Below are 54414 nucleotides of genomic sequence, written 5' to 3' on the forward strand. Positions count from 1 at the left end.
GCGGATCTCCGGCCAATAGCTGTCCGGCGGGATGATGACCCCGCCCGCGCCCTGCACCGGTTCGGCGATGAAGGCGGCCACTTTGTCCGGCCCCGTCTCCAGTATCTTCGCCTCCAGCCAGGAAGCGGCGCGCAGGCCGAATTCGTCCGGCGTCAGGCCCGCGCCGTCGTCGTGGTAATTGGGCTGTCCGATGTGGACGATGCCCGGTATCGGCAAGCCGCCCTGCTCGTGCATGCCGCTCATGCCGCCCAGCGAAGCACCCGCCATGGTGCTGCCGTGGTAGGAGTTGTGGCGGCTGATGATGACGTGGCGCTCCTTGTAGCCCAGCAGGTCCCAGTAGCGGCGCACCATGCGCACATTGGTGTCGTTCGCCTCCGAGCCCGAGCCGGTGAAGAACACGCGGTTGAAGCCCTCCGGCGCGAGCTGCGCCAGCTTGGCAGCCAATTGCACCGCCGGGATGTTGGTGGTGTTGAAGAAGCTGTTATAGAACGGCAGCGTCTCCATCTGCTCGTACACCGCCTTGGAGATGCTGGTGCGGCCATAGCCGACCGCCACGCACCACAGGCCGGACATGCCGTCCAATATCTTGTTGCCTTCCGAATCCCACAGGTAGATGCCCTTGCCGCGCACCATCACGCGCACGCCCTTCTCGCCCAGCGCCTTGTGGTCGGTGAAGGGATGCAGGTAATGGGCGTGGTCTTGCCGCTGTATGGTCTTGGTGTCAGCCATGATGATGGCTCCTTAAACGTGCAGCAGCAGGTGTTCGCGTTCCCAGGGGCTGATGACCTTCATGAACTCCTGGTGCTCCAGATCCTTGATGGCCGCGTACACATCGATGAAGCGGTCGCCCAGCACGGAGCGCAGCTTGTCCTCCTTGCGCAGCGTGGCCAGCGCCTCCGGCAGGCCTTGCGGCAGTTCGTACTTCATGTCGTAGGCACTGCCTGTGGTGGCCGGCGTCGGCTCCAGGTGCTCGGTCATGCCAAGGTAGCCGCAGGCCAGCGTGACGGCCAGCGCCAGGTAGGGATTGGCGTCCGCGCCGATGATGCGGTTTTCCACGCGGCGGTCCTGCACGCCCGACTCGGGCACGCGGAAGCCCACGGTGCGGTTGTCCACGCCCCACTGGATGTTGATCGGCGCGGCCGTGTGGCGCACCAGGCGACGGTAGGAGTTCACGTAGGGCGCGACGATGGCCATCGCCGCCGGCATGTAGCGCTGCAGGCCGCCGATGTAGTGCTTGAAGAACGCGGACGGCGAGCCGTCGTCGTTGCTGAAGATGTTGCGGCCGCTCTTCGCATCCAGCACGCTCTGGTGCACATGCATGGCCGATCCCGGTTCGCCGGCCATGGGCTTGGCCATGAAGGTGGCGTACATATCGTGCTTGAGCGCCGCCTCGCGCAAGGTGCGCTTGAAGAAGAACACCTTGTCGGCCAGGCCGAGCGGATCGCCGTGCAGGAAGTTGATCTCCATCTGGCCGGCGCCGATTTCATGGATCAGGGTGTCGACGTCCAGGCCCATCAGGTCGCAGTAGTCGTAGATGTCTTCGAACAGGGGATCGAATTCGTTGACCGCGTCGATGCTGTAGATCTGGCGGCTGGTTTCGGCGCGGCCGCTACGGCCTATCGGCGCCTTCAAAGGCAGGTCCGGGTCGATGTTCTTGTCGGTCAGGTAGAACTCCAGCTCAGGCGCCACCACAGGCAGCCAGCCACGGTCGGTGTACAGCTTGAGCACGCGCCGCAGCACAGTGCGCGGCGCGAAATCCACCAGCGCGCCGTCGGAGAAGTAGCAGTCGTGGATCACCTGCGCGGTGGGGTCGGTCGCCCACGGCACCATGGTGATGGTGGTGGGGTCGGCCTTCAGTATCATGTCGCGGTCGGTGGCCGAGATGGCGCGGTCGTAGGCCGCGTCCTCGGTCGGGTAGTTGCCGGTGACGGTCATGCCCAGCACCGCCTCCGGGATGCGCATGCCGCGCTCCTGGGTGAATTTCCCGCGCGGCAGGATCTTCCCGCGCGCCACGCCCGTCAAGTCGGGAACCAGGCATTCAATTTCAGTGACCCGTTTTTCATTGAGCCACAAATCCATATCGGTGTATGTGAAGTTTTCGCGAATAGCCATGAGGTGCTCTCTAAAAGTCTTGATCTTGCGCGGCCAAATTCAGCATGCGGGGCCGAGCGCTATGTGACTGCCAGATGAGCGCAGCTAAGGAATCCGTTCCTGGTAGGTGCGGCAAGCAAGGCCGAAGGCCCGGAATATCCTTATTGAATCCTGATTGGCGTCGAGCTGCCATTCAGGGTGCCACTGCACCGCCAGCGTGAACGCTGGCGCGGTGGCGACGGTGTAGGCTTCCACCAGACCGTCGTCGGCGGTGGCTTCCGCCACCAGGCCGGGGGCCAAGCGGTCCACACCCTGGCCGTGCAGGGAGTTGACCATGATCTCTTGCGCGCCATCGAGGATGGCCGCCAGTTTTCCATCGGCGGCGAGCCGCACGCGGTGCGCGGCGCCGTACTGCTTTTCCAGCGTGTCCTGGGGATTGTCGCGGTGGTCCATCATGCCGGGCACCTCGTGCACCGCCTGGTGCAGCGTGCCGCCCAGCGCCACGTTCACTTCCTGGAAGCCCCGGCAGATCGCCAGCAGCGGTATGCCGCGCTTGATGGCGGCGCGTATCAGCGGCAGCGTGGTGGCGTCGCGCGCATGGTCCTGCGGCAGTTCGAGGTTGAGTACTTCCTGTCCGTACAGGATGGCTTGCACATTGGAGGCGGAGCCGGTGAGCATGATGCCGTCGGCCGCGGCGAGCACGCCTTCGAGGTCGGTTTGCCCGCCCAGCGCGGGCAGGATCAGCGGCATGCAGCGCGCCCCCTGTACAACGGCGTCGATGTACTTGGAATGCACGGCGTGATCGGGGTGACTGCCGATATGCCGCGTGCAGGCGGGAACGATGACTAGTGGCCGGCGCATGGCTTCAGACTCTGTACGAGACCTCCGTTTAAGCGATAAGCCAATTTATCATAATTCCAGCGCTCTGGCATTTCAGTTAATACCACCGCCCGCCTGGCCGTGGAAATTGGTGACAATTTCGCACAGGAAAGCATGCTAGTCTGGGCACCTTTTGCCCTCCACCCGGTTCCATGAAAAAGTTGAACAGATTCGTCGCCCTGCTGTTGCTGTGCGCCGCGCTAAGCGCCTGCGGCGGCGGTGCCCAACAGGACAGCACCACCCAGACACATCCCAAACTACTGGGCGGCCCCGCCGTCACCAGCGCCGCCGCGATAGCCACCGCGGCTGCCGCCGTCAAGGAATTTTCCGGGCTGCGCGAGGACTACACAATCTACAACAATGGCTACACCGCTACCGTGACCAGCAAAACCGGCGTGCAGGTCAACGTCCCTGCCGACAGCACGCTGCGCTTCAGCGACCGCTCGCTAGTGCTCAGCACCAGCGGCAACGCGGCCGTCGTCTACCGCCTTTACCAGTCGGCGTTCAACCGCACACCCGACATCGGCGGCCTGACCTACTGGACCCGGGCGCTGGAGAATGGAACGCCGCTCGAGACCATCGCCACCGGCTTTGTCGACTCGCCGGAATACCGGAATCTATACGGTGCCGATCTCTCCCACGTCAATACGGTCGAGAGCATGTACAACAACGCGCTGCACCGCGCCAGCGACGCCGACGGTATGGCCTACTGGCTGCTGCACCTAATCCGAGGCAACATCACGGTGGCACAAATGCTCACCAGCTTCAGCGAAAGCCCCGAAAACCAGGAGGCTACCAAGACTGCCATGCGGAGTGGCATCGCCATTTTTGAAACAGGAGTCAGCTACAGGCCGGTGGCACGCGGCGGCCAGTCACGGGAAGTGCTGGCGGGTACGCTGGTGCAACTGGACGGCTCGGCCAGCAGCGGCGACGGCGACCTTGTGCACGAGTGGACCCTGCTGCTGCGCCCCGCCGGCAGCCTGGCTGTACTGGCGAATGCGCACAGCGCCCAAGCCACCTTCACGCCCGACGTCGCGGGCCAATACCTGGTGTCGCTGGTGGTGCGAGTCGGCGCGGCGCGCAGCCAGGAAGTGTCGCTGCTGGTGACGGCAAAGGTCATTCCCGATGTCTGGCGCGCACCGAGCGAGGCGGTGCCGGCCACAGGCAACTACGTCTACCTGCAAGGCAGCGGCGGCGACTACATCGTCGGCAACGGCAGCTATCTGTACCGCCAGAGCGACGCAAACCTGACCTTGAGCGCCAGCGCCAACTATCTGTCGCTGCGCGTGGCGGGCGACCAGGACTGGTCGGGCGATTTCAAGCAGTCCGGCACCGGAACCCAGCTTGTGCCCGGTTACTATGGCGACTTGACGCGCTACCCCTTCCAGGGGACCAATATGGGAGGCCTCAACTGGAGCGGCGAAGGCCGTGGATGCAATACGCTGAAGGGCTGGTTCGTGGTCGACAAGGTAAGCTACAACGGCTCAACCCTGAGCGCCATCGACTTACGCTTCGAGCAACACTGCGAAGGCGGATCGTCCGCGCTGCATGGCCAGGTCCATTGGGATGCCGCCGACACCAGCGGCATACCTGGCCCTGTGCTGCCGATGCCGGCCGGATTATGGTCGCCCTCCATCGTCACGCCGACCGCCAATTCAGTCTACCTTGAGAGCACAGCCGGCGACTACATCGGCCAAAGCAAGACCTACTCCTATCTGGCGCCCGCCGCGACGGTCAATGTTTCCGGCAACAGCTTCACGGTCAACGTGAGCGGCAGCGATTCCTGGAACGCCAACTTCGTCGGCATGAGCTCACTCTCGGCACTCAAGCCGGGCTACTACGGGGGGCTGCAGCGCTATCCCTTCCATAACGAGGTCAAAGGCGGCATGTCCTGGAGCGGCAACGGGCGCGGCTGCAATACGCTTACCGGCTGGTTCGCGATCGACAAGATTACCTATGTGTCGGGCAACGTGAAGGAGTTCGACGCCCGCTTCGAGCAGCACTGCGAAGGCGGCAACAGTGCCTTGCGCGGCAAAATACACTGGGTGTATTGACCGCGCTCGGCGTCGATGCCCGCTTCAGCGGGCTGTGGGGCTGACGCAAGTGGCAGGCATCCAGACCAACGCCGTGGCGATGGACCTGAACGGCAGCACGACCAACAACGGTGCGGTCCAGTTCAACCATGACGCGCGCGGCCGGATGGTGTCGGCCACTACCGCCATTGGCTTGGTCGACTACAAGATCAACGCGCTGGGGCAGCGCGTGCAGAAGGTTACGCCGTTGGCCACCACCGTCTTTCATTACGACATGGGCGGCAAGCTGATTGCCGAGACGACTGGTGGCGCCACCACCGAATATGTCTACCTGGACGATATGCCGGTTGCGGTGCTGAAGTATGTGATCGGCCTGCTCAATGTGAGCGGCAGCGTGAAGCTAGTGCAGAATGGCGCCACGTTAAACCGCGCCACCGGGAAATATGTCGGCAGTGTAATGGTGAGCAACACCAGCGGTGCGGCGCTGGCCGGTCCCTTGCAACTCAAGCTGAGCGACCTGGCCGCTGGCATCACGTTGGACAACGCCACCGGCACCGACGCGGGCGCGCCGTACATTACCGTGTCAGGTCCGTTGAACACGGGCGCCAGCATCAGTGTGCCGCTGACCTTTAGCAACCCGGCCCGTGCTTTGGTCGGATACACGCCCGTGCTCTATCAAGGCAACTTCTAGGGATCACCTGACATGCACTTCAAACATATAAGCTCGTGCGTATTCAACCGCATTCTCACGACAACATGGCTGCTGCTGGCTTGGCTATGCTGCACAGCAGCCTCGGCGGCCACATCGATCAGCGCGGTCGCTACGCCGTCGGCTGCGACGGCGCCGGCCAACGTCACCTTGTCCGTGGTGGTGAACGCAGACCCCGAGCCGGTCACGGTGACAGGCGTCGAATACTTCAATGGTAACAGCTCCCTGGGCGTGGCCACCTCCGCACCATTCAGTCTGGCGCTGACCAATGTTGCCGCCGGCACGTATAGCATCGTGGCGAAGGCCACCGTGGAAAATCCAGAGAACCCCGTCCTTGTTTCCGCACCCACCATGTTGACCGTCACAGGCAGTGTCGCCAGCGGGGCAAGCGTGTACTATATCCAGACGGATCAACTGAACACGCCAAGGGCGATCACGGATCAGGCCAACGCGCTGGTCTGGAAATGGGACAGCGATCCGTTCGGCATGTTGCCGCCGAATGAGACGCCAGTTTCGTCCACACGGTTCACGTTCAATCCTAGGTACCCTGGCCAGTATTTTGATAGGGAATCAAATCTCCACTACAACTACTATCGGGACTACGATTCGCAGACCGGGCGGTATGTGCAGAGCGATCCGATTGGCCTTGGTGGCGGCATCAATACCTACGGATATGTCGGTGGAAATCCCCTTCGCTACACTGATCCGCTGGGCCTAGCTCGTAACTCCGTAGAAGCTGCCCTCCAGCAGGCGATCCTTGAGGGAAATGTCGCGGAAGTAGAGGTCATTGCTGACGCCGCAGGGATTGCAGACTCCAGTGCAGTCGCAAGGGCTGCAGCGAATGCTAACAAAATTAAACACATTTTCGGTGATCCCGCGCATAAACTCGAACCACTCGTTAAGGCTTGTGGTTCAGAAGGAAAAGCGCTGGGGGCTATGAGGACTGCCGCAGAAAAAGCGGCGAAGGGCATGGCTGATGGACTGGTTAGGAGAATGCCAGTTGTCGTAAATGGGGTAAGTATTCAGGTTAATGGCGTGGTAACTGGCGGCGTCTTTTTATTGGGAACTGGATTTGTTCCATGAATGATTTAACGACTTTAGAACTTGAAATTTTGAGTGTTCTGTTTTCTTTTTACCGCTTGAAGACGGAAGAGGTTCGACTGATTGTGGATTCGATTCACGTGAAAGACAGAATATTTTCCAGCCCAAAAGGGGGCGAGTGCTCTGGCTTTTACACTCATTTCAAGGATAACGTAGCCTTGGAAAGGCTTACAGATGTTCGTAGTGAATACTGTGTTCAGGCAAAGTTTGATCAGCTAAGGAGCGGCGAAATGGGATTTGTTATTTTTTGTGATCCGGCGAGGAAATCACTTCTCGTTATTGAGGGTTTCCTGTACGGGGACGACCGTGTTTCTATGGACGAGCTACTGAAAGATGAACACTCGTTATCAGTGTATGCGCTACCAGGCATGTAGCGCTTACGCTGAGCAATCTGGCGCATCTGGAGCGCGTTTGGCGCGAGGGCGACGGGGTCAGTCCCGGCAAACCGCCAAATCGAGAAGGTTGCCCGCGCGGCACGACGAAGGCAGGGCAGCGAAGGCAGGTTAGTGCCGCCAAACGGACCACGATCGCAAAGGCACGCAAAGGCACAGGGTCCAAAGGCACAGGGTCAGATCCGACAAGCGGACACGGGCTGATACATAGCTAAATTGGCCGCTCCAAGGTTCTTCTTATTTACAAAAAAAGCCGTCCCCAACCCGCTGCTTTGCGCGCGGGTCCTGGGTACGGCCTCTTTTTTAGTCTGGATGTTGGACCTGACCCCAAAGATTTCCAAAGATTTCCAAAGATTTCTGAAGCTAATGGAGAATGGCGCCACGTTAAACCGCGCCACCGGGAATATGTCGGCAGTGTAATGGTGAGCAACACCAGCGGCGCGGCGCTGGCCGGTCCCTTGCAACTCAAGCTGAGCGACCTGGCCGCTGGCATCACGCTGGACAACGCCACCGGCACCGACGCGGGCGCGCCGTACATTACCGTGTCAGGTCCGTTGAACACGGGCGCCAGCATCAGTGTGCCGCTGACCTTTAGCAACCCGGCCCGTGCTGTGGTCGGATACACGCCCGTGCTCTATCAAGGCAACTTCTAGGGATCACCTGACATGCACTTCAAACATATAAGCTCGTGCGTATTCAACCGCATTCTCACGACAACATGGCTGCTGCTGGCTTGGCTATGCTGCACGGCAGCCTCGGCGGCCACATCGATCAGCGCAGTCGCTACGCCGTCGGCTGCGACGGCGCCGGCCAACGTCACCTTGTCCGTGGTGGTGAACGCAGACCCCGAGCCGGTCACGGTGACAGGCGTCGAATACTTCAATGGTAACAGCTCCCTGGGCGTGGCCACCTCCGCACCATTCAGTCTGGCGCTGACCAATGTTGCCGCCGGCACGTATAGCATCGTGGCGAAGGCCACCGTGGAAAATCCAGAGAACCCCGTCCTTGTTTCCGCACCCACCATGTTGACCGTCACAGGCAGTGTCGCCAGCGGGGCAAGCGTGTACTATATCCAGACGGATCAACTGAACACGCCAAGGGCGATCACGGATCAGGCCAACGCGCTGGTCTGGAAATGGGACAGCGATCCGTTCGGCATGTTGCCGCCGAATGAGACGCCAGTTTCGTCTACGCGCTTCACGTTCAACCCAAGATTTCCTGGACAGTATTTCGAAAAGGAGACCAACCTCCACCACAACTACTACCGCGATTATGAACCCCTTACTGGGCGATATTTGCAGAGTGACCCCATAGGTCTAGGTGGCGGCATCAATACTTACGGCTATGTCAGCAGTAATCCACTTACTTCTTATGATCCAATGGGATTAAAGGAGTATTCTGACAGTTTTGTTGGACCACTTCCACGCGGGGGATATAGAACTTCGCAAATGAGCAAGACAAGATGCGGAATCATTCCGCCATTTCCACCAGGCATTGATCCTGCGGGGAATATTAGCAATGCCCGTCACAATCCATGGTGGTTCAGGGATCAGGTAAGGAATGGCGGGCCAATGGATTACAAGCAACGAGGAGCGCTGTATCAAGACTTTGGAAACTTCAATTATGGTGCCGTTGGAACAGCAGTCGGATTCCCAAGCGTGACCTTAGCAAGGGAGGCGGGTCGCGCCCAGCAAGCAGCTGGGACTTCGAGACCGGAGTGGGGAAAACCCGGCCCGATCCTTAACCCGATGGCAGGCATTCCACCTTATGGCGACGATCCTGAAGACCAAGCGTGGATTCAAAAGGGCATTGACTATTGTAAATGTATGGAGTCGAGTAAATGAAAATTTCGCTGCTGACACTCTTCATTGCTTGCGGTGTCGGAATGTCATTTTCTGCATGCGTGGAACCGGTTTGTGAAAATCAGGTATTGAGAGAAATAAGCTCCCCCGACGGGAAAAAAATTGCGACTCTATTTTCGCGAAATTGCGGTGCAACAACTTCACACGTACAAGTTGTAAAAATCAGAAGATCAGGCACCAATTTTTCAGGAGAAAACCCGACGACCTACATTTTCACCATGAGAGGAGAACATAAAGTCGATATTAGGTGGCTAGCTGGTGATCAGCTGCAGATCACTCGCCCTCAATATGCCGACGATATTTTTCACGAAGTGAATGTATGGGACGGATCGAAAATTTCCTATGCACCTAAGTGATCTCCAAAACGTTCCGACGTATGCTTGCTGTTCATGCTGACACGCGGGCGACCATCTCCCGCCGCGTCTCGGCCATTTAGTGACTGTCACATGCCGCTTTAATGAATGGGAAACTCCTGCACGTCGACGAGACCGTGGTGCAAGTGTCCAAGGAACCCGCTTCCACCACCAGTCCGGGGCGGATTCCCGCCTGCGCGGCGGTCCGCGATGCGGAATGGCACAATTCAGAGTTCTTCGAGGTTCCGTACTATTCACGCCGGCGCGTCGGCCACCATCTCCAGCCGCGTCTCGGCTAGCAGCTTTTTCAGCTCGGGCACGCAGGAGCCGCAGTTGCCGCCGGCTTTCACGCAGGCAGTCACTTCCGGCACCGACTTCAGGTCCTGCTCGCGTATCGCCGAGCAGATGGTGTTGCGGCCGACGCCGAAGCATGAACACACGGTCGGGCCGACGTCGACGCCCTTCTTCAGCGGGCGGCCGATCAGCAGACTGGCGCGGTCCGCGTCTGCCAGCACCTCTTCCGCGAACATGCCGGCCAGCCAGCTGCGCGCCGGCAGGTCCAGGCGCGGCGACAGGAAGATGCACTGCTCGATGCGGTCGTCCACCACGTGCACGGCGCGGTACATGCCTTCGGTGCGGTCGGCGTATTCCAGCCAGTCCGCATCCGGGTCCTGCACGCCCAGCAGCTCGCGCGCCCACTCGCTGAAATCGGCGATGGCATTGCGGCCGGCCAGTTCGTAGCGCGCGAAGTCGCGGCCCTGGATGCGGGTCCAGTGCGCCACGCTGTCCAGATCCAGCTCGGCGCGGCTCAGGATGAAGGCGTGCCAGCTGACGCGGAACTGCTCGATGCGCACCGGCGTGTGCTTGAATTCGGGTTCGCCCGAGACCGGGTCGACCACCGGGTTGACCACGCCGCCGACGCGCGCGTCGGACGAGGTCTGGCCGCTCCAGTGGATGGGAATGAAGACGCCGCCGCGCGCGATGCCGCCGCCGTGCTGCACGCGCGCCACCATCGAGCCCCACTGGCTGCTCACGCGCGCCAGTTCGCCTTCGCGCACGCCGTGCAGCAAGGCGTCCTGCGGGTGCATGTCGATGAAAGATTCCGGTACGTGGTCGGCCAGCTTGGCCGAGCGGCCGGTGCGCGTCATCGTGTGCCACTGGTCGCGCACGCGGCCGGTGTTCAGCGACAGCGGATAGTCTTCGTCCACGGCGTGCACCGGCAGGCGCGGCACGGTGGCGATGAAGCGCGCCTTCCCGTCCGGGTAGGCGTAGTGGCCGTCCTCGAACAGGCGCGCGGTGCCGCCGGCGACGGCGACGTGCTGCAGCACCGGCCACTGCACCGGCGCCATGGTGTCGAAAGCGCTACGGTCCATGCTTGCCAGGCCGGCGATGTTGAATATGCGCGGCAGGTCGTCGGCGCTGTTGCGCCAGGCGCTCAGGCGCGCGTGCTCGTCGAACACCTCGTGCACGCCGTTGAAGTCGAAGCCGCCGTAACCCATGCGCTGCGCGAACCGGGACACGATCCACCAGTCGCCGCGCGCTTCGCCCGGCGCCGGCAGGAAGGGCCGCTGGCGCGAGATGCGGCGCTCGGAATTGGTGACGGTGCCGTCCTTCTCGCCCCAGCCCAGGGCCGGCAGCAGCACGTCGGCGTAGGCGTTGGTGTCGGTGTCCTGGATGATGTCGGAGGCCACCACCAGCTCGCATTTTTGCAGCGCGCGCTTGATCTGGTCGGCGTTCGGCAGGCTAACCACCGGGTTGGTGGCCATGATCCACACCGCCTTCACGCGGCCCGCTTCGATGGCTTCGAACAGGTCGACCGCTTTCAGGCCGGGCTTGTCGGCCATGCCCGGCGAATCCCAGAAGGTCTGCACCGCGTCGCGGTGCGCGTCGTTGTCGATGTCCATGTGCGAGGCCAGCATGTTGGCCAGGCCGCCCACTTCGCGTCCGCCCATGGCGTTCGGCTGGCCGGTGATCGAGAACGGGCCGGCGCCCGGCTTGCCGATGCGCCCGCCGATCAGGTGGCAGTTGATGATGCTGTTGGCCTTGTCGGTGCCGGCCGAGGACTGGTTCACGCCCATCGAGAAGGCGGTGATGACCTTGGCGGTGCCGGCGAACGATTCGTAGAACTCCATCAGCGCGGCCAGGCTGACCTTGCAGGCCTTGGCGACGGCGGCCGGGTCGGCGCAATCGACTTCAGCGGCGGCCAAGGCGGCATCCAGGCCGCTGGTGTGCGCGGCCACGTAGTCGGGATCGACCGCGCCGATGCGCGACAGGTAGCTGAGCAGGCCGTTGAACAGCCATACGTCGGTGCCCGGCTTGACGGGCAAGTGCAGGTCGGCCAGTTCGCAGGTGGCGGTGCGGCGCGGGTCGATCACCACCAGTTTCAGGTTGGGGCGCTTCTCGCGTTCGCGCGCGATGCGCTGGAACAGGATGGGGTGGCACCAGGCCATGTTGGAGCCGACCAGCACGATCATGTCGGCCAGTTCCAGGTCCTCGTAGCAGACCGGAACCAGGTCCTCGCCGAAGGCGCGCTTGTGGCCGGCCACGGCGGACGACATGCACAGGCGCGAATTGGTGTCGATGTTGGCGCTGCCGACGTAGCCCTTCATCAGCTTGTTGGCAACGTAGTAATCTTCCGTGAGCAGCTGGCCGGACACGTACAGCGCCACCGCGTCCGGGCCGTGCTCGGCGATGACAGCCTTCCATTTGTCCGCCACCTTGTCCAGCGCCTCGTCCCAGGACACGCGGCGCAGCGCATCCGAGCCGCGCTCGTCGCGCACTTGCGGATACAGCAAACGGCCTTCCAGGCCCACCGTCTCGCCCAGCGCGGAACCCTTGACGCACAGCTTGCCCAGGTTGGCCGGATGCGACGCGTCGCCGGCGACGGTCACCGTGCCGTCGGCCTGCGGCGTGGCCTTCACGCCGCAGCCGACGCCGCAATACGCGCAAGTGGTGGATACCGACAGATTATCTTGGGACAGGTTCATGATAGTTTCCAATCCTGGGGTCAGGCCTGCATTCGTGCATTTCGCGAAGCGAAATGCACGAATGCAGGCCTGACCCCAGCAGTTTTTAGGCGGCGCACAGGGCTTGGCCGAACAGCAAGTGCTGGCGCATCGCGGTGATGTCGGTGCGGTTCTGGATCAGCTCATAGTACCAGGGACCGTCCTGCACGTCGCCGTACAGGACCGCGCCGACCACGCAGCCGCCCTTGAGCACCAGGCGCTTGTAGACGCCGCGCCGCGCGTCGCGCAGCACCAGGTCTTCGCTGCCTTCGCCGCCGATGAAGTCGCCCACCGAGTACAGGTCCACGCCGGTCACCTTCAGGCGCGTCGGGGAAGTCTGCTGCACGTAGCGGCGGTGGCCGGCGCCGGCCAGGTGCGCGCCGCACACGCGGGCTTGCTCCCAGATAGGCGCCACCAGGCCGAAAGTGGCGCTGCGGTGCTGCACGCATTCGCCCACAGCGTAGACGCGCGGATCGTAGGTTTGCAGCGTGTCGTCGACGACGATGGCGCGGTCGCAGTGCAGGCCGGCCGACTTGGCCAGCTCGATGTTGGGACGCACGCCGGCGGTCATCACCACCAGGTCGGCCGGGATTTCGACGCCGTCCTTGAAGCGCACTGCCGTCACGCGGTCCGGGCCGACGATTTCGGCGGTCTGCGCGCTGAGCATGAAGTTCAGGCCCTTGCCTTCCAGCGCCTTCTGCAGCAGCTGCGCGGCCGGCTTGTCGAGCTGCTGGTTCATCAGCGCGTCGGTCACGTGCACCACCGTCACCTGCATGCCCTGGCGCAGCAGGCCGTTGGCCGCTTCCAGGCCGAGCAGGCCGCCGCCGATCACCACCGCGTGCGTGTGGTTGCGCGATGCTTCGAGCATCGTTTCCACGTCCTGGATGTCGCGGAAGGCGATCACGCCGGGCAGCTGGTGGCCGGGGACGGGAATGATGAAGGGCTTGGAGCCGGTGGCCAGCAGCAGGCGGTCGTAATGCACTTCCTTGCCGGACTGCGCGCGCACGACGCGCTTGCGGCGGTCGATATGCACCACCGGGTCGCCCGCGTGCAGCGTGATGCCGTTGCTCTCGTACCACTCGCGCGTGTGCAGCATGATGTCGTCCACCGTCTTCTCGCCGGCCAGGACCGGCGAGAGCAGGATGCGGTTGTAGTTACCGTACGGCTCGGCGCCGAACACGGTAATGTCGTACAGCTCGGGCGCGAGCTTTTGCAGCTCCTCGACGGTGCGCATGCCCGCCATGCCGTTGCCGATGACGACGAGCGCCGGACGCTTGGTGTCCATCTCAGGCTCCGACCCAGACTTTGCCGCCGTCGATGCGGGCGGGATAGGTGGCCACCGAGTGCTCCGGCGCTTCCAGGCATTCGCCGGTCTGCAGGTCGAAGTGGTGCTTGTAGATCGGCGAGGCGACAACGATGCGCTCGCCCAGGCTGCCCACCAGGCCGCGCGAGAGCACGGACGCCTGCGAGTTCGGGTCGAAGTTGTGGATGGCGAACACGCGCTGTTCGCCGTCGTTCACGCGGAACACGGCCACGTGCTCGCCGTCGAGCAGCGCGCACACGCCGGTGTTCGGTACGATTTCTTCCAGCGCGCAGATGGCGGTCCAGCGGTCGGTATGGGTATCACGGTGCATGGTGTTCTCCTAAGCTCAAGCTACTTTGATCGGGATGACGACGCCTTTGCGCTCTTCCAGCGTGGCGGGACGGATCTGGCCGCGTTCTTCCATGAAGATCACGTTCGGGTCGGTCTGCTCGCTGTTGACGAAGTGGCGGAAGCGGGCGCGCGTTTCCGGATCGGTGACGGCAACCTTCCACTCGCACTCATAGGTGTCGACCACGCTCTGCATCTCGGCTTCCAGCTCGGCGGCGATGTTCAGCTTGTCGTCGATGACGACCTGCTTCAGGTAATCCAGGCCGCCTTCCAAGTTGTCGCGCCAGGTGCTGGTGCGCTGCAGGCGGTCGGCGGTGCGGGTGTAGAACATCAGGAAGCGGTCGATGTACTGGATCAGGGTGGCCTTGTCCAGGTCCGACGCGATCAGTTCGGCGTGGCGCGGCTTCATGCCGCCGTTGCCGCACACGTACAGGTTCCAGCCCTTTTCGGTGGCGATGATGCCGACGTCCTTGCCCTGCGCCTCGGCGCACTCGCGGGTGCAGCCGGACACGCCGAACTTGATCTTGTGCGGCGTGCGCAGGCCCTTGTAGCGGTTTTCCAGTTCGATCGCCAGGCCGACGCTGTCGTCCACGCCGTAGCGGCACCAGGTCGAGCCGACGCAGGACTTCACGGTACGCAGCGACTTGCCGTAGGCATGGCCGGTTTCAAAGCCGGCGTTGATCAGTTCTTCCCAGATCAGCGGCAGCTGCTCGACGCGCGCGCCGAACAGGTCGACCCGCTGGCCGCCGGTGATCTTGGTGTACAGGCCGTATTTCTTGGCCACGGTGCCGACGGCGATCAAGCCGTCCGCCGTGACTTCGCCGCCGGCCATGCGCGGCACCACGGAATACGTGCCGTCCTTCTGGATATTGCCCAGGAAGTAGTCGTTGGTGTCCTGCAGGCTGGCGTGTTCCTTCTTTAGCACGAAGTCGTTCCAGCAGGAGGCCAGGATGCTGGCAGCCAGCGGTTTGCACACGTCGCAGCCCAGGCCCTTGCCGTGCTGCGCCAGCAGCGCGTCGAAGGTGCGGATATTGCCGACGCGGATCAGGTGGTACAGCTCCTGGCGCGAGTAGGCGAAGTGTTCGCAGACATGGTTGTTGACGTCCATGCCCAGCTTCTTCATTTCGGCCTTCATCACCTGCGTCACCAGCGGCACGCAGCCGCCGCAGGCCGTGCCGGCCTTGGTGCAGGTCTTCAGCGCGCCGATGCTGGTGGCGCCGTCGGCCACGGCCGCGCAGATCGCGCCCTTGGACACGTCGTTGCAGGAGCAGATCTGGGCACCGTCCGGCAGCGCGTCCACGCCCAGGCCGACCTTGGCCTTGCCGTCGGACTGCGGCAGGATCAGGAACTCCGGCGATTCCGGCAGTTCGATCTTGTTCAGCATCATTTGCAGCAGGGTGCCGTATTCGCTGGCGTCGCCCACCATCACGCCGCCCAGCAGGTAGCGGCCGCAGCTCGACACCACGATCTTCTTGTAGACCTGCTTGCGCTCGTCCATGAACTGGTAGGAGGTGCTGCCCTCTTCCTTGCCGTGCGGGTCGCCGATGGAGGCCACGTCCACGCCCATCAGTTTCAGCTTGGTGCTCATGTCGGCGCCGTTGAACTCTGCCGCGTCGCCCAGCATGTGCTTGGCGGCCACGCGCGCCATTTCATAGCCGGGCGCCACCAGGCCGTAGACCATGCCGCCCCAGGCCGCGCATTCGCCGATGGCGTAGATGTCGCTGTCCGAGGTCAGGCAATTGTTGTCGATGGCGATGCCGCCGCGCGCGCCCAGTTCCAGGCCGCATTCCTTGGCCAGCATGTCGCGCGGGCGGATACCGGCCGAGAACACGATCATGTCGGCGTCGAGGTGGCTGCCGTCGAAGAATTCCATGCGGTGGGTACCGTCCACGCCGTCCACGATGGCGGTGGTGTTCTTACCGGTGTGCACGGTCACGCCCAGCGCTTCGATCTTGCTGCGCAAAACGCGCGCGCCGCCGTCGTCGACCTGCACCGCCATCAGGCGCGGCGAGAACTCGACCACGTGGGTTTCCAGGTTCATGTCGCGCAGGGCCTTGGCGCATTCCAGGCCGAGCAGGCCGCCGCCGATGACCACGCCGGTCTTGGAGCGCTGGCCGCATTCGAGCATGGCTTCCAGGTCTTCGATGGTGCGGTAGACGAAGCAGTCCTTGCGGTCCTTGCCCGGCAGCGGCGGCACGAAGGGGAAGGAGCCGGTGGCGATCACCAGTTTGTCATAGCTGAGCACATCGCCGCCGTTGGTGGTGACGGTTTTCGCGGCCGGGTCGATGACGGTGGCGCGCGCATTCAGGCGCAGCACCATGTCGTCGCGGTCGAAGAAGCCGTCCTTCACCAGCGACAGGTCCTGCGCCGATTTTCCGGCGAAGAACTCGGACAGGTGCACGCGGTCGTAGGCCGGACGCGGCTCTTCGCACAGGATGGTCACGTTCAGTTTGACGCCGTTGCCGTAGGTGGCCAGGCTCTCGAGGAATTTGTGGCCGACCATGCCGTGGCCGATGACGATGATGTTCATTGCTTTGCTCCTAATATTCTGTTCGTGCTTACGCGGCGGCGGCCAGCGAGGATTCTTTTTCCGCGGCGGCGCTGAAGCGCGCTGCGATGGCGCACAGCGCCGAGGCGGCTACCAGCACGCCGAGGATGCTCAGGGTGTGCTGCACATCGCCCACGCCCTTCATCAGGAAGCCCGCCGCCACCGCGCCGACGTTGCCGCCCGCGCCGATGATGCCGGCCACGCCGCCCAGGGCGCGCTTGTCGACGAAAGGCACCAGTGCGTAGGTCGCGCCGCAAGCCATGTGGGTGAACAGGCCGAACACCAGCATGGCGATCACGGCGAACATCACGCTGTCGGCGTTGGCGAACCACAGCAGGCCGACGCCTTCGCCGATCATCATGATGAACAGCAGCGTGACGCGGCTGTTCAGGCTGCCGCGGATGGCTGCCTTGTCCGAGACCCAGCCGCCCAGGGCGCGGGCAAACAGCGCCAGCAGGCCGAAACTGGCGGCGGCCATGCCGGCCTGCGGCAGCGACAGCTTGAAGTGGTCGACGTAATAGACGGCTGCGATGTTGTGGATGAAGATCTCGACGCCGAAGCAGGCGCCGTAGGTGACGAACAGCAGCCATACGCGGTAGTTGCCGGCGGCCAGCTTGAAGCTTTCCCAGCCGCCTTTTTTGCCGCCTTCGATGGCGATGCCGGCTGCGCGCAGTTCGCTGTAGTTGCCTTGCGGGCAGTCTTGCGTGAATTTGTAGTAGACCACGGACATGATGAGCATCAGCACGCCTGGCACCACCAGGGCGGCGCGCCAGCCGTATTTCTCGCCGACGCCGGCCATCACCATCGCGCCCATCAGCAGCGGCATCAGGCCTTGGGCGACGCCGCCGCCGGAATTACCCCAGCCGGCAGCTGCCGCGTTGGCGGTGCCGACGACGTTGGGGGCGAACATCACCGAGGTGTGGTACTGGGTGATGACGAAGCTGGCACCGACCGCGCCGATCAGCAAACGGAAAAATAAAAAGCTTTCGTAGCTCTGCGATGCGGCCACGCCCAGCACGGGAATGGCGCCAAGCAGCAGCAAGCCGGTGTAGGTCTTGCGCGGGCCGTAGTGGTCGCACATCGGGCCGATGACCAGGCGCACGATGATGGTGATGGCAACGGCGGCAATGTTGATGTTGGCGATTTGCGCCATCGTCAGACCGAATTCGCCTTTAATCACCGGCATCAGCGGGGCGCAGGCGAACCACGCAAAGAAGCAGACGAAGAACGCCATCCAGGTCAGGTGGAAGGCACGCATCGGCGGCGTGGAGATGGTGAAGAGCTTGATGCTGGTAGCTTTGCTGGCCATTTTTTTTCCCGTCTAGAAAACAAAAAAGCGTCCGCGCAGCCTTGATCTAATTCAAGCTGGGCGGACGCCGTTGTCCTGCCAGTCCATCATTAGACCAGCGCATTTGTTTGAGGGATCGCCATTGATCCGTACCTTAACCTATGCAAGCGCCGTGCCAGGTGGCGGCAAGAGGGAGAACAGCGGGGAGAACAGCGGAAAAGCGGGGAGGAAGAGGCCACGCCGGGTGCCGGCGTGGCATATTGCGGTGCAACAGCGCTACTCTTTGGTGCAAAAAGCTGCACGCTTTTGGTCGCGTGCGTGCACCAGGACAAATTTCAGGCGTTGGCGGCGGTCAGCGCCGTCTTCACCATGTCGTCGATCTCGCCGGTGATGTTGGATAGCACGCCCGCCACCACCGCGAACTCGCGCCCCGCGAAGCCGGCGCGCGCGGCCACGATGCGGGCGTTGAAGGACACCATCTTGGCCTGCTTGGCGATGGTTTCGATTTCCGTGATGACGCCGTGCAGTTGCTTTTTCATCAGCAGCGCGTGCTTCTTCGACTGGTCCTGGTAGATGGCGGTGATCTGGTTCAGCAGCGCCAGCACAGGGGTAGTCATTTCGACAAGCTGCGCCAGCAGCGGGCTGTCCACTCTTGCTTCCCGCTCGGACGCCGCCAGCGTGCGTTCGGCCAGGTCCATGAAGTCGCAGAACTGCCGCTCGGCGCCGACGCGGCCGAAATACACGTCCTCCAGCTCGCGGCAGAAGATGCCGGGCAGGGTATCGCTACCGTGCACCAGCGTCTGGTGCGCGCCGCGGAACAGCGCCAGCGCCTCGCGCGCGACAGCCGCCGCGCCCTCCTGGCCCTGGCCCGCCAGCACCGCGTACAGCACCAGCCGTTGCGAGGTGAACCGGCGGCCGCCGGACAGGTTGATCAAGGCGCCGAACACTTCGCCCGACAAGGCGGGCGCTTCCTTCTTTTGGGCCAAGGCGGCCCCTCCATAGTTTGCCATCTGCACCCTCTTGAGTATGTGCTATTGCCTGATGCTGAAGGACGCCGCATAGCGTTCCGGGTCGCTGCCATTCCATTCTTTGCCGTCCATCAGCGTTGAACTGCGCAGGACGCCTTGCGGCAAGGGGGTCTCCGTCATTTCCGCTGCTTCGCGGTATAGCTTTATCTGGTGGACCGCGCTGGCCACGGCCAGGTAGTCGGGATCGGACTTGATCAGGCCCCAGCGCCGTTGCTGGGTCATGAACCACATGCCATCCGACAGGTAGGGGAAGTTCACCGCCCCCTCGTGATGGAAGCGCAGCGGATGCGTGTCTTCCCAGCGCCGCCCCATGCCGTCCTCGTAGTGGCCGAGGATGCGCTGGCTGATCACGTCCTTGCTGGTGTTCACATAGGGCACGGCGGAGATGACCTCGGCCATGGCCATGCGGTTGGCCGGCGAGGCGTCGATCCAGCGGCTGGCGTCGAGCACGGCGGCGATCATGGCGCGGCAGGTGTTCGGGTGGCTGCGCGCGAAGTCGCCCGCCGTGGCCAGCACCTTTTCGGGGTGCTCGGGCCAGATCTGCTGGCTGGTGGCGGCGGTGACGCCGATGCCGTCCATCACCGCGCGGTGGCCCCAGGGCTCGCCCGCGCAGAAGCCGTCCATATGGCCGGCGCCCAGATTGGACACCATCTGCGCCGGCGGCACCGTGATCACGCGCGCGTCGCGCATCGGGTCGATGCCGTGCGCCGCCATCCAGTAGTACAGCCACATGGCGTGGGTGCCGGTCGGGAAGGTCTGGGCGAACGTGTAGGTGCGCGGCTCGCTCTTCATCAGCGCGGCCAGCGTGGCGCCGTCGACCGCGCCCTGCTCGGCCAGGCGGCGCGACAGCGTGATGGCCTGGCCGTTGCGGTTCAAATTCATCAGGATGGCCATGTCGCGCTTCTGCCAGCCTATGCCCAGCTGGGTGCCGTACACCATGCCGTACAGCGTGTGCGCGGCGTCCAGTTCACCGCTGAGCAGCTTGTCGCGCACCCCGGCCCATGATGATTCCTTGCTCGGCACGATCTTGATGCCGTATTTCTCGTCAAAGCCCAACACCGCGGCCATAACGATGGAGGCGCAGTCGGTCAGCGGGTTGAACCCGATCCTGACTATCTGCTTTTCCGGTGCGGCATGCTTCGTCATAGCCCTCTTCCTCTTTAAAAATGCACTACTTTGGTGCGTCGCACCAAGATCACCCTAACAAATCTTCCACGTCCAGGATGCGCTGGGCGATCTCGGCGATCTTCAGGTTCTTGTTCATGGCCATGGTGCGCAGCTTTTGATAGGCCGCGTCCTCGGACATGCCGTGGCGCGTCATCAGCAGGCCCTTGGCGCGGTCGACCACCTTGCGCTCGGCCAGCTTGTGGCGCGTGTCGTCCAGTTCGGCGAGCAGTTTCTGCTCCTGCTTGAAGCGCGCCAGCGCCACATTGAGCACCGGTTTGATGCGCTCGGCCTGCAGGCCGGCCACGATGTAGGCCGATACCCCGGCCGCCATCGCCGCCTCCATGCTCGATGGGGCGTCGTCCTCGGTAAACAGCACGATGGGGCGGCGCTCGTCGCGGGTGGCGACGACGATGTGCTCGAGCACATCGCGCGCGTCCGATTCGGCGTCGATGATGATCATGTCCGGCTGCAGCAATGCGATCTGCTCGGGCAGGTGCATGTCGGCCGGCAGCGAAGCGACGATCTCGTAGCCCGCTTCCAGCAGGCCGGCGTTCAGCGCGTGGGCGCGCAGGGCCGCCTCGTCGGCCTCCGAGGCGCGCAAAGGCTGCGGCTCGGTGTGGACGACGACGATACGTAGGTTGCGCGGTGCAGGCGCGTTGGGTCGCTTGGGTGCCATCTTGGGTGCTCTAAATCAATGCAGCTTTACTAGCAAGAATCAAACCACCCCGAACGATCACTATTTGTGCACGGCCGCGGCCAGGAGCGGTGGACGCTCCTTCTGCAGCCGCGCGGCGACCTGTTCGGCGCGGGCCAGGGTGCGGATCAGGTTGCCGCCGGCCAGCTTGGCCAGGTCGGCGTCCTTCCAGCCGCGTTTAATCAGTTCGGCGAACAGCGCCGGGTAGGTGGAGACGTCCTGCAAGCCCTCGGTGGTGGCGCCGCCGTCGAAATCGGCGGCGATGCCGACGTGGTCCACGCCTGCCGTTTTGGCAACATGGTCGATATGGTCAGCCACCTGCTGCAGCGTGGCTTTCGGCGCCGGGCCGGTCTCCTTGATGTAGGCCGCCTCCACCACCTTGTAGGCGGGGCTGCCGCGCTCCATGGATTTGGTGCGGGCGGTGAGGCCTTCGCGCCAGTGCATGTTCTCGGTCGAGACGAAGCTGGGCACGAAGGTCACCATCACCACGCCGCCGTTGGCCGCCATGCGGGCCAGCACGTCGTCCGGCACGTTGCGCGGATGGTCCACCAGTGCGCGGGCGCTGGAATGCGAAAAGATCACCGGCGCCTCGCTGGTGTCGAGCGCCTGGCGCATCGTGTCCGGGCTGGCATGGCTCAGGTCCACCAGCATGCCGAGGCGGTTCATCTCGCGCACCACGTTCTTGCCGAAGGCCGACAGGCCGCCGTTGCGCGGCTGGTCGAGGGCGGCGTCGGCCCAGTCCAGGGTCACGTTGTGGGTCAGCGCCATGTAGCGGGCGCCGAGGTCGTAATAGGCGCGCAGCGCGCCCAGGCTGTTCTCCAGTACATGGCCGCCCTCCATGCCGAGGAAGCTGGCGATCTTGCCGGCCTTGCGCGCCTTGGCGATGTCGGCGCTGCGGGTGGCCAGCACCAGGCGCTCGGGATAGCGCGCGATCATGCGCCTGGCCAGGTCGATCTGTTCAAGCTGCGTGCGTGCCCAGCCCTGCTTCAACTCGCCCGGCACGAATACGCTCCAGAACTGGACCGACACGCGGCCCTCCTTCAGGCGCGCCAGGTCGGTCTGCTGCTCGTTCGGCTTGCGCAGGTCGTAGGCGTCGACATCCATCGGATGCTCTTTCGACTCGCGTATGGTCCACGGCAAGTCGTTATGGCCATCGACCAGCGGCACTTTGTCCAGCAAGGCCTTCGCATGCCGCAGCGCCACGTCGGATGCCGACGCAGCATCGGCGGCGCAGGACGCGGTGGTGAATCCGAGGGCGAGCAGCAAAGCACAGGCATGACGCATGGGATGGCTTTCGTGAAATGGCGAGACACCCATCTTAACCATTTTTTGCGTCGAGCATGACACAGCGCAATTCATTGTACGAGCCCCGCTACTACCATCTCAGCACATGCTTGCCGAGGGGAATCTATGCCGACAATTAGCTGCTTTTATGGGATGCTTATCCAGATGTTTTTTCGTGATCATCTGCCACCCCATTTCCACGTCAAATATGGCGAATTCAAAGCAGTGATCGACATCCAGCAGTTGACCGTGCACGATGGCTACCTGCCACAGCGCGCCTTGAGGATCGTACTCGATTGGGCTAAGCTACATAAGACTGAATTGTTGGAAAACTGGCAGCTATGCCAAGCGCTGCAGAGCCCGAAACCCATACCGCCTTTGGAGTAAAAATGCACTGGGACGTAATCGAAGTCCAACAGCAGGATAACTATTCGCTTTGGGTACGCTTCAATGACGGCGTTGAGGGCGCGGTCCAGTTCATGCCTTCTGCTTTTCGCGGCGTATTCACGCACTTAAGCGACAAGGCCAAGTTCGGCCAAGTCACCATCGTTGATGGCGTCATTACTTGGCCAGGCGATCTGGATCTGGCGCCGGATGCCATGCACGCTGAGATCAAACGTAACGGCATCTGCGTGCTGACGTAATTCCTTCAGCGCTGCATGCCCCAGCGGCGGATGGTGAGACGTTCCAGGGTGCGGAACACGAGGCTGTCGACCAGCAGGCCAATCAGGATCACGGCGGCGAGGCCGGCGAAGACTTTGTCGGTGTAGAGCTCGTTGCGGTTCTGGAAGATATACCAGCCCAACCCACCTTTTCCCGACGAGACGCCGAACACCAGCTCCGCAGCAATCAGCGTGCGCCAGGCGAAAGCCCAGCCTATCTTCAGGCCGGAGACGATCGCGGGCAATGCAGCCGGGACGAGGATGTGCACCACTAGCGGCAAGCCGCGCAGGCCGTAGTTGCGGCCGGCCATGCGCAGCGTTTCGGGGACGCCCTGGAAACCTGCATAGGCGCCCAGCGCCAGCGGCCACAGCACCGCGTGCACGATAACAAACAGCAGGCTGCCACTTCCCAGCCCGAACCACAGCAACGCCAGCGGCAACAGCGCAATCGCGGGCAAGGGGTTGAACATGGCGACCAGCGTTTCCAGCAGGTCGCGCCCAAGACGGGTCGTGACGGCCAAGGCGGTCAGCACGAAGGCGGACAGCACGCCCAACACGTAGCCTTGCAGCAGGACGCCCAGCGATATCCGCACGCGCTCCAGCAGCTCGCCGCTGGCGATACCGGAGACGAAGGCATGCGCGGTCTGCAGGAAGGTGGGCAGCAGCAGGTCGTTGTTCTGCCAGCGCGCGACGGTTTCCCAAATGACGGCCAGCGCCAGCAGCATCACGCTCTTGCGCAGCCAGTCCTGCTGCCACGCGCGCTGCGCAAGCGGCAGCGGACGCGTGACGGTGGCCGGTGCCGCTGGCGCGGCAGCGTATTCGAATTCCTGGCGAATCGGCGGTTCGAGCAACACATTCATGACGCGAGCCTCCGGCCGATGGCATCCATCGTTTTGTAACCGTTAAGCCCCGTTTGTGGGGCAGCGCATGCGCTGCTCAATGCTGCGCCGGCTGCCCCATAAGGCTCTGCGGCGAAGCGCGCGTCGGCACGTGCATGGGGCTCAGCGGCGGCCGTTACGGCGATGGCAGGCGCGATGCGTGTATCGGCTGCGGCTGCGGCTGTGGGTACAGCGGCTGCGGCTGCGGCTGTAGGTACAGCGGTTGCGGCTGCGGGTGCCGCGGCTACTGCGGCATTGCTGTCCGGCGGCGGTGCGGTTGCGTCCTCGTCGAACAGCAAGCGGTGGATACGGTTGGCGGCGCCCTGGAACTCGGGGCTGCCGGTGCTGTGCAGCCCGAACTGGTGGCTGTTCAATTCCGCGCGCACGCGGCCGGGATGCGGCGACAGCAGCAGGATGCGGCTCCCTACCACCAGCGCCTCCTCGATCGAATGCGTGACGAACAGCAGCGTGAAGCGCGCCTCTTCCCACAGGCGCCCCAGCTCTTCCTGCATCTTGCGGCGCGTGAGAGCGTCGAGGGCGGCGAAGGGCTCGTCCATCAGCAGCACTTCGGGCTGCATGGCGAGGGCGCGCGCTATCGCCACGCGCTGCTTCATGCCGCCGGACAGCGTGTGCGGAAAGGCGTCAGCGAAACCCGCCAGGCCCACCTTGGCGATCCAGTGCAACGCGCGCTCCTCGGCCTCGCCGCGCTTCAACTTTTTGGAAGCGAGCAGCGGGAACATGACGTTCTGCTTCACAGTCTTCCACGGCGGCAGCTGGTCGAATTCCTGGAACACGGCGATGCGGTCCGGCCCCGGTCCCGTCACCGCCCGGCCGTTGACGCTGATGCGGCCCGCGCTGGGCGCGAGGAAACCGCCCGCCGCCTTGAGCAGGGACGACTTGCCGCAGCCAGACGGCCCCAGCAGCACGAAGCGGTCCCCGCGATAGACGTCGAAGCTGACATCGTGCGTGGCGCGCACGGACTGCGCGCGGCTGCGGTATTCGAGGCTGACGCCCTCCGCGCGCAGCAGCGGCTGCGCCGCCGTTTGCGGCGCGGCGCCTGGCTGCGTATGCCAATGCGCCGCCGGATCGGAGGCATCGGACAACTGCGGCGGCACGGCGTGCCATTGCGGCGCGGCCCGCGCGATCGCGGCGCGGCTGGGGATATCGATATGACTCATGATATTCCTACCCGCCCTGGCCGATGGCCGGGTCATCGAAGAAGTAGTCGCGCCAGCTTGCCGGCTGGTTCTTCAGCACGCCGACGCGGTGCAGGAACTGCGCCAGTCCGTAGGTGTTCTGCGGCGCCACCTTGAACTGCACCTGCGGGTTCCTGATGATCTTCAGCAGCAGCGCGCGATCGACCTTGCTCTTGCTCACGCGCAGATACGCGTCCGCCGCGCCTTCCGGATGGTCCGTGGCATACTGCGCCGCCTCCGCCAGCGCGGCGGTGAAGGCGCGGTAGGTCTTCGGATTCTCGTTGCGGTACTTCTCCGTGGCGTACAGCACGGTCGAGGAACTCGGCCCGCCCAGCACGTCGTAGGAATTGAGCACGATGCGCGCATTCGGGTTCTGCGCCAGTTCCTGCTCCTGGTAGGGCGAATTGCCGAAGTGCGCGTTGATCTCGGTGCCGCCGGCGATCACGGCGGCCGCCGCGTCGGGATGCGGCAGCGTCTGCGTGAGCTTGTCGAGCCGCGCGAATTCCTTGTCGCCGTACTGCTTGGCCACCGCCATTTGCAGGATGCGAGATTGCACGGAGACGCCGGCGGCCGGCAAGCCGATGCGGTCCTTGTCGGTGAAGTCGGCGATGCTCTTCACTTTGGGATTGTTGCTGACCAGGTAGTAGGGGAAGTTGCCCAGCGAGGCCACGCCCTTGACGTTCTGCTTGCCGCTGGTGCGGTCCCAGATCGTCAGCAACGGACCGACGCCCGCGCTGGCGATATCGATGCTGCCCGACAGAAGCGCGTCATTGATGGCGGGGCCGCCGGACAACTGGGTGCGCTCCACCGTGATGTCCAGGCCCTGTTTCTTGCCGTGCTTTTCGATCAGTTTCTGGTCCTGCGCGATGTTCAGCAGCAGGTAGGTGACGCCGTATTGCTCGGCGATGCGGATGCGGCCTTCGGCCTGCGCCTGCGTGGCCGCGCTCATGCCCAGCGTGATGGCGATGACGGCTGCGGCGGCGGACTTCATTTTGCTCATGCGTGCTCCAGATAAGGTATTCAGAACGGGACGTCGCCCTCGATGGTGGTGCGGTACAGCTTGCGGCGCATGTGCGCGGGACAGCCGGCCGCCAGGTGCATCAGCGAGCGGTTATCCCAGAACACCATGTCGTGCGGGCGCCACCGGTGGCGGTAGATGTGTTCCGGCTTCACGCTGTGCGCGAACAATTCGTCGAGCAGCGCGCGGCTCTCGTCTTCCGGCAAGCCGGCGATGCGGGTGGTGAAATGCTCGCTGACGAAGAGCGCGCGGCGGCCGGTCTCGGGATGCACGCGCACCACCGGCTGCAGCACCGGCCTGACCTCCTCGATCTGCGCCTGCGTCAGCGGCGGGCGGTAGGGGTTGCGGCGGCGCAGCGCCTCGTATTGCGCGAGGTAGCTGTGCTCCGCGCGCAGGCCCTGCACCGTGCGGCGCAAGGCCACCGGCAGCGTGTCGTAGGCCAGGTGCATATTGGCGAACAGCGTGTCGCCGCCCTCCTCCGGCAGCTCTTGCGCATGCAGCATGGAGCCCAGGCTGGGGATCTCCTTGTACGACAGGTCCGAGTGCCAGAAGTGGCCCGCGTCGCCGAGGCCGGTGGGCTGGCCGTTCTCGATGATGTTGGAGATGACCAGCACTTCCGGCTGTTCGGCGAGCTGGAAATTGCGCAGCACGTGGATCTGCAGCGAGCCGAAACGGCGGCTGAATTCCACTTGCTGGCGCGGCGTGATGCGCTGGTCGCGGAACACCAGCACGTGGTGGTCGAGATGCGCGCGATGCAGGCGCTGGAAGTCGCCGTTGCTGAGCGGCTGCGACAAATCGAGCGCCGTCACTTCCGCGCCCAGCGGGGCGTCGAAGACCTTGATGTCGAAAGCGGCGGCGGATGAGGGACTGAAAACGGCAGACATGGCACAGGTCCTTGCATTGAATATGCAAGCAGTCTATGCCTCCCGCCTCATGAAGAAAACGAAGCTTATCGGCTATTGATATACGGTTTCCGCTAAGCGCCCGCCAGCCTGTTTGCTGCGCGCAAAGCCGCCACCAGGGCGGCGAGGGCGCGGGCTTTTTCGTCGGAGCCAGGGACCCGCAGCACGAACGCAGGGTGGTAGGTGGCAAGCACCCAGCGGCCGGCGTGCTGCACCGGCTCGGCCATGAAGTCCTTCAGCGTGGCATGGCTGTCTTCGAGCACGGCCTTCAAGGCGGTGCCGCCGAGCGCCACGACAACTTGCGGCGCGACTGCCCCAACTCGGCTTCGAGCCAGTAGTGGCAAGCTAAAATTTCCTTTTGCGCGGGCGTCTTGTGCATGCGGCGTTTTCCGCGCGGCTCCCATTTGAAGTGCTTGACGGCATTGGTGACGTAGACCGTCTTGCGGTCGACGCCAGCCTGCGCCAGCGCGCGGTCGAGCAGTGCGCCGGCGGGACCGACGAAGGGGTGGCCGGCCAGATCTTCCTGGTCGCCCGGCTGCTCGCCAACCAGCATGATGCGCGCCTGCTTCGCGCCTTCGCCCGGCACCGCTTGCGTGGCGTGCTCCCACAGCGCGCAGCGGCGGCATTCGTCCAGCGTGCGCGGCTGCTGGCCCGGCAAGCGCCTCCCCTCTTCGTCAGCCATAGTCGTCACCTCCTGTTACCGGGGCGGCGGCAGCGCCGGCAGCGGCACGGGATGATGATGGTGATACGGCCGCTGCCGGCTGTCCGGCAGTACCGGGAACGGGAGCCGGGCCGGGCACGGCGCCGAACAAGCCGCTGCCGCCCCTGGTGAGATCCATTGTACGGATTCGGGCGGCGCGCGGCGCACGATCAGTTGGAAAAAGGGCCAGGCTCGAGTCCCGCGCCGCCCCGGATCGAACCGGACCGCGAGGGGAATCGAAGCTGGCCCCCGAGGGAGCGCGGGACGCCTGCCTTTGCTACGCCAGTTCTTTGTAATGCGCCAGGCGTTTCTCGAGGCGGCTGGCCAGTTCGTGGCCGGCGCCTACCGTCATTTCCAGGTCGTTCAGCTTGCCGTCCTTCAGGCCGTAGACCCAGCCGTGCACCGTCAATTGCTGGCCCCGGTCCCATGCGTCCTGCACGATGGTGGTCTGGCAGACGTTGACCACCTGCTCGACCACGTTCAGCTCGCACAGGCGTTCGGCGCGTTCACGCGAAGGCAGCACGTCGCCCAGGTAGCGTTCGTGCTTCTGGGCCACGTCCGAGACGTGGCGCAGCCAGTTGTCGGCCAGGCCGACGCGGGTGCCGGTCATCGCGGCGTGCACGCCCTTGCAGCCGTAGTGGCCGACGATGATCACGTGCTTCACCTTCAGCACCTCGATGGCGAACTGCATCACCGACAGGCAGTTCAGGTCCGAGTGCACCACCACGTTGGCGATGTTGCGGTGGACGAAGACGTCGCCCGGAGCCAGGCCCAGCAGTTCGTTTGCCGGGACGCGGCTGTCGGAGCAGCCTATCCACAAGTATTCCGGCGACGCTTGCTGCGCCAGGCGGTTGAAGAATTCGGGATCGCGCGCGACCATGTTGTCGGCCCAGGCGCGGTTGTTGACCAGCAGGTCCGCCAGCGGCGACGTGCTTACGTTGTTCTCACTCATATGTCCTCTCATACGTGCGAAGACCGCCTCCTGCCGGGGTGGCAAGGGGCGGTCCGGGATACTGCCATGTTACCTGATTTGATGCGGCGCATCATCAGCCGAAGCAGATGTCGCCTATTTCACTGTCACTCGAAGAAATCCTTGACCTTGTCGCGCCAGGTTTTGCTTTGCGGGCTGTGCTTGGAACCGCCTTCGTTGGTGGCGCGGTCGAACTCGCGCAGCAGTTCCTTCTGCTTGTCGGTCAGCTTGACCGGCGTTTCCACGGCCACGTGGCAGAACAGGTCGCCCGGATAGCCGGAGCGCACGCCCTTGATGCCCTTGCCCTTCAAACGGAAGGTCTTGCCGGACTGCGTGCCCTCGGGAATGGTGAACGACACCTTGCCCGACAGCGTGGGCACTTCGATTTCGCCGCCCAGCGCCGCGCGCGCGAACGAGATCGGCATTTCGCAATGCAGGTCGTCGCCCTCGCGCTGGAACACCGCGTGCTGCTTGATGTGGATTTCCACATACAAGTCGCCCGGCGGACCGCCGTTGGTGCCCGGTTCGCCGTTGCCGGACGAGCGGATGCGCATGCCGTTGTCGATGCCGACCGGGATCTTCACTTCCAGCGTCTTGTTGCGCTTGATGCGGCCCGCGCCGCCGCAAGGCGAGCACGGATCGGTGATGATCTTGCCGGTGCCATGGCATTTCGGGCAGGTCTGCTGGATGCTGAAGAAGCCCTGCTGCATGCGCACCTGGCCGTGGCCGCCGCAAGTCGAGCAGGTCACCGGCGCCGTGCCGGGCTTGGCGCCGGAACCGTGGCAGGTGTCGCACTTGTCCCAGGACGGTACGCGGATGGTGGTGTCGAATCCGTGCGCCGCCTGTTCCAGCGTGATTTCCAGGTTGTAGCGCAAGTCCGCGCCGCGATAGACCTGCGGGCCGGCGCTGCGGCCGCGGCCGCCGCCGCCGAAGATGTCGCCGAAGATGTCGCCGAAGGCATCGCCGAAGCCGCCCGCGCCGAAACCGCCGCCGCCGCCCCCGCCGCCCATGTTCGGGTCCACGCCCGCATGGCCGTAACGGTCATACGCTTCGCGTTTCTCCGGATTCGTCAGCATCTCGTAGGCCTCCTTGGCCTCCTTGAACTTATCTTCCGATTCCTTGCTGTCCGGATTGCGGTCCGGATGGTATTTCATCGCCAGTTTGCGATAGGACTTCTTGATCTCGTCTTCGGACGCATTCTTTGCGACCCCGAGTATCTCGTAAAAATCACGCTTTGCCATGTCGTAGGCACCTTGCTGTATTTACTGTAGGGAATGACACCACTTATCCCTGTGCTGATTATGCGAAAAAGCCGAGCCGGCCCCTTTTCAGGGATGCACGGCTCGGCGTCAGTCTTGCGGCCGCAGCCGGGGGACCAGATTACTTGCTGTCTTTGACTTCCTTGAAGTCGGCATCCACCACGTCGTCCTGCTGGGCCTTGGTCTCTTGCTGGCCGCCGGCCTGCTGCGCGCCGCCTTCGGCGCCGCCGCCGGCCGCAGCCTGCTGTGCCTGCATGTCAGCATACATCTTTTCGCCCAGCTTCTGCGAGGCGGTCGACAGCGCAGCCACTTTGGCGTCGATGTCGGCCTTGTCGCCGGCCTTGATCGAGCCTTCCAGCTCGTTGATGGCCGCTTCGATCTTCTCTTTCTCGCCCGCTTCCAGCTTGTCGCCGTATTCGGTCAGGGACTTCTTGGTCGAGTGCACCAGCGCGTCGGCCTGGTTGCGCGACTCGGCCAGTTCCTTGACCTTCTTGTCCTCTTCCGCGTTCAGCTCGGCGTCCTTGACCATCTTCTGGATCTCGTCCTCGGTCAGGCCCGAGTTCGCCTTGATGGTGATCTTGTTTTCCTTGCCGGTGGCCTTGTCCTTGGCGCCCACGTGCAGAATGCCGTTGGCGTCGATGTCGAAGGTCACTTCGATCTGCGGCGTGCCGCGCGATGCCGGCGGGATGCCTTCCAGGTTGAATTCGCCCAGGCCCTTGTTGCCCACGGCGATTTCACGCTCGCCCTGGTAGACCTTGATGGTCACGGCGGGCTGGTTGTCGTCGGCGGTCGAGAACACCTGCGAGAACTTGGTCGGGATCGTGGTGTTCTTGTGGATCATCTTGGTCATCACGCCGCCCAGGGTTTCGATACCCAGCGACAATGGCGTCACGTCCAGCAGCAGCAAGTCCTTGCGCTCGCCCGACAGGACCGAGCCCTGGATGGCGGCGCCGACAGCGACCGCTTCGTCCGGGTTCACGTCCTTGCGCGGATCCTTGCCGAAGAACTCCTTGACCTTTTCCTGCACCTTGGGCATGCGGGTCATGCCGCCGACCAGGATGATGTCGTCGATGTCGGAGACCTTGACGCCGGCGTCCTTGATCGCGGTGCGGCATGGCTCCATGGTCGCGTTGATCAGTTCCTCGACCAGCGATTCCAGCTTGGCGCGGGTCATCTTCAGGTTCAGGTGGACCGGGGCGCCGTTCGCCATGGCGATGTAGGGCTCGTTGATTTCAGTCTGCTGCGAGGACGACAGTTCGATCTTCGCGCGCTCGGCCGAAGCCTTGATGCGCTGCAGGGCGATCGGATCTTTTTTCAGGTCCAGGCCGTTGATCTTCTTGAACTCGTCGATGATGTAGTCGATCACGCGCTGGTCGAAGTCTTCGCCGCCCAGGAAGGTGTCGCCGTTGGTCGACAGCACTTCGAACTGCTTCTCGCCGTCCACGTCCGCGATTTCGATGATGGACACGTCGAAGGTGCCGCCGCCCAAGTCGTACACGGCGATCTTGCGGTCGCCCTTGTCGGTCTTGTCCAGGCCGAACGCCAGCGCGGCGGCGGTCGGTTCGTTGATGATGCGCTTGACGTCCAGGCCGGCGATGCGGCCGGCGTCCTTGGTGGCCTGGCGCTGCGAGTCGTTGAAGTAGGCAGGCACGGTGATCACGGCTTCGGTGACTTCTTCACCGAGGTAGTCTTCCGCCGTCTTCTTCATCTTGCGCAGCACTTCAGCCGAGATCTGCGGCGGAGCCAGTTTCTTGTCGCGCACACCGATCCACGCATCGCCGTTGTCGGCTTTGGTGATCTGGTAAGGCATCAGGGCGATGTCCTTCTGCACTTCTTTTTCGTCGAACTTGCGGCCGATCAGGCGCTTCACCGCGTACAGGGTGTTCTTCGGGTTGGTGACCGCCTGGCGTTTCGCGGTCGCGCCAACCAGGATCTCGCCGTCTTCTTGGTAAGCAATGATCGAAGGGGTGGTACGCGCGCCTTCCGCGTTCTCGATTACCTTAGGTTGACCGTTTTCCATGACGGAAACGCAGGAGTTGGTGGTTCCCAGGTCAATACCGATAATTTTGCCCATGATTTATTTTCCTTGTGTTCTAAGTTTCAGATGCTGCTTATATGTGGGAAATGCTGAGTATTTTCAAGTGCCTGGCTGCGCCGGCGAAGCTCACTTCGCCTGCGCCGCGGTCACGATGGCCGGACGCAGCAGGCGGTCGGCGATCATATAACCTTTTTGCAACACGGAAACGACGGTGTTGGCTTCCTGCTCGGCAGGCACCACGGCCACGGCCTGGTGCTTGTTCGGGTCCAGCTTCTCGCCCTGCACCGGCATGATTTCCAGCAGACGGTTCTTCTCGAACGCCGAATTGAGCTGCTTGAGCGTCATTTCAACGCCCTCCTTCAGCGAGTCCAGCGTCGGGGCTTCCACTTTCAGCGCCATTTCCAGGCTGTCCTTCACCGGCACCATGGCTTCGGCGAAGCTTTCAACCGCGAATTTGTGCGCTTTTGCAACGTCTTCCTGGGCGCGGCGGCGGATGTTCTCGCCGTCCGCCTTGGCGCGCATGAAGGCGTCGTGCATCTCAGCCAGGCGCGCTTCGGTGCTGGCCAGCTGCTCTTCCAGGGAAGGCGTCGCGCCCTCGGCGGCTGCCGCCGGCTGCGCTGGCGCTTGTTCCGCCTCTGGGTTCGGCACTGCTTGGTTTTCCTGATCTTGCATCTGAAAGACTCCTACAAATCGTATTTGTTTGACATTTCTTGGTACGGCACGGGCAGCAAGTGGGGCTATAACCTATGTTTTCAAGGGGTATTCGTGCGGCGTTGCGCCGGGGAAGCACCCTCGACAGCGCACGATACACTGCCCGAAGACCGGGTATTGTAACAGGCTGGCACTCACCGACGCCAAGTGCTGATTGTGGCGTGGGGCGGCTTGGCGGGGGACGCCGAGTCCATGGCGCGTAAGCCGCCGGAGCCGTCGAATGCTTGGCGGCTTACGCCTACCGGCTGACCCGTCCCACGCAGCAGCGTCAGTTTTGCGCGCCGAGCTTGAGGGCGGCCGCGCGCGCGGTTTCGCCCGCTTTCTTCAGCGCGTCGCGCTGTGGCTGGGCCATCATGGTCGGCCAGCCTATCATGTGCTGTTCGGCGATTTCGGCCAGCGCGGCGATCCAGGCCGGGGTTTCGTTCAGGCAGGGGATGTAGTGGAACTCCTTGCCGCCGGCGCCGAGGAAGTCGTGCCGCACCTCCATCGCGATTTCCTCCAGCGTTTCCAGGCAGTCGCTGGTGAAGCCGGGGCACAGCACGTCGACCCGGCCCACGCCGTCGCGCGCCAGCTGCTGCACCGTGGGCGCGGTGTAGGGCTGCAGCCACTCGGCCTTGCCGAAGCGCGACTGGAAGGTCACCAGGTACTGCTCCGGCGCCAGCTTCAGCTTGGCGGCCAGCAGGCGGGCCGTTTTCAGGCACTCGCAGTGGTAGGGGTCGCCCAGCAGCAGGGTGCGCTTGGGCACGCCGTGGAAGCTCAGCACCAGTTTGTCGGGACGGCCGTGCGCGTCCCAGTGGGCCAGCACGGCGTCGCGCAGCGCCTCCACATAGCCTTCATGGTCGTGGTAATTGCGCACGAAGCGCAGTTCCGGCACGTTGCGGATTTTCTTGTAGTGGTCGAACACGGCGTCGTAGATGGAGCCGGTGGTGGTGCCCGAGTATTGCGGATAGGCCGGCAGCAGCAGCACGCGCTCGCAGCCGTCGGCCTTCAGGCGGGCCAGCACGTCCGGCACCGCGGGCGAGCCGTAGCGCATCGCCATGGCGACCGTGACGTTGCCGTGGCCGCGTTCGCCCAGCGCGGTGTGCAGCAGCATGGCCTGCTGCTGGGTGTGCACCTTCAGCGGCGAGCCTTCGCGGGTCCAGATCGACGCATATTTCCTGGCCGACTGGCCCGAGCGGAACGGCAGGATGAGCAGGTTGAGGATGAACCACCAGAGCGCACGCGGGATTTCCACCACGCGCCGGTCGGACAGGAACTGCTTCAGGTAGCGCCGCACGGCCGGGCGCGTGGGCGCATCCGGCGTGCCGAGGTTGACCAGCACCACGGCGCTGCCGCCCGTGCTGCCGTGGGTATGAGGGGGTTCTTTGAGGAAGGCCATGGATCGCAATGACGGGAGAGGGACCCGCCATTATACGGGGCTGCGGCTTACGCGGCTGCGCCCGCCAAGCGTGCCCCGGGTAAGGCGGCTTAGGCGTGCAACGCCGCAACCCGCCACTACGGGGCAGCCTCGAATAAGCGCCAATTTGTCAGGTATTTCGAGCGTGCCCTACGAAGCCAGCAGTTCGCGGGCGTGCTTGCGGGTGGTGGCGGTGATCTCGAGCCCGCCCAGCATGCGGGCCACTTCCTCGACCCGGGCTTTGCTGTCGAGCACGTCGATGCGGGAGGCGGTCTTGCCGTTCTCCAGCGTGCCCTTGGCGACCTGGAAATGCTGGCTGGCCTGGCTGGCCACCTGCGGCAAGTGCGTCACGCACAGCACTTGCCGGGCCTGGCCCAGCCGTTTCAGCAAGCGCCCCACCACCTCGGCCACGCCACCGCCGATGCCGCTGTCGACCTCGTCGAAGATCAGGGTCGGCGTGGTGGTGGCGTTGGAGGTGATCACCGAGATCGCCAGCGCGATGCGCGCCAGTTCGCCGCCCGAGGCCACCTTGGCCAGCGGCCGCGGCGCCACGCCGGCGTGGCCGGCCACCAGGAATTCGACCTGCTCCAGGCCGCGCGCGCCCGGCTCGCAGGGGTGGAGCGCGATGTCGAAGGCGCCGCCCGTCATGTTCAGTTCCTGCATCGCCTGCGTGACGGCCGTGGCCAGCGCCCTGGCGGCGGCGGCGCGCGTGGCGGACAGCTTGCGCGCCACCTCCATATAGGCGGCCTTGAGCTTGTCCTCCTGCTTGCGCAAGCCGTCGAGGTCGCTGGCGTCGGCCAGCTGGCGCAGCTTGGCCGACAGCTGCGCGTGCTCCTCCGGCAGGTCGTCCGGCGCGACGCGGAATTTGCGCGAGGCCGAGTGCAACGCCTCCATGCGGGCGTCGACCTGGCGCAACCGGTCGGGATCGAGTTCCACCCGGTCCAGATAGGTGTTCAGCGCGTACACCGATTCCTGCAGCTGGATGCGGGCCGATTCGATCAGTTCCACGGTCGGCTGCAGCTCGCTGTCGATGGCGGCCAGCTTGCCCAGCTTCTGGCTCAGCGAGGACAGCTGCGACACGATGGGATGGTCTTCCGACTCGGACAGCGCGGACAGCGTCTCCTGCGCGCCTTCGAGCAGGCTGGCGGCGTGCGACAGGCGGCTGTGCTCGTTCGAGATGTCCTGCCATTCGCCGGGCTTGGCGGCCAGCTTGTCGAGCTCGTTCACCTGCCACTCCAGGCGCTCGCGCTCGAAAGCCAGGTTGGCCGCGTTGGCCTCGTATTCCTCGAGCTGGCGGGCCAGCGCGCGCCAGGCCTTGTGCGCGGCCGCGACTTGCTTCAGGTCTGCCGCGGCCCCGGCGGCCTTGCTGGCGGCCTGGTTGTCGAGCAGCTCGCGCTGCGCGTCCGCCTTCAGCAGCGACTGGTGCGCGTGCTGGCCGTGGATGTCGACCAGCATGTCGCCCAGCTCGCGCAGCTGGGCGGCGGTGGCGGCCACGCCGTTGATGTAGGCCTTGGAGCGGCCCGCGTTGTCGATCACGCGGCGCAGCAGCGCACCGCCCTCCTCGAGCGCGAACTCGTTGGCGGCCAGCCACGCGGCGGCCTGTTCCGTCACCGCGAAGTCGGCCGTGATGTCGGCCTTGGCCGCGCCCTCGCGCACCACGCTGGCGTCGCCGCGCCCGCCCAGCGCCAGGGTCAGCGCGTCGATCAGGATGGACTTGCCGGCCCCTGTTTCGCCGGTGAAGACGGTGAAGCCGGCGGAAAATTCCAGTTCTATCGTGTCGACTATGACGAAGTCGCGGATGGACAGTGTACGAAGCATAGGCAAGGGTGTGCGGGTTGGGGTTGGACCAGTTGTCAGACCAGTTTGCCGTCGGTGGACGGGTACTCGTTCCAGTGCAGCTTTTCGCGCAGCGTGTTGTAGTAGCTCCAGCCTTCCGGATGCAGGAAGGTGATGGCGTGCGGCGAGCGCTTGATGATGATGCGGTCCTGCGCCTGCAGGCTGGCGAAGGTCTGCATGTCGAAATTGACGGTGATGTCGCGTCCGCGCACGATCTCGATCTGGATCTCGCTCGAGTCCGGCAGCACGATGGGCCGGTTCGACAGCGCGTGCGGCGCGATCGGCACCAGCACGATGCCGCCCAGGGTGGGATGCAGCAGCGGGCCGCCGGCCGACAGCGCGTAGGCGGTGGAGCCGGTCGGCGTGGAGATGATGAGGCCGTCCGAACGCTGGTTGTACATGAAGTGGTTGTCCACGTCGACCCGCAGCTCGGCCATGCCGGCGCCGGCGCCGCGCGAGACCACCACGTCGTTGACCGCCATGCCGACGTGGATCTCCTTGCCCTCGCGCAGCACGCTGCCCTCCAGCAGGGTGCGCCGCTCGGCCTGGTGGCTGCCGGCGAAGATCTGCGCCAGCACCGGCAGCATGCTTTCGAGCGGGATGTCGGTCATGAAGCCCAGCCGGCCCTGGTTGATGCCGATCAGCGGCACATCGTAGGGCGCCAGCTGGCGCGCCAGGCCCAGCATGGTGCCGTCGCCGCCCATGACGATGGCCGCGTCCGCGTGTTCGCCTATGCCGGCCGCCGACATGGCGGGCAGGCCAGCCATGCCCAGGTGGGCGGCGGTTTCCTCCTCCAGCACGACGCTGCGGCCGGACTCGCGCAGAAAGTCCAGCAGCTTGGCGACCGGCACTTCGATGCCGGCCGTGTTCTGTCGAACAACCAGGGCGATGGTTTTGTAAGTGGCATGCGTGGCGGGCATAGATCTCTCGGTCTTGATTTCGGGGGTAGCAACACTAGGCAGAGTAACCGATAATGCTTGCTTCTGCCATGCGGTGCTACGCGCTCACCGGTTGCCGGGACGCATAAAAATACTGTACATGCAAACAGTATAAAACGCGCGGCGCCAGACTGCAAGCAACATTAAAGCAACAACAACAGGGAGAATGGTATGGCCAAAGTACTGGGCGTCGGCGGCGTCTTTTTCAAATCGCGCAATCCACAGGCGCTGATGGCGTGGTACCAGGCCCACCTCGGCTTCCCCGGCGAATCGACCGACTACGCATCCTTTTCCCCGGCCGCCATGCCGGCCGGCGGCAGCACGGTATTCAGTGCGTTCAAAGACACCACCGGCTACTTCGCCCCGTCCAAGCGCGACTTCATGTTCAACCTGGTGGTCGACAACCTGGACGAGGCACTGGCCCAGGTGGTGGCCGGCGGCGCCGAGCTGGTCGGCGACCCGCAGACCTTCGACTACGGCCGCTTCGGCTGGTTCATGGACCCGGACGGCAACAAGATCGAACTGTGGCAGCCGGCCGTGGCGCCGGCCTGACGTCGTCCTCGCGCAAGGCCTGGCAGGGAATTCGTGGGGCATTGCCCCGCGCCTGCGGAGCGACGTGCGCTTGCAAGCGCACATGCGCCTGCAAGGGGGGGCCCATACGACGCCTCAATCGGCGGCGCAGCATGGATACCCGCCTGCGCGGCGGTCCGCCGATGCGGCATGACACGCCGCCTCAGCGCGCGGTGGCGGCGCCCGCCCCCATCGCCCAGGGACGTTTGCGCAGCCCTTCATGCCGCCCGTTTCATGCCAAAGATGCATTATTTCAACAATGTTCAATTGCGCGACCGGCATCGCATCACGGCGCTAAGATGACCCTGAACGCAGACAGGAGAACGTGCCATGGTTAAGGAAGGGACGGACCGCCAGGTCAACACCGCTGTACCAGCCGGCAACGATGCCGGCAAGCGTTTGCCGCACGAGCGCGACGAGTCGCCCGAAGGCCACCCGCCGCAGGCGCGCAGCGTGATCAAGCAAGCCGCCAGCGATATCGAGCAGGGCCTGGTCGATACCGACCTGCACGGGACGCGCGGCGTGGAAAAAGTGCAGCCCAAGCCGCCAGGCAAGGCGCAGCCGCAACCCGGTACAAAACGGGATTGACCGGGGATTGAAAACCGGGGATTGAATACCGCCGCGAAAGGTTCGCCCATGAGTTTGCCCGTGAGTTTGCCGTGAGAGTCAGCACCGTCACCGCTACCGTTGCCATGTTCGCCTTGAGCCTCCTCGCCGCTCCCGGCCAGGCCCGCGCACAGGACGCGACCACGCAATACCCGGCGGGCTACGGCCCCAAACCGGTGCTGCCCGCGCCGGAGCGCTCGCTGCTGCCGACGGTGAAAGTGGCCCCGGTCGAGCGCTGGCAAGGCAACGCCGCGCCCACACCGGCGGCCGGCTTCGCGGTGCACGCCTATGCCCGCGACCTGGACCATCCGCGCTGGGTTTACGTACTGCCCAATGGCGACGTGCTGGCGGTAGAAACCAACGCCCCGCCCAAGCCCGAGGACGGCAAGGGCATCAAGGGCGCCATCATGAAGTCGCAGATGAAGAAGGCGGGCGCGGCGACGCAGTCGGCCAACCGCATCACGCTGCTGCGCGGCATCGACGCCGGCGGCGCGGCGAAAACGCGCACCGTCTTCCTGAAGAATCTGCATTCGCCGTTCGGCGTTGCGCTGGTGGGCAAGGACCTGTACGTGGCCAACACGGACGCGGTGGTGAAATTCCCCTACCAGGAGGGGCAGACCGAAATCACGGCCGCGCCGGTCAAGGTGATGGACCTGCCGGGCGGCCCGCTGAACCACCACTGGACCAAGAACATCATCGCCAGCCCGGACGGCAAATACCTGTACGCCACCGTGGGATCGAACAGCAACGTGGCCGAGAACGGCATGGACAAGGAGGAAGGGCGCGCCGCCATCTGGCAGCTGGAGCTGGCCACCAGCAAGGCCAGGCTGTTCGCCACCGGCCTGCGCAACGCGAACGGCATGGCCTGGCAGCCGCAGTCGCAGGCGCTGTGGACCGTCGTCAACGAACGCGACGAGCTGGGCAACGACCTGGTGCCGGACTACCTGACCTCGGTCAAGGAAGGCGCTTTCTATGGCTGGCCCTACAGCTACTTCGGCCAGAACGTCGACACGCGCGTGAAGCCGCAGCAGCCCGAGCTGGTGGCCAAAGCCATCCCGCCCGACTACGCGCTGGGCGGCCACACGGCCTCGCTGGGACTGGCCTTCTACGAGGGCAAGCTGTTCCCGGCCGCGTACCAGAACGGCGCCTTCATCGGCCAGCACGGTTCGTGGAACCGCAAGCCGCCCAGCGGCTACAAGGTGGTGTACGTACCGTTCACCAACGGCCAGCCATCCGGTCCGCCGCAGGATTTCCTGAGCGGCTTTTTGAACGCGGACGGCAAAGCGCATGGCCGTCCGGTGGGAGTGGCAGTGGACAAGAGCGGCGCGCTGCTGGTGGCCGACGACGTCGGCAACATCATCTGGCGCGTAACGCCGAAGGGTAACTAGCGGAAACTGAAGGAGCGACGCACTACGGGCAACCTTACGCCGGTTCCGCCCGGCCGGCATCAATCGCAACTGGAGACGACAATGAGCTATCTGGACCGTGACACTTTTGGCATTTACCGCGACCGCGACGACGACAGCGGCCCCGGCCCACGTCTGATGGGCGCCGACACCCTGATGGGTGAGGACGTCTACAACCGCCAGGACGAAGACCTGGGCGACATCAAGGAATTCATGCTGGACATGCAGACCGGCCAGGTGGCCTACGCCGTGCTGTCGTTCGGCGGCATCCTCGGCATGGGCGACAAGCTGTTCGCCGTGCCGTTCGAAGCGCTGCAGCTGGACACCGTCAACAAGCGCTTCATCCTCGACGTGAGCAAGGAGCGCCTGGAAAACGCCCCCGGCTTCGACAAGGACAACTGGCCCGACATGGCCAGCGCCGAGTTCAGCAACCAGATCCACAGCTACTACGGCACCCAGCCCTCGGCCGGCTACCGTACCTCGACCGGCAGCGTGATGGGCTCCGGCACCAGCACCATGCAGAGCGGCACCACCGGCAGCACCGGCTACAACCCCGGCAACAAGTCCTGAGCCGGCGTGCACCGGCACAGCAAAGCGCATAGAATCCTGCTTTAACCCAAAGAAGGATCACTATGCGCATACTGCACACCATGCTGCGGGTCGGCGACCTGCAGCGTTCCATCGATTTCTACACCAAGGTGCTGGGCATGAAGCTGCTGCGCACCAGCGACAACCCCGAATACAAGTACACGCTGGCCTTCGTCGGCTACGGCGCCAATCCCGAGCACGCGGAGCTGGAGCTGACCTACAACTACGGCGTCGACAAATACGAACAGGGCACGGCCTACGGCCACCTGGCGATCTCGGCCGACGACATCGCCGCCGCCTGCGCGGCAGTCAAGGCCAACGGCGGCAACGTCACGCGCGAGCCCGGCCCGGTCAAGGGCGGCAGCACCGTGATCGCCTTCGTCACCGACCCGGACGGCTACAAGATCGAACTGATCGAGCGCAAGTTCGACGCCGCCGGCAGCGGCTTGCGCTAAGCACGGCGGGTTATGGGGCTCGCCGGCTCGGTATCCCCGCCAACCCGCCCGCATTGCCGAAAAAAAACCACGCGCTGCGTGGTCCGGAATCGCTATATTTCGCAGGAGGGCGGGTTAGGCGCGCAGCGCCATAACCCGCCACCGCAAGCCTTACTTGACCAGCAGGTCGTTCACCGGCACCAGGTCCGCTTCCTTCAGCGTGCCGGCGGCCGACTTCAGGCGCAGGCCGTTCATGATGGTGTCGTAGCGGGCGCGGGACAGGTCGCGCTGGGTCGAGTACAACTGGCGCTGCGCGTTCAGCACGTCGATGTTGATGCGCACACCGACCTGGTAGCCCAGCTTGTTCGAATCGAGCGCCGACTTGCTCGACACTTCGGCCGCTTCCAGCGCGCGCACCTGCGCCAGGCCGCTGTTCATGCCCAGGTAGGCGGTGCGCGCATTCTGCGCGGCGGCGCGGCGCGTCGCCTCCAGGTCGTTGCGCGCCTTGTCTTCCAGCGCGATCGATTCGCGCACCTTGCTGGTCACTGCGAAGCCGTTGAAGATCGGCACGTTCCACTGCACGCCGATGGAATTGGCCTTGGTGATGCCGTTGCCGGCGGTGCTGTCGCGGCCCTTGCTGGCCACCAGGTCCAGGGTCGGCAGATGGCCGGCGCGGTTGCGCGAAATTTCGCGCTTGGCGATCTCCACGTTCAGCTGGGCGCCCACCACGGAATAGTTCTGCTGCTCGGCCGACGCAATCCACGGTTCGATGGCGGCCGGCTGCGGCGCGCCTATGGTCACGCCCGGCCGCAGCGTGGCCAGCGAACCCGGCGCGGCGCCGATGATCTGCTGCAGCGCGGCGCGCTTGACTTCCAGGTCGTTGATGGCCGCGAACTCCTGCGCCACGACCAGGTCGTAGGCCGCCTGCGCCTCGTGGGTGTCGGTAATGGTCTGCGTGCCGACCTCGAAGTTGCGCTTGGCCGAAGCCAGCTGTTCGGTGGTGGCCGACTTCTGCGCCTGGATCGAGGACAGGTTGTCCTGCGCGGTCAGCACGTCGAAATAGGCTTGCGACACGCGCGTCATCAGGTCCTGCTGGGCCTGGGCGAACACCGCTTCCGTCGAGGCCTGGGCCAGCTTGCTCTGCTGGTAGGATTCCCAGCGGTCCCAGCGGAACAGCGGCTGCGACAGCTGCAGCGCCCACTGGTTGCGCGAGCTGTCGCGCGGGCCGCTCTGCGGGCCGAAAACGGCATCGCCGGACTTGGATTCGAAGTCGCCGGTGATCTTGGTGCTCGAACCGCCCAGGCCGACAACCGGCAACAACTGGGAACGCCCTTGCGTCGTCCTTTCCTGACCCGCAGCAAGTGCAGCGCGTGCGCTGGCATAAGTGGCGTCGTTGGCGAGCGCCTGCTGATACACTTGGATGAGGTCGGCCGCCTGTGCGTTCATGGTCAACAGCGCGCTGCTGATCAGCAAGGCGATTAAGGGTTTCTGCATTGCGTTCTCCGTGGAATCAATAACATTAGTATTTTGGCATGGAGCCGTCGACCTGCACAGCCCAAGCGTGTATGCCGCCCGTCAAATTCGTCATCTTGCCGAAACCATTGCGTTCCAAAAACGCCGCCACCTGCATGCTGCGCGCGCCGTGGTGGCAGATGCAGACGATGGCCGCGTCCTCGTCGAGGTCGTCGATGCGGGCCGGTATCGTGTTCATCGGCATCAGCGTCGAACCGGCGATATGGCAGGTCTCGTATTCCCAGTTCTCGCGCACGTCCAGCAGCACCGGGCTGGGACGCGCGTCGTCGGCCAGCCAGTCGGCCAGCTCCAGCGCGGTGATGTGTTCCATACGACGCTCCCGTCCGCTTAGAAGGTGAACTGCGACGGCTGGGTGGCCGACTGCAGCGGTTTCACGTCGGTTTCGAACAGCTTGACCTTGTCGTAGCCGTCCGAGGTGCGGGTGATCACGTGCGCCGTCATCACCGGCGACTCGCCGATGATGGCGAAGATGCGCCCGCCCACTTTCACTTGCTGCAGGAAGGCTTCCGGCAGCAGCGGCAGCGAGCCGGAGATGACGATCACGTCGAACGGGGCGCCGTTGGCCCAGCCCTGCGCGCCATTGCCCTGCTCCACCGTCACATTGGTGATGCCGGCTTCGGCCAGGTTCTTCTCGGCGAAGGCCTTCAGTTCCGGCACGATCTCGACGGAGGTCACGTGGCGGCCCTTGTGCGCCAGCAGGGCGGCCATGTAGCCGCTGCCGGTGCCGATTTCCAGCACGTTCTCGTGTTTCTTCAGCTGCACGTCCTGCAGGATGCGCGCCTCCATCTTCGGCGTGAACATGAATTCGCCGAACCCCAGCGGGATTTCGGTATCGACGAAGGCCAGGTTCTTGTGGCTGGCCGGGACGAAGTTCTCGCGCTTGACCACGTTCAGCAAGTCCAGCACGTCCAGTTCCAGGACGTCCCATGGACGGATTTGCTGTTCGATCATGTTGAAGCGGGCTTGTTCGATATTCATCTTTAAACTCGGTGAAGGATTAAGTAATCCGCCATTTTATCGTTGAACTGGTCAGGACGGCATATTAACGACAACGGCGGCGCACAGAGGGAAATTGCGACAGTCTGCAGTTTCGGGGGGCTGAACGCACGAAAACGGCCCCGCAACGCCTAATTTTGAGGCAAAACGGGGGCCGCCGCGTCGGGCCGCAGACCGCGCAGGGCCAGGTCGAGGAAGGCCGCCATATAGGCGGCGGTGTCGATCTCGCGCGCGTCTTCGCAGGGCAGGAAGGCGCTCTTCCACATCATCAGCATCAGCACCGGGGCGGTCAGCACCGGCATCATCACTAGCGGATCGAGCGGGCGGAACTCGCCGCGCGCCACGCCGCGCTCGAGCGTGCGCACGATCAGCGCATTGCCGCGCGCGATCACCTCGTCATTGTAGAACTGCGCCAGCTCGGGGAAATTGCCCGCTTCGGTCATCATCAGCTTGGTGATGCCGGCCAGCTTGGTGGCGCCCACCGTCTCCCACCAGCGCATCAGCAGCGCATGCAGCAGTTCGCTGCTGTGGGCCGCGGAGGCGGCCAGGTCCACCTCGGCCTGGCCGATGGCCTCGACGATGGTGGCGCGCACCACCGCCTTGAACAGTTCTTCCTTGTTTTCGAAGTAAAGATAGAGCGTGCCCTTGGAGACGCCGGCGCGGCGCGCGACGTCCTCCAGGCGGGTGGCGGCGTAGCCGCGTTCGACGAACTGCTCCAGCGCCGCCTCCAGCAGTTCCTGCGGCCGGGCGTCCTTGCGCCGCTCCCAGCGCGGTTTGGTGTCAGTTGGGGCTTGCATAGGGGTCTGATCGCTACTTACTTTTGAGTCATTAATCTTAGTCGTCAGACATCCCGGCGTCAATACTTCTGTCGCTGGCACGCCGGAGTATCGACTTGAACAAAGCATAGGAACTTGAATAGGCTGGGACCACAGAGAATATCGACTTGAACAGAGGCGCCATTTTAAAGTTGACAAACATCGTCACGTCGCGCGGCCGCCGATCTTGTGCCCTGTCCGACGCCACCGCCGCGTGGCCGGCTCACCGTGCACACCAAGCAGGGTGAATCGAAGTTTCCAGCGGGCGGCCACAAGGAAAGGGACTCTTGGAATTTCGGTCAATGCCGTTATAATGTTAAATATATTTAACACGAGTGGTGGCAGACATGAACTTGGCGCAGATCGGCGGCGAAATTCACAACAAGCGCGTTCAGGCAGGCTTGCTGCAGGAGCATATCGCCAAGTTTGCTGGGCTTTCCCGCGTGACCATCAACCAGTTGGAGAACGGGACGCTGAAAGACCTGGGCTACGTGAAGTTGAAGGCGGTGATGGATATCCTAGGCCTTGACATGGAGACTGTGCAGCCATCCGGCCTGAAAAGTGCGCTCACCGTGGCGGCGCGCAGCGTCAGCACTAGTTACCGGGACGTGCTTACCCCAGACATGTTGTCGCTGATGTTGCGTTCGGGTGAGGTACCGGAGCAGTTTCAGCCGCACCTGATGGCATTTCTCGACGAAACCCCTTTGCCGGTTGTGGTGAAAACGGTTGCCGAGGTGGCCACGCCCGACGTGCCTGCAAAGAAAATTATGAAGCACCTGAGTCTGTGGGCAAAGCAATGGAAAGTATGCAGAACCGTCTGGTGATGGCCGGTGCGGCTGGAATCCCCCGGACTTGGGAGACGCTGCTTTCTCAGGCGCTGAGGGTCGTGGGTGAGATTGCCAGGCACGGCCGCGACGATCCCTTCTGGACATTCGGCGGCGGCACCGTTCTCATGCTGCAAGTCCATATTGTTCGTCACCTGCGCAAATCGGTCGCTGCGGCATGTTGCTCAAGCTAGGGGGAGTGCGGCTAGAATGAGAAGCCGCAAGATAAACTCATGATTCTTAAGGAGTCCTGTTCAAGTCAATTCCGACGTGCCAGTCGCTGTTGCGCCGGAATGGAAAATTGAACAGCGCAATAGAGACGGCGCGGCGGGCTGAACAGGGTTCCCCGAGCTAGCTGGCGCCGCTTGTTGCTAAGCGGCGCGATGACCCAGTGCGATGGTACCGGCGCCGGCGAGCGCAAGGCTTACACCGAGGTAGTCGTTCCACGTCGGCGTGACGCCGTCAACGAAGTACAGCCATCCTATGGCGGTGGCGATGTAGATCGCGCCGTAGGTGGCGTACACGCGGCCGCTGGCGGCCGGATGCAGCGTCAACAGCCATACAAACACCACCAGGCTCAGCGTCGCCGGCAGCAGGAGCCAGGGCGATCCCTTGCCAGTGAGCCATAGCAAGGGAAGATAGCAACCCAGCAGTTCGGCGATGGCGGTGGCAAAAAATAGACCGAATGTGCGGGTCAGGGCGATAGTGTCCATATCACTTGCGTTTCAGTTCAGTGATTGTCAGGGAGGCACCCTCCGTCGATTGTGCGACCCGGTGCGGAGCGCAACACCCGCCACCGGCCTTGCCCTGCGGCTCGCTTTCAGGCAAGGACAGGTCGTCGATGATGACGCAGTCCCTGGTCAGCCCGCCTCCGCACGCTGCGTTACAGCTGCAGACGAAAGAGGCAAGGCTCGCTTCGAGCTGCTTCATCTCCCCCAGCTTTGCACGAACGTCATCAAGACGTGCCTGCGCCATGTCGCGCACGTCCAGGCATGCGCGATCGCCGTCTTCGAACAGATCCACCAGTTCCCGCACGTCGTCGATTGGGAAGCCGAAATCCCGGCACCGCCTGATGAAGGTCAGGCGTTTGAGATCGTCGTCGCGGTAATAGCGGTGGCCATTCGACGCACGGCCGGGACTTGGTAGCAGGCCGATCTTTTCGTAGTAGCGGATGGTAGGGACGCTGCAGCCCGTTTGGGACGACAGCGTGCCTATGGTGAGATTGGGGTCGGTCATGAGGGCCTTCTAAAAAAGCGCTTGCACCTGAAGTTACTTGAGGTCTTACTGTACATGCAAACGCCATCTCAGCCAAGCGATAGGAAACCGACATGAAAAACACCATTAAGTTGCGCAGGACATTGGCCACGGCACTCGGCATTGGCGGCGCCGTGGCAGTCGGCTGCAGCGTATGCTGCCTGCCGTTTGTAGCGCCACTTCTTCTGACCCTGCTCGCCAGTGCCGGGATTTACTGCTATGACGATATCCCGGGTACATGGATTGCCGGCTCGGCTGGCGTCGTCGTGCTGTCCTTGCTCGCCGCCTGGATCCTCAGGCGCCGGCGCGAGCGTTCAAAAGACACTGAAGCCATCGAGAGCTGTGCCTGTAAAGCCAGCTGCAAGCCATAAAACCGCTCCCCTCAAGAGTTCGTAATGTTCCCGATCGCACCCGCGCCCATCGCGTGCACCCTCTCAGCCGCCAACTTCAAGGAGCGGGCCATATGGCTGCGCGAACTGACAGCGCGCGCACTGCTCAGCCATCGCGTCGAAGGGCTGCAGATGTATCTAAGCTATCGGCCGGACGCCAGGGACGACGTCGAAAAGATGGTCCAGCAAGAACGGCAATGCTGCGATTTTCTGAAGTACGAACTGCGGCCGGGCACCGGGTCAATCGAGGTGGTCGTGACTGGGCCTGCCGAGGCAAGCGTCGATGCACAAGCCTTGTTCGCGCATCTGATCCCGCAAGCCGGCACTGCGGCCGCTTGATTCGGTGCAGTCAGGATCGCAGCCTTTGAATCTGCTTGTCGATCGCATACAGTGCAGGCTCGTTGCGCTCGCTGTAATTATAAGGGGCTTCATTCAAGTTTCTGTTCGGGCGAAACAATCGCTGCTACGGCCCGGCCCCAAGCCGCAAACCGTTGCGGGCAACAGTTTGCGGGACGGAGCCAGGTGTCGTCCGTTTTTAGAACAAATGATTCAAACCGATCGAGACCCCGGTTTGATGCGTTTGCGCAGCGGAGATGGCCAGTTTGCCATCAAAATTCGTACGGTCGATTTCCCCATACAGGCTGGTGCGTTTAGACAGCGTATAGTACGAAGTCAGTATCAGCGTATCACGCTTGCCGGCCCCGCCAGCGGATTCAGTCTTGTTCCAGTAGTAGGCGCTGCCCACTTTCACGAACGGAGAGATTGAATACTCGCCGCCAAGCCATGAATACTTGGACCTGGTGTCCAACGCACCCGTCTCTTGCTTTTCATCCGCGTAACCTGCGGCGACGCGCAGCGCGTCCCCCTTGTAGGCCGCACCTAATGTAGCGTGGCTGTTTTCACGATACGCGCCAGCAACTGGAAGCGTGCGCCTGGTGTATGCGCCACCAAATGCCAGGCTGCCCAGGCTATAACTGGCGCCCACGGCTTTCGCAGTGCCGTTATTCACGCTTCCTGCCTGCTCGCCAGGCGCATACTCGGCCCTTACCGTTACCGGCCCGACCGTCCCACTGTACTGAATATCATTGTTGAACCGAAAACCTGCGGAAGCCGCCACAGCGTAGGTACTCAGCGGGAAACGGAATGAAAACGGTTCGTAGACTGCGATGGTCCTGAACGCGACCGTGTATTGGCGGCCCACATCGATATTGCCAAAGGCGCCGCCAATACCCACGATAGCAGTACGATTGAAAAGCGTGTTCGGCACGTCCAGTGCGCCTGTTCCGTTAATGAATCCGGTTTCCAGCGCGAAGTGCGCGTTATAGCCGTCGCCCAGATCTTCCACGCCCCTGAACCCAAGACGGTTCGACATCGACGTACCGTTCGAAGTCATCGTGAGTTTCCCATTTCCCGCAGCGTCGGCATTTGTCACGTACCGCAGGCCGCCATCGATGGTTCCATACATAGTCAATGCTGATTGGGCGAACGCATGCCCCAGCGCGCCCAACAAGACCAGCAACATCATTGATTTCTTCATTTTATATCCCTCGTAACACATTCATAAAAAAGTTCCAAGCGTTCCGTCCATGTTTTCCATCTCTATAGGCGTGCACCGTCCTGCCAACTTTGTCGGCACAAAATTAAAAAATAGGCGAACAGCATCCGCGTCAATAAGCTATTGAACGCGGTACTGTAGTGAGAAGAGAATTGCTGCGGGCTGGCGAGTCACCGCCCGACTGGTTCGGATGTGCGGCCTGCCTGTTCGGCAGTTCGAACCGTTATTTCGTGGTGAACCCGGTGAGCCAGTTCAAATTGCTTTCGAGCTGCCAGTTTTGAGTGCCGCTCTTCCAGCCGGCGTCGAGCGAAAGCGCACTGCCGTAGCAATCACCCGACAGGCGCATATAGCAATGGTCGGCAGAAAGATCGGAGACCTGGGAATTTTTCACGATTAGCCAGCCGCTGTTATTCGCGGCCTGACAACCATACGCGGTCGAGCCGCAATTCATGCCAGTCACTTCCTGCAACTGGCTGCGTGCCGCCGCTGCGGTGCCCCCGTTGAAGTTATCCTTCTCACCGTTCACGGCGAGCAGCCGGTCGCTCGGCAAGCTGCGATTGCCGTTGGCAACGCAAGCGCGAAGGTCGTAACTCGTATATTGCACACCCGCCCCTATGGCATACGCCGCCTGGACCCGGGAGTCGAAGTTTTTTGCAAGGATGGCCATAATGGAACCCTGACTGAAACCAGCCACCACGATGCCCTTGGAACAGTCGGCCTTGCCACGGGTGCAAAGCTGGCTGATTGCGCTTGCCGCGTTATTCGGATTGAAGGCACAACTGGCTTTGCCGCCGATGTCCGAACAGGTTCCAAACGTGCTGCTCGCATACTCGATGGTTGCCGCAACATAGCCTTTCCCGGCCATGCGACTGACCGCTTCCGTCGCCGAGGCGTTGTTGTACATTTCATAGGTGCCAACCATATACACAAACACGGGATACTTGCCCGCTGTGGCAGGCTCCATGCCTGAAATGTTGTAGCTGCTGTTACAGGTGCTGCCGCCGTAGCCGGCCCCGGTATAGCTTGCCGTGAAGCTGGTCTGGGCCATCACAGCACCGCATAAAACCGACGCGCACAAGGCGCCAGCCACCCGCAAGGCTTGGGAAATCCTGGTCTTCATTGTTTGTCTCCGTGAGTTGTTCGTCGTTCAGAAGAAGTAAGGGAATACTGCTTCGTGGACTGATCCGGGGCTCTTGTCTGCGGCCGCATCAAGATCAGTCGACGTGCGTCCTGGCTGCGTCCAGGACGTCAGGAATGCTTTATTTTTTGTAGATGCCGGCAGCGATAAACACGTCATCGGCCCGTTCGATGTAGGTGGTTTTCGCGTCAAGATCTTTGGTGATGGGATTGGGCCATTTGTAATCGACCCAGCCATAACCCTTGGTCTTGGCGAGCGCGTACATTTCCTTGATAAATTCCTTGCCGTCGCCGTCGCGGAGCTCAAAAAGGTATTTGTTGACAATTTTCGGGTTGGCGCCATGCGCTATCTGCACGCCCTCATTCGTCATGCTGTACACAAACACGTACAGGTCTTTCTGGACGAATTCACCTTTCGGATCGTTAAAAACGGCGATCGCTTTTTCCTTTCCATTCGCCTTGTAGAACGCCACGGCTTTTTTTACGAGCGCGACCGCTTCCGCAGCGCTTGCCTTTTCCGGAGCGGCAAACGCCGTCGTCGCGCACAGGCTGGTTAAGCAACCCAACGCCAGTTTTTTCAACACCTTCAACATGAGATTCTCCCTCGTCAAATAAATATGTCTCAATAAGCAATTTATGCAGCCTTGGTATCGAGCCATGTGTGGCTCGGCCTCCTTTCTTCACCACGGGGTAACGTCAACACTGCCGCCCTACTTCGTCAGAAAGGCGCGGATCGCGTCTCCGGCTTTGGCGATATCGGTAATGCCGGCCAGATGGCCGCCCGGCGCATCGATTTCCACGTATTCCGCCGGCGTGCCGTTGGCCTTCAGCTTTGCCGCTTCCGCTTTAGCGTCCGCTGGCGGGAACAGCAGATCTGTGCGCGCCTGCACTACCAGCGTTTTTGCGCGGATTTTCTTCAGCTCGGGGTCTAGCGCACTGCCGGGAGTGCCGGCGATAAAGAGCTGGTTTGCCTTGGTCATGTACAGCATATGATTGGCGTCGGTCGTCGCCCTGGCGCGTACCATGCCGGCGTCTTTCAGGACCTTCTCACTCAGGAAGGTATTCCGGTAATCGTCCAGCGGATTTTTCCCTTCGACCGCCCACTTGTGGCCAAACGCAGTGGCCACATACTCCGGGTGGCGCGCGCCGACCACGACATTGAAAAATGCCTGGGCAACACCGGCCAGCGGTTCGGGGCCACCGTAGTAGTCGCCGTTGTTCCAGTTCTGGTCCACCCGTATCGGCCCGCTCCAGTTTTCGAGGGCGGCGATGGCATAGCCGGTCTGGCTGGTGGTGGCATCGACGGCAATGACGCGCTCCACCATCTCGGGGAACCTGGCTGCCCATTCGTAGGACTGCAGGCCGCCCATCGACACGCCGATCGCCGCCTGCACTTTGCGCACGCCCAGCGTATCGAGCAGCGCTTTTTGCACCCGCACAAAATCGGGTATGGTCACCACCGGGAACGACAAGCCGTACGGCTTGCCCGTGTCGGGATTGATGCTTGCGGGGCCGGTCGTGACCGTGATGCCATCCTTGGAGTTCAGGTTGACCAGCGAGTCGACACTGACTACGAAATACTGATTGGTATCGATGGGCTTGCCTGCGCCGATAATGCTGTCCCAGTAGCCGGGCAGCTTGTCGTCCGCTTTATACTTCCCCGCCACATGGGAATTGGCCGAATAAAAATGCGGCACCACGATCACGTTGTCGCGGGCGGCGTTCAGCGTGCCATAGCTCTCCCAGCCTACCCGCAGGTCCTTGATCACTTTTCCACCGACGGTGGTGTAAGCAGGCAGCGAAAAGACCTTCTTCTCCACCAGGCCGTCATAGGCATGCGCCGATGCGGCCATGAACAGCGAAAGCGCGGCTGTACCGATGGCGGTGTTAATCCTGTACATGGTTGTCTCCTTGGGTGTCAGGTCATTGCAATCACCGGCGCCACCTTGGCGTCGGTACTTTTACGGGGCAAGGCCATGAGTTCGCCCACGATGCCGCGCCGGAAAGCCAGCACGCAGATGATGAAGATGAGGCCGGTGACTATGGTGACCGATTCACCGAGCGTGTTGAACCACTCGATGCCGGTAAGCGATGCCAGCACGCTGCCGACGTCGACGAGCTTGTTCTCCAGCAAAATGATCACAAACGCGCCCACCACGGGACCGGTCAGCGTGCCCAGGCCTCCGACCAGCGTCATCAGCACAACCAGGCCCGACATCGACCAGTGCACATCCGTCAGCGTCCCGAAGCCCATCACCACGGTCTTGGTGGCACCGGCCAGGCCGGCCAGCGCCGCGGACAGGACAAACGCCATCAACTTGTATTTGTCGACGTCGTAACCGAGCGAGACCGCTCGTGCTTCGTTTTCCTTGATCGCCTTGAGCACCTGGCCGAAAGGCGAATGCACAGTGCGCACGATCAGGGCAAACCCCGCGACGAAGATGGCCAGCACCACGTAGTACATCGTCATGTCGTCGCCCAGGTCCAGCGTGCCCAGGAGCCTGCCGCGCGGCACGCCCTGCAAGCCATCCTCGCCGCCGGTAAACGGCATCTGCACGAACAGGAAGAACAGCATCTGCGCCAGGGCCAGCGTAATCATGGTGAAGTAGATGCCCTGGCGGCGGATCGCCAGGCTGCCCATCAGCAGGCCTATCGCCGCGGCCATGGCCACGCCCATCGCAATGCTGAGCTCAAAGGGCAGGCCCCACACTTTCAGCAGGTGGCCGGCCATATAGCCAGCGCCGCCAAAGAAGGCCGCGTGCCCGAACGACAGCAAGCCGGTGAAACCGATCAGCAGGTTAAAAGCACAGGCGAACAATGCAAAGCACAGCAACTTCATCAGGAACACCGGGTAGACGAAGAACGGCAGCGCCAAGGCTGCGACGAGCGCCGCCAAATATCCAATTCTCTGGTTCATTTCATTTCCTCTTACTTTTCTTTGCCGAACAGGCCGGCTGGACGGATGATCAGGACGATGGCCATCACGATGAACACCACGGTTGCCGACAGTTCCGGATAGAACACCCGGGTCAGGCCTTCCAGTACGCCTAGCCCAAGCCCTGTGACGATAGACCCGATAATCGATCCCATGCCGCCGATGACCACCACGGCGAACACGGTAATGATCAGGTTCGATCCCATCAGCGGCGACACCTGGATCACCGGTGCGGCCAGCACGCCGGCCAGCGCAGCCAGGGCCACGCCAAAGCCGTAGGTCAGCGTGACCATCAGCGGGACGTTGACGCCAAACGCTTCCACCAGCTTGGGATTTTCCGTGCCGGCGCGCAGGTAGGCGCCGAGCTTGGTTCGTTCAATCACAAACCAGGTGGCCATGCAGACGACAAGCGACGCGGCCACTACCCATGCACGGTAATTCGGCAGGCGCATGAAACCGAGGTCGGTGGCCCCCGCCAGCGCATCCGGTACGGAAAACGGCTGGCCGGACACGCCGTAGACGGAGCGGAACACGCCTTCCAGCAGCAGCGTGATGCCAAAGGTCAGCAACAGGCCGTACAGGTGGTCCAGCTTGTACAGCCAGCGCAGCATGGTTTTTTCTATGACGATGCCAAAGAGTCCGACCAGCGCGGGAGCGAGCACCAGCATCGCCCAGTAATTCAGGCCGAAGTAACTCAGGCCCATCCATGCGAGGAAGGCTCCCATCATGTACAGCGCGCCATGGGCAAAATTGATCACGTTGAGCAGGCCGAAAATGACCGCCAGACCCAGCGACAGCATGGCGTAGAAAGAGCCGTTGACCAAGCCCAGCAGCAGCTGGCTCAACATCGCTTGCAAGGGGATACCAAAGATTTCCATATACGGTTTCAATAAAGGGGGGACAGCACGGGACACAACGCAACAGCTGCATCAGGCACAGCAAATCCTGCTGAAGCTGCGGCTGCGTTCACTCCTCGTGGATGGGCAGGGGCAAGCCCATCAATTGCGCATCACTTCCACAGGGCGCACTTGCTTTCAGCCTTGGTGCCGAAGGCCTGCTCTCCCGGGATGGTTTGCACCACCTTGTAGTAATCCCATGGATACTTCGATTCGGACTTCTTCTTTACTTCCATCAGGTACATGTCGTGCACCATCCGGCCGTCGTCGCGGATGACGCCGTTGCTGGTGAAGAAGTCGTTGATCCGCGTCTTCTTCATCTGCGCCATGACCTTGTCCGGGTTGTCGGTGCCTGCCGCCTTGACCGCATTGAGGTAATGCGCCGTGGCCGAGTAATCCGCCGCCTGCAGCAGCGATGGCATCTTCTTCATCTTGTCAAAGTAGCGTTTCGACCACTTGCGGCTACCGTCATTCAGATCCCAGTACCAGCCATCGGTCAGGTACATGCCCTGCGTCAGGTCCAGGCCGAGCGAGTGCACGTCATTGATGAACATCAGCAGGCCGGCCAGCTTCATGGACTTGTTGATGCCAAATTCGTTGGCCGCCTTGATCGAATTGATGGTGTCGCCGCCGGCATTGGCCAGCCCCAGGATCTTGGCCTTCGACGACTGTGCCTGCAGCAGGAAGGACGAAAAGTCCGACGCCGACAGCGGGTGCTTGACGCTGCCGAGTATCTTGCCGCCGTTGGCGTTGACGACGTCGGAGGTACTCTTTTCCAGCGACGCGCCGAAGGCATAGTCTGCCGTCAGGAAGAACCAGTCCTTGCCGCCTTGCTTGACAATGGCTGAACCGGTCCCCTTCGCCAATGCAACCGTATCGTAGGCGTAATGCACGGTGTAAGGCGTGCACTCCTCATTGGTCAGGCGGGCGGTGGCGCCGCCTATGGCCATGTACACCTTCTTCTTTTCCGCAGCGACTTTGGCCATCGCAAGGTTGGTGCCGGAATTGGTGCCGCCGATCAGCATGTCCACGCCGTCCTTGTCGAACCACTCGCGCGCTTTGGAGGCCGCGATATCGGCCTTGTTCTGGTGGTCCGCCACGACAAATTCAATCTTCTTTCCGGCCAGCGCGCCCCCGAAGTCGGCGATGGCCATTTTCACGGCCTCCACGCCGCCGGCGCCATCGATGTCGGCATAGACGCCGGACATATCGGTCAGCAGTCCGATCTTGATGACGTCCTGCGAGATTTGTGCCTGGGCGACGCCACCCGTCCCTGCCAAGGCCGCGCTGACCGCCAGCGCCATGACTTTCACGTTGCGTTTCATATCATCTCCTCTTTATTGTTGTGCTACTGCCCTGAGGCTTACACGCCCAGCAGTTCGTTTAGAATCGGCATTTTCGATTGCAGTTCGGACGAGGCAAAGGACTCGACGATCTCGCCGTGTTCCATCACATAGAACCGGTCCGCCAGCGGCGCGGCAAAACGGAAGTTCTGCTCCACCATCACGATGGTGTAGCCCTTGGACTTGAGCGAGGTGATCATGCGCGCCAGGGCCTGCACGATCACCGGCGCGAGTCCTTCGGATATCTCGTCGAGCAGCAGCAGCCTGGCGCCCGTGCGCAGAATGCGCCCCACTGCCAGCATTTGTTGCTCGCCGCCGGACAGGCGCGTGCCCTGGCTGTGGCGGCGTTCCCGCAAGTTAGGGAACATCTCGTAGATTTCTTCGATCGGCATGCCCCGCTCCGTCTTCGACACGGCGGGCGGCAGCAGCAGGTTCTCTTCCGTGGACAGCGAAGAGAAAATGCCGCGCTCCTCCGGGCAGTAGCCGATGCCCAGATGCGCCACCTTGTGCGTGGGCAGGCCGACCGACTCGACGCCGTTGACCT

At 63.0% G+C, this 54414-nt stretch carries 54 protein-coding genes and 2 pseudogenes (2 of these 56 only partly in view); 18 read left to right on the forward strand and 38 right to left on the reverse strand.

Going from position 1 to position 54414, the window contains the following annotated elements; all coding sequences use genetic code 11:
• The 3 genes from ACSQ8Y_RS21420 to ACSQ8Y_RS21430 form a co-directional block, all read right to left on the reverse strand.
• A protein-coding gene (locus tag ACSQ8Y_RS21420) for an aspartate aminotransferase family protein (RefSeq protein WP_436268442.1) crosses the window boundary here: on the reverse strand, positions 1–729 show its 5' portion. 648 nt of this gene lie to the left of the window's left edge; the window shows 729 of its 1377 coding nt (coding positions 1–729); it begins with the start codon at positions 727–729; its stop codon lies beyond the left edge, outside the window.
• Between the two features lie 12 nt (positions 730–741).
• Positions 742–2112 (reverse strand): glutamine synthetase family protein, encoded by a 1371-nt coding sequence (locus ACSQ8Y_RS21425; protein WP_436268443.1) that lies wholly within the window; start codon positions 2110–2112, stop codon positions 742–744.
• An 84-nt stretch (positions 2113–2196) separates the two neighbouring features.
• Positions 2197–2952 (reverse strand): gamma-glutamyl-gamma-aminobutyrate hydrolase family protein, encoded by a 756-nt coding sequence (locus ACSQ8Y_RS21430; protein ID WP_436268444.1) that lies wholly within the window; start codon positions 2950–2952, stop codon positions 2197–2199.
• 179 nt (positions 2953–3131) lie between these two features.
• Between ACSQ8Y_RS21430 and ACSQ8Y_RS21435 the strand changes: the two genes are divergently transcribed.
• From ACSQ8Y_RS21435 to ACSQ8Y_RS21465, 7 genes are all read left to right on the forward strand, one after another.
• The gene (locus tag ACSQ8Y_RS21435) at positions 3132–5024 is read left to right on the forward strand and encodes a DUF4214 domain-containing protein (protein WP_436268445.1); all 1893 of its coding nucleotides are present in this window, start codon (positions 3132–3134) and stop codon (positions 5022–5024) included.
• A gap of 34 nt (positions 5025–5058) precedes the next feature.
• Positions 5059–5694, forward strand: coding sequence for a hypothetical protein (locus tag ACSQ8Y_RS21440; protein WP_436268446.1), 636 nt, complete (start codon positions 5059–5061; stop codon positions 5692–5694).
• 12 nt (positions 5695–5706) lie between these two features.
• Positions 5707–6795 carry an RHS repeat-associated core domain-containing protein gene (locus ACSQ8Y_RS21445; protein WP_436268447.1) on the forward strand — a complete coding sequence of 363 codons (1089 nt, stop codon included), beginning with the start codon at positions 5707–5709 and terminating at the stop codon, positions 6793–6795.
• Positions 6792–7187, forward strand: coding sequence for a hypothetical protein (locus ACSQ8Y_RS21450; RefSeq protein WP_436268448.1), 396 nt, complete (start codon positions 6792–6794; stop codon positions 7185–7187). The genes ACSQ8Y_RS21445 and ACSQ8Y_RS21450 overlap by 4 nt, the downstream gene beginning before the upstream one ends.
• Positions 7188–7624: 437 nt before the next feature.
• The gene (locus ACSQ8Y_RS21455; protein WP_436268449.1) at positions 7625–7858 is read left to right on the forward strand and encodes a hypothetical protein; all 234 of its coding nucleotides are present in this window, start codon (positions 7625–7627) and stop codon (positions 7856–7858) included.
• Between the two features lie 12 nt (positions 7859–7870).
• The gene (locus ACSQ8Y_RS21460) at positions 7871–9049 is read left to right on the forward strand and encodes an RHS repeat-associated core domain-containing protein (protein ID WP_436268450.1); all 1179 of its coding nucleotides are present in this window, start codon (positions 7871–7873) and stop codon (positions 9047–9049) included.
• Entirely contained in the window at positions 9046–9423 is a 378-nt protein-coding gene (locus tag ACSQ8Y_RS21465; RefSeq protein ID WP_436268451.1) for a hypothetical protein, read from the forward strand. Before ACSQ8Y_RS21460 ends, ACSQ8Y_RS21465 begins: the two co-directional genes overlap by 4 nt.
• Positions 9424–9674: 251 nt before the next feature.
• Here ACSQ8Y_RS21465 and ACSQ8Y_RS21470 read toward each other — a convergent pair whose 3' ends face one another.
• The 9 genes from ACSQ8Y_RS21470 to ACSQ8Y_RS21510 form a co-directional block, all read right to left on the reverse strand.
• Positions 9675–12407, reverse strand: coding sequence for a molybdopterin-dependent oxidoreductase (locus tag ACSQ8Y_RS21470; protein WP_436268452.1), 2733 nt, complete (start codon positions 12405–12407; stop codon positions 9675–9677).
• Positions 12408–12492: 85 nt separating this feature from the next.
• Positions 12493–13710, reverse strand: a complete 1218-nt coding sequence (locus ACSQ8Y_RS21475) for an NAD(P)/FAD-dependent oxidoreductase (protein WP_436268453.1) — start codon at positions 13708–13710, stop codon at positions 12493–12495.
• Position 13711: 1 nt separating this feature from the next.
• Positions 13712–14059: a nitrite reductase small subunit NirD gene (nirD, locus tag ACSQ8Y_RS21480; protein WP_436268454.1), complete on the reverse strand. Its 348-nt coding sequence runs from the start codon at positions 14057–14059 to the stop codon at positions 13712–13714.
• Between the two features lie 15 nt (positions 14060–14074).
• Positions 14075–16606 carry a nitrite reductase large subunit NirB gene (gene nirB, locus ACSQ8Y_RS21485; RefSeq protein WP_436268455.1) on the reverse strand — a complete coding sequence of 844 codons (2532 nt, stop codon included), beginning with the start codon at positions 16604–16606 and terminating at the stop codon, positions 14075–14077.
• Between the two features lie 28 nt (positions 16607–16634).
• On the reverse strand, positions 16635–17933 hold the full coding sequence (locus ACSQ8Y_RS21490; RefSeq protein ID WP_436268456.1) for an MFS transporter: 1299 nt from the start codon (positions 17931–17933) through the stop codon (positions 16635–16637).
• Positions 17934–18247: 314 nt separating this feature from the next.
• Positions 18248–18922 (reverse strand): methyl-accepting chemotaxis protein, encoded by a 675-nt coding sequence (locus tag ACSQ8Y_RS21495; protein ID WP_436268457.1) that lies wholly within the window; start codon positions 18920–18922, stop codon positions 18248–18250.
• Between the two features lie 21 nt (positions 18923–18943).
• A complete protein-coding gene (locus ACSQ8Y_RS21500; RefSeq protein ID WP_436268458.1) occupies positions 18944–20086 on the reverse strand; it encodes a CmpA/NrtA family ABC transporter substrate-binding protein in 1143 nt (380 codons plus the stop codon).
• Positions 20087–20135: 49 nt separating this feature from the next.
• Positions 20136–20783, reverse strand: a complete 648-nt coding sequence (locus tag ACSQ8Y_RS21505; RefSeq protein WP_436268459.1) for an ANTAR domain-containing response regulator — start codon at positions 20781–20783, stop codon at positions 20136–20138.
• Positions 20784–20843: 60 nt separating this feature from the next.
• The gene (locus ACSQ8Y_RS21510) at positions 20844–22085 is read right to left on the reverse strand and encodes a dipeptidase (protein WP_436268460.1); all 1242 of its coding nucleotides are present in this window, start codon (positions 22083–22085) and stop codon (positions 20844–20846) included.
• Between the two features lie 126 nt (positions 22086–22211).
• Here ACSQ8Y_RS21510 and ACSQ8Y_RS21515 point away from each other — a divergent pair, with 126 nt between their 5' ends.
• Together ACSQ8Y_RS21515 and ACSQ8Y_RS21520 are read left to right on the forward strand one after the other, a co-directional pair.
• On the forward strand, positions 22212–22472 hold the full coding sequence (locus ACSQ8Y_RS21515; protein WP_436268461.1) for a DUF4160 domain-containing protein: 261 nt from the start codon (positions 22212–22214) through the stop codon (positions 22470–22472).
• A gap of 2 nt (positions 22473–22474) precedes the next feature.
• Complete coding sequence (locus ACSQ8Y_RS21520) at positions 22475–22729, forward strand: DUF2442 domain-containing protein (RefSeq protein WP_436268462.1); 255 nt, start codon at positions 22475–22477, stop codon at positions 22727–22729.
• Positions 22730–22734: 5 nt separating this feature from the next.
• Here ACSQ8Y_RS21520 and ACSQ8Y_RS21525 read toward each other — a convergent pair whose 3' ends face one another.
• The 12 genes and pseudogenes from ACSQ8Y_RS21525 to ACSQ8Y_RS21580 all read right to left on the reverse strand — a co-directional run bounded on the left by ACSQ8Y_RS21525 (position 22735) and on the right by ACSQ8Y_RS21580 (position 36571).
• On the reverse strand, positions 22735–23607 hold the full coding sequence (locus ACSQ8Y_RS21525) for an ABC transporter permease (protein ID WP_436268463.1): 873 nt from the start codon (positions 23605–23607) through the stop codon (positions 22735–22737).
• A gap of 254 nt (positions 23608–23861) precedes the next feature.
• Positions 23862–24803: pseudogene (locus ACSQ8Y_RS21530) on the reverse strand (ABC transporter ATP-binding protein); the annotation flags it as partial.
• Between the two features lie 7 nt (positions 24804–24810).
• The gene (locus tag ACSQ8Y_RS21535) at positions 24811–25812 is read right to left on the reverse strand and encodes an ABC transporter substrate-binding protein (RefSeq protein ID WP_436269886.1); all 1002 of its coding nucleotides are present in this window, start codon (positions 25810–25812) and stop codon (positions 24811–24813) included.
• 29 nt (positions 25813–25841) lie between these two features.
• The gene (locus ACSQ8Y_RS21540) at positions 25842–26723 is read right to left on the reverse strand and encodes a TauD/TfdA dioxygenase family protein (RefSeq protein ID WP_436268464.1); all 882 of its coding nucleotides are present in this window, start codon (positions 26721–26723) and stop codon (positions 25842–25844) included.
• Positions 26724–26815: 92 nt separating this feature from the next.
• Positions 26816–27423, reverse strand: a pseudogene (locus ACSQ8Y_RS21545) (UdgX family uracil-DNA binding protein).
• Between the two features lie 295 nt (positions 27424–27718).
• The gene (gene can, locus ACSQ8Y_RS21550; RefSeq protein ID WP_436268465.1) at positions 27719–28393 is read right to left on the reverse strand and encodes a carbonate dehydratase; all 675 of its coding nucleotides are present in this window, start codon (positions 28391–28393) and stop codon (positions 27719–27721) included.
• Between the two features lie 125 nt (positions 28394–28518).
• The gene (gene dnaJ, locus ACSQ8Y_RS21555) at positions 28519–29652 is read right to left on the reverse strand and encodes a molecular chaperone DnaJ (RefSeq protein ID WP_436268466.1); all 1134 of its coding nucleotides are present in this window, start codon (positions 29650–29652) and stop codon (positions 28519–28521) included.
• Positions 29653–29791: 139 nt separating this feature from the next.
• Positions 29792–31744, reverse strand: a complete 1953-nt coding sequence (dnaK, locus tag ACSQ8Y_RS21560; protein WP_436268467.1) for a molecular chaperone DnaK — start codon at positions 31742–31744, stop codon at positions 29792–29794.
• Positions 31745–31834: 90 nt separating this feature from the next.
• Entirely contained in the window at positions 31835–32380 is a 546-nt protein-coding gene (grpE, locus tag ACSQ8Y_RS21565) for a nucleotide exchange factor GrpE (RefSeq protein ID WP_436268468.1), read from the reverse strand.
• 307 nt (positions 32381–32687) lie between these two features.
• Entirely contained in the window at positions 32688–33797 is a 1110-nt protein-coding gene (gene hemH, locus ACSQ8Y_RS21570) for a ferrochelatase (RefSeq protein WP_436268469.1), read from the reverse strand.
• Between the two features lie 168 nt (positions 33798–33965).
• Positions 33966–35633 carry a DNA repair protein RecN gene (recN, locus tag ACSQ8Y_RS21575; protein ID WP_436268470.1) on the reverse strand — a complete coding sequence of 556 codons (1668 nt, stop codon included), beginning with the start codon at positions 35631–35633 and terminating at the stop codon, positions 33966–33968.
• Positions 35634–35668: 35 nt separating this feature from the next.
• Positions 35669–36571 (reverse strand): NAD kinase, encoded by a 903-nt coding sequence (locus tag ACSQ8Y_RS21580; protein WP_436268471.1) that lies wholly within the window; start codon positions 36569–36571, stop codon positions 35669–35671.
• 189 nt (positions 36572–36760) lie between these two features.
• Here ACSQ8Y_RS21580 and ACSQ8Y_RS21585 point away from each other — a divergent pair, with 189 nt between their 5' ends.
• The 5 genes from ACSQ8Y_RS21585 to gloA all read left to right on the forward strand — a co-directional run bounded on the left by ACSQ8Y_RS21585 (position 36761) and on the right by gloA (position 40214).
• A complete protein-coding gene (locus tag ACSQ8Y_RS21585) occupies positions 36761–37141 on the forward strand; it encodes a VOC family protein (protein WP_436268472.1) in 381 nt (126 codons plus the stop codon).
• A 348-nt stretch (positions 37142–37489) separates the two neighbouring features.
• Positions 37490–37747 carry a hypothetical protein gene (locus ACSQ8Y_RS21590; protein WP_436268473.1) on the forward strand — a complete coding sequence of 86 codons (258 nt, stop codon included), beginning with the start codon at positions 37490–37492 and terminating at the stop codon, positions 37745–37747.
• Between the two features lie 104 nt (positions 37748–37851).
• The gene (locus ACSQ8Y_RS21595) at positions 37852–39153 is read left to right on the forward strand and encodes a PQQ-dependent sugar dehydrogenase (protein WP_436269887.1); all 1302 of its coding nucleotides are present in this window, start codon (positions 37852–37854) and stop codon (positions 39151–39153) included.
• Between the two features lie 81 nt (positions 39154–39234).
• Positions 39235–39741, forward strand: coding sequence for a PRC-barrel domain-containing protein (locus ACSQ8Y_RS21600; protein WP_436268474.1), 507 nt, complete (start codon positions 39235–39237; stop codon positions 39739–39741).
• A gap of 62 nt (positions 39742–39803) precedes the next feature.
• On the forward strand, positions 39804–40214 hold the full coding sequence (gloA, locus tag ACSQ8Y_RS21605; RefSeq protein ID WP_436268475.1) for a lactoylglutathione lyase: 411 nt from the start codon (positions 39804–39806) through the stop codon (positions 40212–40214).
• 150 nt (positions 40215–40364) lie between these two features.
• Here gloA and ACSQ8Y_RS21610 read toward each other — a convergent pair whose 3' ends face one another.
• The 4 genes from ACSQ8Y_RS21610 to ACSQ8Y_RS21625 form a co-directional block, all read right to left on the reverse strand.
• Positions 40365–41687, reverse strand: a complete 1323-nt coding sequence (locus ACSQ8Y_RS21610; protein WP_436268476.1) for a TolC family outer membrane protein — start codon at positions 41685–41687, stop codon at positions 40365–40367.
• Between the two features lie 25 nt (positions 41688–41712).
• The gene (locus tag ACSQ8Y_RS21615; protein ID WP_436268477.1) at positions 41713–42036 is read right to left on the reverse strand and encodes a rhodanese-like domain-containing protein; all 324 of its coding nucleotides are present in this window, start codon (positions 42034–42036) and stop codon (positions 41713–41715) included.
• Positions 42037–42053: 17 nt separating this feature from the next.
• Positions 42054–42704, reverse strand: coding sequence for a protein-L-isoaspartate O-methyltransferase family protein (locus ACSQ8Y_RS21620; protein WP_436268478.1), 651 nt, complete (start codon positions 42702–42704; stop codon positions 42054–42056).
• 149 nt (positions 42705–42853) lie between these two features.
• Positions 42854–43519, reverse strand: a complete 666-nt coding sequence (locus ACSQ8Y_RS21625) for a TetR/AcrR family transcriptional regulator (RefSeq protein ID WP_436268479.1) — start codon at positions 43517–43519, stop codon at positions 42854–42856.
• A gap of 365 nt (positions 43520–43884) precedes the next feature.
• Between ACSQ8Y_RS21625 and ACSQ8Y_RS21630 the strand changes: the two genes are divergently transcribed.
• Positions 43885–44361 (forward strand): helix-turn-helix domain-containing protein, encoded by a 477-nt coding sequence (locus tag ACSQ8Y_RS21630; protein ID WP_436268480.1) that lies wholly within the window; start codon positions 43885–43887, stop codon positions 44359–44361.
• Positions 44343–44555 (forward strand): hypothetical protein, encoded by a 213-nt coding sequence (locus ACSQ8Y_RS21635; RefSeq protein WP_436268481.1) that lies wholly within the window; start codon positions 44343–44345, stop codon positions 44553–44555. Before ACSQ8Y_RS21630 ends, ACSQ8Y_RS21635 begins: the two co-directional genes overlap by 19 nt.
• 177 nt (positions 44556–44732) lie before the next feature.
• Here ACSQ8Y_RS21635 and ACSQ8Y_RS21640 read toward each other — a convergent pair whose 3' ends face one another.
• On the reverse strand, positions 44733–45074 hold the full coding sequence (locus ACSQ8Y_RS21640; protein ID WP_436268482.1) for a YnfA family protein: 342 nt from the start codon (positions 45072–45074) through the stop codon (positions 44733–44735).
• Position 45075: 1 nt separating this feature from the next.
• On the reverse strand, positions 45076–45597 hold the full coding sequence (locus ACSQ8Y_RS21645) for a MerR family transcriptional regulator (protein ID WP_436268483.1): 522 nt from the start codon (positions 45595–45597) through the stop codon (positions 45076–45078).
• A 92-nt stretch (positions 45598–45689) separates the two neighbouring features.
• On the opposite strand from ACSQ8Y_RS21645, the gene ACSQ8Y_RS21650 reads away from it, so the two are divergent.
• Positions 45690–45986: a hypothetical protein gene (locus tag ACSQ8Y_RS21650; RefSeq protein WP_436268484.1), complete on the forward strand. Its 297-nt coding sequence runs from the start codon at positions 45690–45692 to the stop codon at positions 45984–45986.
• Between the two features lie 24 nt (positions 45987–46010).
• Positions 46011–46343, forward strand: a complete 333-nt coding sequence (locus ACSQ8Y_RS21655; protein ID WP_436268485.1) for a hypothetical protein — start codon at positions 46011–46013, stop codon at positions 46341–46343.
• A gap of 196 nt (positions 46344–46539) precedes the next feature.
• Here ACSQ8Y_RS21655 and ACSQ8Y_RS21660 read toward each other — a convergent pair whose 3' ends face one another.
• The 8 genes from ACSQ8Y_RS21660 to ACSQ8Y_RS21695 form a co-directional block, all read right to left on the reverse strand.
• Entirely contained in the window at positions 46540–47541 is a 1002-nt protein-coding gene (locus ACSQ8Y_RS21660; protein WP_436268486.1) for a porin, read from the reverse strand.
• A gap of 241 nt (positions 47542–47782) precedes the next feature.
• Positions 47783–48679, reverse strand: coding sequence for an alpha/beta hydrolase family protein (locus ACSQ8Y_RS21665; RefSeq protein ID WP_436268487.1), 897 nt, complete (start codon positions 48677–48679; stop codon positions 47783–47785).
• A gap of 139 nt (positions 48680–48818) precedes the next feature.
• Positions 48819–49289, reverse strand: coding sequence for a cache domain-containing protein (locus tag ACSQ8Y_RS21670; RefSeq protein ID WP_436268488.1), 471 nt, complete (start codon positions 49287–49289; stop codon positions 48819–48821).
• A gap of 117 nt (positions 49290–49406) precedes the next feature.
• Positions 49407–50549 carry an E22 family MetX-like putative esterase gene (locus ACSQ8Y_RS21675; RefSeq protein ID WP_436268489.1) on the reverse strand — a complete coding sequence of 381 codons (1143 nt, stop codon included), beginning with the start codon at positions 50547–50549 and terminating at the stop codon, positions 49407–49409.
• Between the two features lie 65 nt (positions 50550–50614).
• Complete coding sequence (locus ACSQ8Y_RS21680) at positions 50615–51613, reverse strand: branched-chain amino acid ABC transporter permease (protein WP_436268490.1); 999 nt, start codon at positions 51611–51613, stop codon at positions 50615–50617.
• An 11-nt stretch (positions 51614–51624) separates the two neighbouring features.
• Positions 51625–52509, reverse strand: coding sequence for a branched-chain amino acid ABC transporter permease (locus ACSQ8Y_RS21685; RefSeq protein ID WP_436268491.1), 885 nt, complete (start codon positions 52507–52509; stop codon positions 51625–51627).
• Between the two features lie 131 nt (positions 52510–52640).
• Positions 52641–53852: an ABC transporter substrate-binding protein gene (locus ACSQ8Y_RS21690; protein WP_436268492.1), complete on the reverse strand. Its 1212-nt coding sequence runs from the start codon at positions 53850–53852 to the stop codon at positions 52641–52643.
• 38 nt (positions 53853–53890) lie between these two features.
• A protein-coding gene (locus ACSQ8Y_RS21695) for an ABC transporter ATP-binding protein (protein WP_436268493.1) crosses the window boundary here: on the reverse strand, positions 53891–54414 show its 3' portion. The gene runs 187 nt beyond the window's last position; only the last 524 of its 711 coding nucleotides appear in the window; its start codon lies beyond the right edge, outside the window — the gene reads right to left on this strand; its stop codon occupies positions 53891–53893.

The sequence above is a fragment of the Pseudoduganella sp. LjRoot289 genome, from assembly GCF_964252925.1.
Lineage (GTDB): Bacteria > Pseudomonadota > Gammaproteobacteria > Burkholderiales > Burkholderiaceae_D > Rugamonas.

What these genes read in the sequence shown, in the direction of transcription:
- ACSQ8Y_RS21625 (WP_436268479.1), bottom strand. Translation starts at nt 43,519, where the DNA reads ATGCAAGCCCCAACTGACACCAAACCGCGCTGGGAGCGGCGCAAGGAC.
- gloA (WP_436268475.1), top strand. Translation starts at nt 39,804, where the DNA reads ATGCGCATACTGCACACCATGCTGCGGGTCGGCGACCTGCAGCGTTCC.
- ACSQ8Y_RS21690 (WP_436268492.1), bottom strand. Translation starts at nt 53,852, where the DNA reads ATGAAACGCAACGTGAAAGTCATGGCGCTGGCGGTCAGCGCGGCCTTG.
- ACSQ8Y_RS21655 (WP_436268485.1), top strand. Translation starts at nt 46,011, where the DNA reads ATGTTCCCGATCGCACCCGCGCCCATCGCGTGCACCCTCTCAGCCGCC.
- ACSQ8Y_RS21510 (WP_436268460.1), bottom strand. Translation starts at nt 22,085, where the DNA reads ATGCGTCATGCCTGTGCTTTGCTGCTCGCCCTCGGATTCACCACCGCG.
- ACSQ8Y_RS21620 (WP_436268478.1), bottom strand. Translation starts at nt 42,704, where the DNA reads ATGAATATCGAACAAGCCCGCTTCAACATGATCGAACAGCAAATCCGT.
- ACSQ8Y_RS21600 (WP_436268474.1), top strand. Translation starts at nt 39,235, where the DNA reads ATGAGCTATCTGGACCGTGACACTTTTGGCATTTACCGCGACCGCGAC.
- ACSQ8Y_RS21465 (WP_436268451.1), top strand. Translation starts at nt 9,046, where the DNA reads ATGAAAATTTCGCTGCTGACACTCTTCATTGCTTGCGGTGTCGGAATG.
- ACSQ8Y_RS21520 (WP_436268462.1), top strand. Translation starts at nt 22,475, where the DNA reads ATGCACTGGGACGTAATCGAAGTCCAACAGCAGGATAACTATTCGCTT.
- ACSQ8Y_RS21635 (WP_436268481.1), top strand. Translation starts at nt 44,343, where the DNA reads ATGCAGAACCGTCTGGTGATGGCCGGTGCGGCTGGAATCCCCCGGACT.
- nirB (WP_436268455.1), bottom strand. Translation starts at nt 16,606, where the DNA reads ATGAACATCATCGTCATCGGCCACGGCATGGTCGGCCACAAATTCCTC.
- ACSQ8Y_RS21515 (WP_436268461.1), top strand. Translation starts at nt 22,212, where the DNA reads ATGCCGACAATTAGCTGCTTTTATGGGATGCTTATCCAGATGTTTTTT.
- recN (WP_436268470.1), bottom strand. Translation starts at nt 35,633, where the DNA reads ATGCTTCGTACACTGTCCATCCGCGACTTCGTCATAGTCGACACGATA.
- ACSQ8Y_RS21665 (WP_436268487.1), bottom strand. Translation starts at nt 48,679, where the DNA reads ATGAAGACCAGGATTTCCCAAGCCTTGCGGGTGGCTGGCGCCTTGTGC.
- ACSQ8Y_RS21525 (WP_436268463.1), bottom strand. Translation starts at nt 23,607, where the DNA reads ATGAATGTGTTGCTCGAACCGCCGATTCGCCAGGAATTCGAATACGCT.
- ACSQ8Y_RS21580 (WP_436268471.1), bottom strand. Translation starts at nt 36,571, where the DNA reads ATGCCCGCCACGCATGCCACTTACAAAACCATCGCCCTGGTTGTTCGA.
- ACSQ8Y_RS21675 (WP_436268489.1), bottom strand. Translation starts at nt 50,549, where the DNA reads ATGGCCGCATCGGCGCATGCCTATGACGGCCTGGTGGAGAAGAAGGTC.
- ACSQ8Y_RS21650 (WP_436268484.1), top strand. Translation starts at nt 45,690, where the DNA reads ATGAAAAACACCATTAAGTTGCGCAGGACATTGGCCACGGCACTCGGC.
- ACSQ8Y_RS21630 (WP_436268480.1), top strand. Translation starts at nt 43,885, where the DNA reads ATGAACTTGGCGCAGATCGGCGGCGAAATTCACAACAAGCGCGTTCAG.
- ACSQ8Y_RS21645 (WP_436268483.1), bottom strand. Translation starts at nt 45,597, where the DNA reads ATGACCGACCCCAATCTCACCATAGGCACGCTGTCGTCCCAAACGGGC.
- dnaK (WP_436268467.1), bottom strand. Translation starts at nt 31,744, where the DNA reads ATGGGCAAAATTATCGGTATTGACCTGGGAACCACCAACTCCTGCGTT.
- ACSQ8Y_RS21460 (WP_436268450.1), top strand. Translation starts at nt 7,871, where the DNA reads ATGCACTTCAAACATATAAGCTCGTGCGTATTCAACCGCATTCTCACG.
- ACSQ8Y_RS21425 (WP_436268443.1), bottom strand. Translation starts at nt 2,112, where the DNA reads ATGGCTATTCGCGAAAACTTCACATACACCGATATGGATTTGTGGCTC.
- ACSQ8Y_RS21540 (WP_436268464.1), bottom strand. Translation starts at nt 26,723, where the DNA reads ATGTCTGCCGTTTTCAGTCCCTCATCCGCCGCCGCTTTCGACATCAAG.
- ACSQ8Y_RS21475 (WP_436268453.1), bottom strand. Translation starts at nt 13,710, where the DNA reads ATGGACACCAAGCGTCCGGCGCTCGTCGTCATCGGCAACGGCATGGCG.
- ACSQ8Y_RS21610 (WP_436268476.1), bottom strand. Translation starts at nt 41,687, where the DNA reads ATGCAGAAACCCTTAATCGCCTTGCTGATCAGCAGCGCGCTGTTGACC.
- ACSQ8Y_RS21595 (WP_436269887.1), top strand. Translation starts at nt 37,852, where the DNA reads ATGTTCGCCTTGAGCCTCCTCGCCGCTCCCGGCCAGGCCCGCGCACAG.
- ACSQ8Y_RS21660 (WP_436268486.1), bottom strand. Translation starts at nt 47,541, where the DNA reads ATGAAGAAATCAATGATGTTGCTGGTCTTGTTGGGCGCGCTGGGGCAT.
- ACSQ8Y_RS21470 (WP_436268452.1), bottom strand. Translation starts at nt 12,407, where the DNA reads ATGAACCTGTCCCAAGATAATCTGTCGGTATCCACCACTTGCGCGTAT.
- ACSQ8Y_RS21500 (WP_436268458.1), bottom strand. Translation starts at nt 20,086, where the DNA reads ATGACGAAGCATGCCGCACCGGAAAAGCAGATAGTCAGGATCGGGTTC.
- ACSQ8Y_RS21495 (WP_436268457.1), bottom strand. Translation starts at nt 18,922, where the DNA reads ATGGCAAACTATGGAGGGGCCGCCTTGGCCCAAAAGAAGGAAGCGCCC.
- nirD (WP_436268454.1), bottom strand. Translation starts at nt 14,059, where the DNA reads ATGCACCGTGATACCCATACCGACCGCTGGACCGCCATCTGCGCGCTG.
- ACSQ8Y_RS21450 (WP_436268448.1), top strand. Translation starts at nt 6,792, where the DNA reads ATGAATGATTTAACGACTTTAGAACTTGAAATTTTGAGTGTTCTGTTT.
- ACSQ8Y_RS21430 (WP_436268444.1), bottom strand. Translation starts at nt 2,952, where the DNA reads ATGCGCCGGCCACTAGTCATCGTTCCCGCCTGCACGCGGCATATCGGC.
- ACSQ8Y_RS21535 (WP_436269886.1), bottom strand. Translation starts at nt 25,812, where the DNA reads ATGAAGTCCGCCGCCGCAGCCGTCATCGCCATCACGCTGGGCATGAGC.
- ACSQ8Y_RS21680 (WP_436268490.1), bottom strand. Translation starts at nt 51,613, where the DNA reads ATGAACCAGAGAATTGGATATTTGGCGGCGCTCGTCGCAGCCTTGGCG.
- ACSQ8Y_RS21490 (WP_436268456.1), bottom strand. Translation starts at nt 17,933, where the DNA reads ATGGCCAGCAAAGCTACCAGCATCAAGCTCTTCACCATCTCCACGCCG.
- ACSQ8Y_RS21445 (WP_436268447.1), top strand. Translation starts at nt 5,707, where the DNA reads ATGCACTTCAAACATATAAGCTCGTGCGTATTCAACCGCATTCTCACG.
- ACSQ8Y_RS21670 (WP_436268488.1), bottom strand. Translation starts at nt 49,289, where the DNA reads ATGTTGAAGGTGTTGAAAAAACTGGCGTTGGGTTGCTTAACCAGCCTG.
- ACSQ8Y_RS21640 (WP_436268482.1), bottom strand. Translation starts at nt 45,074, where the DNA reads ATGGACACTATCGCCCTGACCCGCACATTCGGTCTATTTTTTGCCACC.
- ACSQ8Y_RS21615 (WP_436268477.1), bottom strand. Translation starts at nt 42,036, where the DNA reads ATGGAACACATCACCGCGCTGGAGCTGGCCGACTGGCTGGCCGACGAC.
- ACSQ8Y_RS21685 (WP_436268491.1), bottom strand. Translation starts at nt 52,509, where the DNA reads ATGGAAATCTTTGGTATCCCCTTGCAAGCGATGTTGAGCCAGCTGCTG.
- ACSQ8Y_RS21585 (WP_436268472.1), top strand. Translation starts at nt 36,761, where the DNA reads ATGGCCAAAGTACTGGGCGTCGGCGGCGTCTTTTTCAAATCGCGCAAT.
- ACSQ8Y_RS21455 (WP_436268449.1), top strand. Translation starts at nt 7,625, where the DNA reads ATGGTGAGCAACACCAGCGGCGCGGCGCTGGCCGGTCCCTTGCAACTC.
- ACSQ8Y_RS21505 (WP_436268459.1), bottom strand. Translation starts at nt 20,783, where the DNA reads ATGGCACCCAAGCGACCCAACGCGCCTGCACCGCGCAACCTACGTATC.
- can (WP_436268465.1), bottom strand. Translation starts at nt 28,393, where the DNA reads ATGAGTGAGAACAACGTAAGCACGTCGCCGCTGGCGGACCTGCTGGTC.
- ACSQ8Y_RS21590 (WP_436268473.1), top strand. Translation starts at nt 37,490, where the DNA reads ATGGTTAAGGAAGGGACGGACCGCCAGGTCAACACCGCTGTACCAGCC.
- grpE (WP_436268468.1), bottom strand. Translation starts at nt 32,380, where the DNA reads ATGCAAGATCAGGAAAACCAAGCAGTGCCGAACCCAGAGGCGGAACAA.
- hemH (WP_436268469.1), bottom strand. Translation starts at nt 33,797, where the DNA reads ATGGCCTTCCTCAAAGAACCCCCTCATACCCACGGCAGCACGGGCGGC.
- dnaJ (WP_436268466.1), bottom strand. Translation starts at nt 29,652, where the DNA reads ATGGCAAAGCGTGATTTTTACGAGATACTCGGGGTCGCAAAGAATGCG.